At 63.2% G+C, this 53,996-nt stretch carries 55 protein-coding genes, 1 other RNA gene and 5 pseudogenes (1 of these 61 running past the window's edge); 23 read left to right on the top strand and 38 right to left on the bottom strand.

Annotation, left to right across the window (positions count from 1 at the left end):
- Nucleotides 1-1,032, top strand: a complete 1,032-nt coding sequence (locus NKJ76_RS15955) for a peptidoglycan -binding protein (RefSeq protein ID WP_023700275.1) — start codon at nucleotides 1-3, stop codon at nucleotides 1,030-1,032.
- A 239-nt stretch (nucleotides 1,033-1,271) separates the two neighbouring features.
- Complete coding sequence (locus NKJ76_RS15950; protein WP_023688945.1) at nucleotides 1,272-1,697, top strand: hypothetical protein; 426 nt, start codon at nucleotides 1,272-1,274, stop codon at nucleotides 1,695-1,697.
- A 78-nt stretch (nucleotides 1,698-1,775) separates the two neighbouring features.
- Here NKJ76_RS15950 and NKJ76_RS15945 read toward each other — a convergent pair whose 3' ends face one another.
- Nucleotides 1,776-2,129: a DUF1304 domain-containing protein gene (locus NKJ76_RS15945; RefSeq protein WP_352537852.1), complete on the bottom strand. Its 354-nt coding sequence runs from the start codon at nucleotides 2,127-2,129 to the stop codon at nucleotides 1,776-1,778.
- A 146-nt stretch (nucleotides 2,130-2,275) separates the two neighbouring features.
- Between NKJ76_RS15945 and NKJ76_RS15940 the strand changes: the two genes are divergently transcribed.
- On the top strand, nucleotides 2,276-3,763 hold the full coding sequence (locus tag NKJ76_RS15940; RefSeq protein WP_352537851.1) for a carboxypeptidase M32: 1,488 nt from the start codon (nucleotides 2,276-2,278) through the stop codon (nucleotides 3,761-3,763).
- Between the two features lie 10 nt (nucleotides 3,764-3,773).
- Here NKJ76_RS15940 and NKJ76_RS15935 read toward each other — a convergent pair whose 3' ends face one another.
- Complete coding sequence (locus NKJ76_RS15935) at nucleotides 3,774-5,576, bottom strand: ABC transporter transmembrane domain-containing protein (protein WP_352537850.1); 1,803 nt, start codon at nucleotides 5,574-5,576, stop codon at nucleotides 3,774-3,776.
- A 204-nt stretch (nucleotides 5,577-5,780) separates the two neighbouring features.
- Between NKJ76_RS15935 and rpmE the strand changes: the two genes are divergently transcribed.
- Nucleotides 5,781-6,002, top strand: coding sequence for a 50S ribosomal protein L31 (rpmE, locus tag NKJ76_RS15930; RefSeq protein WP_023668748.1), 222 nt, complete (start codon nucleotides 5,781-5,783; stop codon nucleotides 6,000-6,002).
- Nucleotides 6,003-6,087: 85 nt separating this feature from the next.
- Entirely contained in the window at nucleotides 6,088-6,618 is a 531-nt protein-coding gene (locus tag NKJ76_RS15925; RefSeq protein ID WP_352537849.1) for a helix-turn-helix domain-containing protein, read from the top strand.
- Here NKJ76_RS15925 and NKJ76_RS15920 read toward each other — a convergent pair.
- Nucleotides 6,579-7,220 (bottom strand): TetR/AcrR family transcriptional regulator, encoded by a 642-nt coding sequence (locus NKJ76_RS15920; RefSeq protein WP_023704901.1) that lies wholly within the window; start codon nucleotides 7,218-7,220, stop codon nucleotides 6,579-6,581. The two genes, NKJ76_RS15925 and NKJ76_RS15920, sit on opposite strands and share 40 nt — an antisense overlap.
- A gap of 118 nt (nucleotides 7,221-7,338) precedes the next feature.
- On the opposite strand from NKJ76_RS15920, the pseudogene NKJ76_RS32405 reads away from it, so the two are divergent.
- The 3 genes and pseudogenes from NKJ76_RS32405 to NKJ76_RS15910 form a co-directional block, all read left to right on the top strand.
- Nucleotides 7,339-7,741, top strand: a pseudogene (locus NKJ76_RS32405) (SDR family oxidoreductase); the annotation flags it as partial.
- A 3-nt stretch (nucleotides 7,742-7,744) separates the two neighbouring features.
- The gene (locus tag NKJ76_RS32400) at nucleotides 7,745-8,104 is read left to right on the top strand and encodes a hypothetical protein (RefSeq protein ID WP_502902309.1); all 360 of its coding nucleotides are present in this window, start codon (nucleotides 7,745-7,747) and stop codon (nucleotides 8,102-8,104) included.
- Nucleotides 8,101-8,411, top strand: a pseudogene (locus tag NKJ76_RS15910) (Rdx family protein). The gene NKJ76_RS32400 and the pseudogene NKJ76_RS15910 overlap by 4 nt, the downstream one beginning before the upstream one ends.
- A 33-nt stretch (nucleotides 8,412-8,444) precedes the next feature.
- Here NKJ76_RS15910 and NKJ76_RS15905 read toward each other — a convergent pair.
- The 5 genes and pseudogenes from NKJ76_RS15905 to NKJ76_RS15885 form a co-directional block, all read right to left on the bottom strand.
- Nucleotides 8,445-8,921 carry an anthrone oxygenase family protein gene (locus NKJ76_RS15905; RefSeq protein WP_352537848.1) on the bottom strand — a complete coding sequence of 159 codons (477 nt, stop codon included), beginning with the start codon at nucleotides 8,919-8,921 and terminating at the stop codon, nucleotides 8,445-8,447.
- Nucleotide 8,922: 1 nt separating this feature from the next.
- Nucleotides 8,923-9,093: pseudogene (locus NKJ76_RS15900) on the bottom strand (NmrA family transcriptional regulator); the annotation flags it as partial.
- Nucleotides 9,035-9,508: an RDD family protein gene (locus tag NKJ76_RS15895; protein ID WP_352537847.1), complete on the bottom strand. Its 474-nt coding sequence runs from the start codon at nucleotides 9,506-9,508 to the stop codon at nucleotides 9,035-9,037. The pseudogene NKJ76_RS15900 and the gene NKJ76_RS15895, both read right to left, overlap by 59 nt.
- Before the next feature lie 82 nt (nucleotides 9,509-9,590).
- Entirely contained in the window at nucleotides 9,591-10,340 is a 750-nt protein-coding gene (locus tag NKJ76_RS15890; RefSeq protein ID WP_023668740.1) for a YebC/PmpR family DNA-binding transcriptional regulator, read from the bottom strand.
- A gap of 180 nt (nucleotides 10,341-10,520) precedes the next feature.
- Nucleotides 10,521-10,844, bottom strand: a complete 324-nt coding sequence (locus tag NKJ76_RS15885) for an ArsR/SmtB family transcription factor (protein WP_023744976.1) — start codon at nucleotides 10,842-10,844, stop codon at nucleotides 10,521-10,523.
- Nucleotides 10,845-10,895: 51 nt separating this feature from the next.
- Here NKJ76_RS15885 and NKJ76_RS15880 point away from each other — a divergent pair, with 51 nt between their 5' ends.
- The 3 genes and pseudogenes from NKJ76_RS15880 to NKJ76_RS15870 all read left to right on the top strand — a co-directional run bounded on the left by NKJ76_RS15880 (nucleotide 10,896) and on the right by NKJ76_RS15870 (nucleotide 12,271).
- Nucleotides 10,896-11,378 carry an SRPBCC domain-containing protein gene (locus NKJ76_RS15880; protein WP_352537846.1) on the top strand — a complete coding sequence of 161 codons (483 nt, stop codon included), beginning with the start codon at nucleotides 10,896-10,898 and terminating at the stop codon, nucleotides 11,376-11,378.
- Between the two features lie 19 nt (nucleotides 11,379-11,397).
- Nucleotides 11,398-11,759: pseudogene (locus NKJ76_RS15875) on the top strand (VOC family protein).
- Between the two features lie 29 nt (nucleotides 11,760-11,788).
- Nucleotides 11,789-12,271 carry an SRPBCC family protein gene (locus NKJ76_RS15870; RefSeq protein WP_352537845.1) on the top strand — a complete coding sequence of 161 codons (483 nt, stop codon included), beginning with the start codon at nucleotides 11,789-11,791 and terminating at the stop codon, nucleotides 12,269-12,271.
- A gap of 22 nt (nucleotides 12,272-12,293) precedes the next feature.
- Here NKJ76_RS15870 and NKJ76_RS15865 read toward each other — a convergent pair whose 3' ends face one another.
- The 5 genes from NKJ76_RS15865 to ssrS all read right to left on the bottom strand — a co-directional run bounded on the left by NKJ76_RS15865 (nucleotide 12,294) and on the right by ssrS (nucleotide 15,453).
- On the bottom strand, nucleotides 12,294-13,055 hold the full coding sequence (locus NKJ76_RS15865) for a TerC family protein (RefSeq protein ID WP_023744972.1): 762 nt from the start codon (nucleotides 13,053-13,055) through the stop codon (nucleotides 12,294-12,296).
- A gap of 73 nt (nucleotides 13,056-13,128) precedes the next feature.
- Nucleotides 13,129-13,953, bottom strand: a complete 825-nt coding sequence (locus NKJ76_RS15860) for a TIGR00282 family metallophosphoesterase (protein WP_352537844.1) — start codon at nucleotides 13,951-13,953, stop codon at nucleotides 13,129-13,131.
- Between the two features lie 56 nt (nucleotides 13,954-14,009).
- A complete protein-coding gene (locus NKJ76_RS15855; RefSeq protein ID WP_352537843.1) occupies nucleotides 14,010-14,537 on the bottom strand; it encodes a DUF3592 domain-containing protein in 528 nt (175 codons plus the stop codon).
- A gap of 83 nt (nucleotides 14,538-14,620) precedes the next feature.
- Nucleotides 14,621-15,205 (bottom strand): 5-formyltetrahydrofolate cyclo-ligase, encoded by a 585-nt coding sequence (locus NKJ76_RS15850; RefSeq protein ID WP_352537842.1) that lies wholly within the window; start codon nucleotides 15,203-15,205, stop codon nucleotides 14,621-14,623.
- 92 nt (nucleotides 15,206-15,297) lie between these two features.
- Nucleotides 15,298-15,453, bottom strand: a non-coding RNA gene (gene ssrS / locus NKJ76_RS15845) — 6S RNA.
- A 149-nt stretch (nucleotides 15,454-15,602) separates the two neighbouring features.
- Here ssrS and NKJ76_RS15840 point away from each other — a divergent pair.
- Nucleotides 15,603-16,442 carry an AAA family ATPase gene (locus tag NKJ76_RS15840; protein WP_023694573.1) on the top strand — a complete coding sequence of 280 codons (840 nt, stop codon included), beginning with the start codon at nucleotides 15,603-15,605 and terminating at the stop codon, nucleotides 16,440-16,442.
- Nucleotides 16,443-16,483: 41 nt separating this feature from the next.
- On the opposite strand, the gene NKJ76_RS15835 is transcribed toward NKJ76_RS15840, so the two are convergent.
- Entirely contained in the window at nucleotides 16,484-18,022 is a 1,539-nt protein-coding gene (locus NKJ76_RS15835; RefSeq protein WP_352537841.1) for an MFS transporter, read from the bottom strand.
- 141 nt (nucleotides 18,023-18,163) lie between these two features.
- Here NKJ76_RS15835 and NKJ76_RS15830 point away from each other — a divergent pair, with 141 nt between their 5' ends.
- The 6 genes from NKJ76_RS15830 (at nucleotide 18,164) to msrB (ending at nucleotide 22,346) form a co-directional block, all read left to right on the top strand.
- Complete coding sequence (locus NKJ76_RS15830; RefSeq protein WP_023698426.1) at nucleotides 18,164-19,027, top strand: LysR family transcriptional regulator; 864 nt, start codon at nucleotides 18,164-18,166, stop codon at nucleotides 19,025-19,027.
- Nucleotides 19,028-19,084: 57 nt separating this feature from the next.
- On the top strand, nucleotides 19,085-19,531 hold the full coding sequence (locus NKJ76_RS15825) for a GNAT family N-acetyltransferase (protein WP_023688930.1): 447 nt from the start codon (nucleotides 19,085-19,087) through the stop codon (nucleotides 19,529-19,531).
- Nucleotides 19,532-19,566: 35 nt separating this feature from the next.
- Entirely contained in the window at nucleotides 19,567-19,827 is a 261-nt protein-coding gene (locus tag NKJ76_RS15820) for a type II toxin-antitoxin system HicB family antitoxin (RefSeq protein ID WP_050485875.1), read from the top strand.
- Nucleotides 19,828-19,836: 9 nt separating this feature from the next.
- The gene (locus tag NKJ76_RS15815; protein ID WP_352444851.1) at nucleotides 19,837-21,027 is read left to right on the top strand and encodes a vWA domain-containing protein; all 1,191 of its coding nucleotides are present in this window, start codon (nucleotides 19,837-19,839) and stop codon (nucleotides 21,025-21,027) included.
- A gap of 16 nt (nucleotides 21,028-21,043) precedes the next feature.
- Complete coding sequence (locus NKJ76_RS15810) at nucleotides 21,044-21,841, top strand: MBL fold metallo-hydrolase (RefSeq protein ID WP_023668726.1); 798 nt, start codon at nucleotides 21,044-21,046, stop codon at nucleotides 21,839-21,841.
- A 100-nt stretch (nucleotides 21,842-21,941) separates the two neighbouring features.
- A complete protein-coding gene (msrB, locus tag NKJ76_RS15805) occupies nucleotides 21,942-22,346 on the top strand; it encodes a peptide-methionine (R)-S-oxide reductase MsrB (RefSeq protein ID WP_023688927.1) in 405 nt (134 codons plus the stop codon).
- A gap of 62 nt (nucleotides 22,347-22,408) precedes the next feature.
- Here the strand turns inward: msrB and NKJ76_RS15800 are convergent, their stop codons facing one another.
- From NKJ76_RS15800 to NKJ76_RS15740, 13 genes and pseudogenes are all read right to left on the bottom strand, one after another.
- Nucleotides 22,409-22,720, bottom strand: a complete 312-nt coding sequence (locus NKJ76_RS15800; RefSeq protein WP_023688926.1) for a hypothetical protein — start codon at nucleotides 22,718-22,720, stop codon at nucleotides 22,409-22,411.
- 7 nt (nucleotides 22,721-22,727) lie between these two features.
- Complete coding sequence (locus NKJ76_RS15795) at nucleotides 22,728-23,168, bottom strand: hypothetical protein (RefSeq protein ID WP_023688925.1); 441 nt, start codon at nucleotides 23,166-23,168, stop codon at nucleotides 22,728-22,730.
- Nucleotides 23,169-23,261: 93 nt separating this feature from the next.
- Nucleotides 23,262-23,522, bottom strand: a complete 261-nt coding sequence (locus tag NKJ76_RS15790; RefSeq protein ID WP_023668722.1) for a DUF2312 domain-containing protein — start codon at nucleotides 23,520-23,522, stop codon at nucleotides 23,262-23,264.
- A gap of 150 nt (nucleotides 23,523-23,672) precedes the next feature.
- Nucleotides 23,673-27,131, bottom strand: coding sequence for a pyruvate carboxylase (gene pyc, locus NKJ76_RS15785; RefSeq protein WP_352537840.1), 3,459 nt, complete (start codon nucleotides 27,129-27,131; stop codon nucleotides 23,673-23,675).
- 282 nt (nucleotides 27,132-27,413) lie between these two features.
- Nucleotides 27,414-28,535 carry a branched-chain amino acid ABC transporter substrate-binding protein gene (locus NKJ76_RS15780; protein WP_023668720.1) on the bottom strand — a complete coding sequence of 374 codons (1,122 nt, stop codon included), beginning with the start codon at nucleotides 28,533-28,535 and terminating at the stop codon, nucleotides 27,414-27,416.
- Nucleotides 28,536-28,672: 137 nt separating this feature from the next.
- Nucleotides 28,673-29,020 (bottom strand): DUF6867 family protein, encoded by a 348-nt coding sequence (locus NKJ76_RS15775; RefSeq protein ID WP_023668719.1) that lies wholly within the window; start codon nucleotides 29,018-29,020, stop codon nucleotides 28,673-28,675.
- Between the two features lie 112 nt (nucleotides 29,021-29,132).
- Nucleotides 29,133-29,861: an ABC transporter ATP-binding protein gene (locus NKJ76_RS15770; protein WP_023668718.1), complete on the bottom strand. Its 729-nt coding sequence runs from the start codon at nucleotides 29,859-29,861 to the stop codon at nucleotides 29,133-29,135.
- A gap of 20 nt (nucleotides 29,862-29,881) precedes the next feature.
- Nucleotides 29,882-30,988 (bottom strand): annotated as a pseudogene (locus NKJ76_RS15765) (ABC transporter ATP-binding protein); the annotation flags it as partial.
- On the bottom strand, nucleotides 30,988-32,583 hold the full coding sequence (gene livM, locus NKJ76_RS15760; RefSeq protein WP_023688923.1) for a high-affinity branched-chain amino acid ABC transporter permease LivM: 1,596 nt from the start codon (nucleotides 32,581-32,583) through the stop codon (nucleotides 30,988-30,990). The pseudogene NKJ76_RS15765 and the gene livM, both read right to left, overlap by 1 nt.
- Nucleotides 32,584-32,587: 4 nt before the next feature.
- Entirely contained in the window at nucleotides 32,588-33,490 is a 903-nt protein-coding gene (locus NKJ76_RS15755) for a branched-chain amino acid ABC transporter permease (RefSeq protein ID WP_023668715.1), read from the bottom strand.
- A gap of 460 nt (nucleotides 33,491-33,950) precedes the next feature.
- On the bottom strand, nucleotides 33,951-34,952 hold the full coding sequence (locus tag NKJ76_RS15750; RefSeq protein ID WP_352537839.1) for a 4-hydroxyproline epimerase: 1,002 nt from the start codon (nucleotides 34,950-34,952) through the stop codon (nucleotides 33,951-33,953).
- Between the two features lie 13 nt (nucleotides 34,953-34,965).
- The gene (locus NKJ76_RS15745) at nucleotides 34,966-36,384 is read right to left on the bottom strand and encodes an NAD(P)/FAD-dependent oxidoreductase (protein ID WP_352537838.1); all 1,419 of its coding nucleotides are present in this window, start codon (nucleotides 36,382-36,384) and stop codon (nucleotides 34,966-34,968) included.
- Nucleotides 36,385-36,435: 51 nt separating this feature from the next.
- Nucleotides 36,436-37,329, bottom strand: coding sequence for a dihydrodipicolinate synthase family protein (locus NKJ76_RS15740; RefSeq protein ID WP_352537837.1), 894 nt, complete (start codon nucleotides 37,327-37,329; stop codon nucleotides 36,436-36,438).
- A 69-nt stretch (nucleotides 37,330-37,398) separates the two neighbouring features.
- Here NKJ76_RS15740 and NKJ76_RS15735 point away from each other — a divergent pair, with 69 nt between their 5' ends.
- Nucleotides 37,399-38,088 (top strand): GntR family transcriptional regulator, encoded by a 690-nt coding sequence (locus tag NKJ76_RS15735; protein WP_352537836.1) that lies wholly within the window; start codon nucleotides 37,399-37,401, stop codon nucleotides 38,086-38,088.
- Nucleotides 38,089-38,124: 36 nt separating this feature from the next.
- Here the strand turns inward: NKJ76_RS15735 and NKJ76_RS15730 are convergent, their stop codons facing one another.
- On the bottom strand, nucleotides 38,125-38,424 hold the full coding sequence (locus NKJ76_RS15730; RefSeq protein WP_352537835.1) for a hypothetical protein: 300 nt from the start codon (nucleotides 38,422-38,424) through the stop codon (nucleotides 38,125-38,127).
- A 203-nt stretch (nucleotides 38,425-38,627) separates the two neighbouring features.
- Nucleotides 38,628-40,124 carry a CoA-acylating methylmalonate-semialdehyde dehydrogenase gene (locus NKJ76_RS15725; protein WP_023698411.1) on the bottom strand — a complete coding sequence of 499 codons (1,497 nt, stop codon included), beginning with the start codon at nucleotides 40,122-40,124 and terminating at the stop codon, nucleotides 38,628-38,630.
- Between the two features lie 365 nt (nucleotides 40,125-40,489).
- Between NKJ76_RS15725 and NKJ76_RS15720 the strand changes: the two genes are divergently transcribed.
- From NKJ76_RS15720 to NKJ76_RS15710, 3 genes are all read left to right on the top strand, one after another.
- Nucleotides 40,490-41,371 (top strand): LysR family transcriptional regulator, encoded by an 882-nt coding sequence (locus NKJ76_RS15720; protein ID WP_023822438.1) that lies wholly within the window; start codon nucleotides 40,490-40,492, stop codon nucleotides 41,369-41,371.
- Nucleotides 41,372-41,494: 123 nt separating this feature from the next.
- Entirely contained in the window at nucleotides 41,495-41,935 is a 441-nt protein-coding gene (locus tag NKJ76_RS15715) for a phospholipase A2 family protein (RefSeq protein ID WP_023684130.1), read from the top strand.
- Nucleotides 41,932-44,082: a phospholipase D-like domain-containing protein gene (locus NKJ76_RS15710; RefSeq protein ID WP_352537834.1), complete on the top strand. Its 2,151-nt coding sequence runs from the start codon at nucleotides 41,932-41,934 to the stop codon at nucleotides 44,080-44,082. Before NKJ76_RS15715 ends, NKJ76_RS15710 begins: the two co-directional genes overlap by 4 nt.
- A gap of 104 nt (nucleotides 44,083-44,186) precedes the next feature.
- On the opposite strand, the gene NKJ76_RS15705 is transcribed toward NKJ76_RS15710, so the two are convergent.
- From NKJ76_RS15705 to rsfS, 8 genes are all read right to left on the bottom strand, one after another.
- Entirely contained in the window at nucleotides 44,187-45,443 is a 1,257-nt protein-coding gene (locus tag NKJ76_RS15705; RefSeq protein ID WP_023832618.1) for a D-amino acid dehydrogenase, read from the bottom strand.
- 93 nt (nucleotides 45,444-45,536) lie between these two features.
- On the bottom strand, nucleotides 45,537-46,646 hold the full coding sequence (alr, locus tag NKJ76_RS15700; RefSeq protein ID WP_352537833.1) for an alanine racemase: 1,110 nt from the start codon (nucleotides 46,644-46,646) through the stop codon (nucleotides 45,537-45,539).
- A 271-nt stretch (nucleotides 46,647-46,917) separates the two neighbouring features.
- Complete coding sequence (locus NKJ76_RS15695) at nucleotides 46,918-47,439, bottom strand: RNA pyrophosphohydrolase (protein WP_352537884.1); 522 nt, start codon at nucleotides 47,437-47,439, stop codon at nucleotides 46,918-46,920.
- Nucleotides 47,436-48,617 (bottom strand): divergent polysaccharide deacetylase family protein, encoded by a 1,182-nt coding sequence (locus tag NKJ76_RS15690; protein WP_352537832.1) that lies wholly within the window; start codon nucleotides 48,615-48,617, stop codon nucleotides 47,436-47,438. Before NKJ76_RS15690 ends, NKJ76_RS15695 begins: the two co-directional genes overlap by 4 nt.
- A 183-nt stretch (nucleotides 48,618-48,800) precedes the next feature.
- Complete coding sequence (locus NKJ76_RS15685) at nucleotides 48,801-50,126, bottom strand: S41 family peptidase (RefSeq protein WP_023668701.1); 1,326 nt, start codon at nucleotides 50,124-50,126, stop codon at nucleotides 48,801-48,803.
- A 1-nt stretch (nucleotide 50,127) separates the two neighbouring features.
- Entirely contained in the window at nucleotides 50,128-51,486 is a 1,359-nt protein-coding gene (locus tag NKJ76_RS15680; protein ID WP_023668700.1) for a murein hydrolase activator EnvC family protein, read from the bottom strand.
- 122 nt (nucleotides 51,487-51,608) lie between these two features.
- Nucleotides 51,609-52,091: a 23S rRNA (pseudouridine(1915)-N(3))-methyltransferase RlmH gene (rlmH, locus tag NKJ76_RS15675; RefSeq protein ID WP_023815253.1), complete on the bottom strand. Its 483-nt coding sequence runs from the start codon at nucleotides 52,089-52,091 to the stop codon at nucleotides 51,609-51,611.
- A 62-nt stretch (nucleotides 52,092-52,153) separates the two neighbouring features.
- The gene (gene rsfS, locus NKJ76_RS15670; protein ID WP_023668698.1) at nucleotides 52,154-52,531 is read right to left on the bottom strand and encodes a ribosome silencing factor; all 378 of its coding nucleotides are present in this window, start codon (nucleotides 52,529-52,531) and stop codon (nucleotides 52,154-52,156) included.
- Between the two features lie 241 nt (nucleotides 52,532-52,772).
- Here rsfS and NKJ76_RS15665 point away from each other — a divergent pair, with 241 nt between their 5' ends.
- On the top strand, nucleotides 52,773-53,627 hold the full coding sequence (locus NKJ76_RS15665) for a mechanosensitive ion channel family protein (protein WP_352537831.1): 855 nt from the start codon (nucleotides 52,773-52,775) through the stop codon (nucleotides 53,625-53,627).
- 15 nt (nucleotides 53,628-53,642) lie between these two features.
- Here NKJ76_RS15665 and NKJ76_RS15660 read toward each other — a convergent pair whose 3' ends face one another.
- Nucleotides 53,643-53,996: the final stretch of an MFS transporter gene (locus tag NKJ76_RS15660; protein ID WP_352537830.1), read on the bottom strand. Its footprint extends 927 nt past the window's final position; only the last 354 of its 1,281 coding nucleotides appear in the window; the start codon falls outside the window, past its right edge — the gene reads right to left on this strand; the stop codon is at nucleotides 53,643-53,645.

Below are 53,996 nucleotides of genomic sequence, written 5' to 3'. Positions count from 1 at the left end.
ATGGCTCTCGCCAGGGGCCGGCGCACCGATCGCCGGATCGACTATTGGCCGGGTTTCGTCGACGCGCTGTCGACGCTGCTGCTGGCCATCATGTTCCTGCTCACCGTTTTCGTGCTGGCGCAGTTCCTGCTCGGACGCGAACTCTCCGGCAAGGATACGGCGCTCACGCGCCTCAACTCGCAGATCAACGAACTGACGCAGCTGCTGGCGCTGGAGCGCTCGAGCGCGCAGGACAAGGACGATTCGCTGGCCAATCTGCAGGCGTCGCTGTCGGCGGCGGAAGCTGAGAAAAGCCGGCTCGAGCAGTTGCTGGCGCAAGGCGCCGGCGCCGGCGACGCCGCCAACCAGCGCGCCGCGGAGCTCGGCGGCGAACTCGACAGCCAGCGCCAGATCAGCCAGCAGGCGCTGAGCCAGGTCGAGATCCTGAACCAGCAGATCGCAGCACTGCGCAAGCAGATCGGCGCGCTCGAGGACGCCCTCAATGTGTCCGAAACGCGCGACCGCGATTCCAACACCAAGATCGCCGATCTCGGCCGTCGGCTCAACGTCGCGCTGGCGCAGCGCGTGCAGGAGCTGAACCGCTATCGCTCCGACTTCTTCGGCCGCCTGCGCGAAATCCTCGCCGACCGCGAGAACATCCGCATCGTCGGCGACCGCTTCGTCTTCCAGTCGGAAGTTCTGTTCCCGACCGGGTCGGAAGTGATCAACGATGCCGGCAAGGTCGAGATGAAGAAGCTCGCCGATGCCATCATCGAGTTGCAAAAGGAAATCCCGCCCGAGATCAACTGGGTGCTGCGCGTCGACGGCCACACCGACAACAAGCCGCTGTCCGGCGCCGGCCGCTATCGCGACAATTGGGAATTGTCGACGGCGCGTTCGACCTCGGTGGTCAAGTTCCTGATCGAGAACGGCGTGCCCGCCAACCGGCTGGTTGCGGCCGGCTTCGGCGAATTCCAGCCGCTCGACCCCGCCGACACCGAAGACGCCCGCAACAAGAACCGACGCATTGAACTGAAGCTCACCGAACGGTGATTTTCAGTCACGCGAAATTGTTTGCCGGCTCAACTCTAGGGCGCAACGCCAAGTCGGCAAGGCCTGAAAACATTATCTTTCTTTAATTACACTTCGCGTTTCCGGGCTCCTACTTTGACGCGCAGGGCCGAGAACCGCCGGCGATGCCTCCCATCGCGACGCGACGGAACCGGACGGCCCGCTTCCGGAAGGCGGAGCGAAAGCGCTTGCCCCTTCCATAGCAGGAGGAGACGCACATCATGCGCTCTTTGAAGACTCTCAGGACCGCAACCCTCACGACACTTCTGATCACTGTTCCACTCGCCGGCGCCTATGCCGCCGGACATCACAAGGGCGCCCTCGACGCCAGCGACCCGACCGACATGACCGGTCCGCGCGTGACCGGCCTGATCGAGCAGGTGCGGGGCGTCGAACAGGGCATCACGGATGCGCGCGAGACGAAGGGCATCTCGACCTCGGAAGCGCAGTGGCTGCATCTGCGTGCTGCGCATATCGGCCAGGCCGCCGAACGGGTCGCCGCTTCTGACCATGGCCGGATCCCGGCCGCGCAATATCACGATCTGCTGCGCCGCCTCGACAATGTCGATCAGAGGCTGATGTCCGACACCGGCAGCGGCTTCATGATCGGCGATGGCTCCGACGGCGGGAATTATCCGAACGGCTGAGATCCGCTCTGATATCTCCAGGAATGAGGAAGGGACTGTCTGACGCCCCCGGATCTGGCTCCGAGGGCGTCTTTTTTGTCACCAGCCCAGCCACAGCGCAGCGAGGGCCAGCACCGCCGGCACGGTCTGAATATAGAGGATCTTCCGGCTGGCAGTCGCCGCGCCATAGAGGCCGGCGATGGCGATGCAAAGCAGGAAGAACACCTTGATCTGGAATCCCGCCGCGCCGAGATAGAGGCCCCAGATCAGCCCGGCGGCAAGGAAGCCGTTGTAGAGCCCCTGATTGGCGGCGAGCACCTTCGATGCGCTGGCGAAGTCCGGCTTGAGGTTGAACGCCCTGTGCCCGCGCGGTGTGTCCCACGCCACCATCTCCAGATAGACGATAAAGAGGTGGATCAGGGCCACCAGCCCGACCAGGATATTGCCGATCATCTTAGTCTCCCCTCCATGGCGGTGTTCCACCGTCAGCCAGCATTCCACGCACCAGCTCACCGGCGCAAGCTGCATAGCCACCTTTGAGGGTTGCCAATCCTGGCGCGTTGGTATCTTTTCCCGCGGTCCAAAACGCGGAACCTGTCATGTCTTTTCAGAAGCTCGATGATCTCGGCCACAAGCTCGAAGCGCTGGAACATGCGCTCGCTATCCTCGGCGCCGACGAGGCGACCCACATGGCCGTCGGCGGCGGCGAGAAGCGCGCCGAAGCCATGTCGTCCCTGGCCGGGATGCTGCATGTCAGGGCAACGGCGCCGGAGATCGCCGACTGGCTCGCCGCCGCCGAACAGGAGGCGCTGAACGAGGAGCAGCAGGCGGCGGTCCGCGAACTGCGTCGCCAATACACCAACCTGACCTGCCTGCCGGTCGAATTCGTCGAGCGCCAGACGGTGGCGCGTATGCGCTCCGAGCAGCTCTGGCGCGACCTGCGCGCCAAGAATGACTGGGCCGGATTCCTGCCGGCGCTCGAAGGTGTCATCGCGCTGGTGCGCGAGGAAGCCGCCCTGCGCGCCGACGCGCTCGGCCTCGATCCCTACGACGCACTGATGGAGCAATACGATCCTGGCAACCGCGCCGCCGACATCACGCCGGTCTTCACCGAGCTGAAGACATTCCTGAAGGGCTTCGTGCCGGAAGCGCTGGCCGTACAGGAAGCGCGACTGGCCAAGCGCCCGCTGAAGCCACTCTCCGGCAGCTATGCGATCGACAAACAGCGCGAGCTTGGTCTCGCCATGATGGCTTCGGTCGGCTTCGACCTCACCCATGGTTCTCTGTCGGTATCGCACCATCCCTTCTGCGGCGGGGTGCCGAGCGACGTTCGCATCACCACCCGCTACAAAACGTCCGATTTCCTGTCGGCTTTGATGGGCGTGCTGCACGAGACCGGCCATGCGCTCTACGAGCAGAACCTGCCGAAGGCCTGGGCGCACTGGCCGCTCGGCAAGGCGCGCGGCATGGCGGTGCATGAAAGCCAGAGTCTGTTCGTCGAGAAACAGGTCGGCCGCAACCCCGAATTCTGGCGCTGGGCGCTGCCCGTGGTCGAAAAGCATCTCGGCGAAGCCTGGTCGCTCGACGACATCCTGCCGCATGTGCACCGGGTCGAGCGCGGCCTGATCCGCGTCGACGCCGACGAGGTCACCTACCCGCTGCATGTCATCCTGCGCTACGAGTTGGAGCAGGAGCTGGTCTCGGGGCGGCTGCAGGCGGCCGACCTGCCCGAAGCCTGGGACGCCAAGATGCGGGAGTATCTTGGCCTTTCGACCATCGACAACCCAGCCGACGGACCGATGCAGGACGTGCATTGGCCAGGCGCCGCCTTCGGCTATTTCCCGTCCTATACGCTGGGCGCTATGATGGCGGCGCAGCAATGGGCTGCGCTGACGCGCGACCATCCTTCAGCCGACAGCGACCTCGCCAAGGGCAATTTCGCCGCCATCAATGACTGGCGCCGCGACAATATCTGGTCGCAGGGATCGCGCTGGTCGACGCCCGAACTGCTTGAGCGCGCCACCGGCGAGAAACTGAATGCCGCGCATTTCACCGAGCATCTCCGCAAGCGGTATGGTCCCGCCTGATTGCGGGTTGCTACTCCGCGGCACCCCTGAAGGCGCTTGCTCCGGTTTCGAACTGCAGCTTGGCCAGCCTTGCATAGATGCCGCCCTTGGCGACCAGGCTCTGGTGCGTGCCTTCCTCGACGATGCGGCCGCCATCCATGACCAGGATGCGGTCGGCCTTCAGCACGGTCGCCAGCCGGTGGGCGATGACGATGGTGGTGCGGCCCTGCATCAGCCGTTCCAGCGCCGTCTGCACCAGCGTTTCGCTTTCGGCGTCGAGCGCCGACGTGGCTTCGTCGAGCAGCAGGATCGGCGCGTCGCGCAGGATGGCGCGGGCGATCGCCACGCGCTGACGTTGGCCGCCGGACAAGGTGACGCCGCGCTCGCCGACCTGGCTATCGTAGCCCTTGTCGAGCCGCAGGATGAATTCGTCGGCCAGCGCATCCCTGGCGGCGGCCTCGATCTCGGCATTCGTCGCGCCCGGCCGGCCAAAGCCGATATTGTCGCGCGCGCTTGCCGCAAAGATGGTGACATCCTGCGGCACGATGGCAATGCGCTCCCGCACTTCAGCCGGATCGGCTTCGCGCACGTCGACGCCGTCAATGGCGATGCGGCCGGTTTCGGGATCGTAGAAGCGCTGGATCAGCGAAAAGACGGTGCTCTTTCCGGCGCCCGACGGGCCGACGATCGCCACCGTCTCGCCGGGCTTGACCTGAAAACTCAAGCCGTGGACGGCGGCACGGTCCGGCCTTGCCGGGTAGGAGAAGGAGACGTCGTCGAAACTGATCGCGCCTGTCGCCTTGGCCGGCAGCGGCAGCGGATTGGCCGGCGGTTGAATCGCCGGCGTCTCGTCGAGTATCTCGGTCAGCCTTTCGGCCGCACCCGCCGCCTGGGCAAGCTCGCCCCAGACTTCCGACAGTGCGCCCAGCGCGCCTGCGGCAAACACGGAGTAAAGCAGGAACTGGCCGAGCGTGCCGGGCGACATCGTGCCGGCAAGCACGTCACGCGAGCCGAACCACAACACCGCCACGACCGAGGAAAAGATCATGAAGATGGCAAAGAAGGTGAGCAGCGAGCGGGAGAAGATCGACGAGCGCGCCGCCTGGAAGGCGGCTTCCACCGCGGCCGAGAACCGCCCGGTGACCAGCGTCTCGTTGGTGAACGCCTGCAGCGTGCGCACCGCGCCGATCTGCTCGCTGGCATAGGCGGTCGCTTGCGCCAGCGTATCCTGCGCCTGCCGTGACCGGCGCCTCACCGAACGGCCGAACGCGACCAGCGGCAGCACGATGAGCGGAATGGCCGCGATCACCAGGCCCGACAGTTTCGGGCTGGTGACGACCATCATCGCCACCGCGCCAAGGCCGAGGATGACGTTGCGCAACGCCACGGAGGCGGTGGCGCCGACGGCGGATTTCACCTGCGTGGTGTCGGCGGCAAGCCGCGAGACGATCTCGCCCGACTGGGCGGTGTCGAAGAAGGACGGCGAAAGCGTCGTGACATGCGAAAACACGTCGCTGCGGATGTCGGCAACGACCCGCTCGCCGAGCGTGATGACGAAGTAGTAGCGTCCGGCCGATGCCGCCGCCAGAATGGCTGCCATCGCCACCAAAGCGGCGAAATATTCGGCGATGAAGACGGTGCCGGAAGCGCTGAAACCGTGGTCGATCATGCGCCGCACGGCCAGCGGCAGCGCCAGCGTCGTCGCTGCGGCGATGGCGAGCGAAATGAGGGCGCCTATGACCAGTTTGCGGTAGCGGAATATGTAGGGATATAGGCGCCTGAGCGGCCCGAGCGAGCGCCTGCGCCCGTCTTGCTCGCCGCTGATGTCCGCCATGACCGTTTCCTCTGGCCGCTCCAGGTGGGCGCGTTCAATACGCGCCTGCCGTGGCCTTGTGATTCAATTCCGGCTGATGTATAGGCTCGCCGACCGTTTTAGAAGCCGTGGCTTTTCAATAGCTGCGGCTTCGAGTTTTAAAAAGGGGCGCATCGACGCAGGCCGCGGGCCCGTCTGTAGCGCCGCAAGCCAGGAAGCACGACAATGAAGGCCGATATCCATCCCGACTACCACACCATCAAGGTCGTCATGACCGATGGCACCGAATACTCGACCCGTTCGACCTGGGGCAAGGAAGGCGATACGATGAACCTCGATATCGACCCGACCACGCACCCGGCCTGGACCGGCGGCCAGCAGACCCTGCTCGACCGCGGCGGTCGCCTGTCGAAGTTCAAGAAGCGCTTCGAAGGGTTCGGCCTTTAAGCCTATCGGCTTTCGCAGATCAGGAACCCGCCCTTGTGGCGGGTTTTTTGTTCAGCGGATCGTGGCGCGGACGAAATCGCCTTTGATGCCGATCGAGGGTTTGGCACCGGCAGTGTTGGCAAGCGAACTGTCGACGAAGGACGCCGACGCGGTCACCGAGCAAGCTACGCCACGGGCGACGAGCGAGGATTCCGCGGTCGCGGCGGCGGTCGACGCGCTGATGCGGTCAAAAGAACTCTACAGGGACGTTGACCTCGGCCGTATCGCCAGGCGCCTCGGCCTGCCGGCGCGGCAAGTGTCGTCGACGGTCAACCGCATCCACGGATCGAGCGTGTCGCAATATGTCAACGACCAGCGCATCGGCGAAGCCTGCCGCCTGCTGGCGGCCAGCGACGAACCCATCACCCGCATCATGTTCGACGCCGGGTTTCTCAGCAAATCGAACGTCAACCGCGAGTTCCTGCGCGTGACAGGCTTGAGCCCGAAGGCTTGGCGGCTGGAGCATCGGGCCGTCGAAGCGAAATCTCGCGGCCATGCCGTTGCCAGGCGAGACAAAATGAAGGCGGGCGACACCGGTCAGGCGCCGACTAATTCCCGCAGCGCCATGCGCTTGTAGGCGGCGACCAGCCTGTCGCCCTCCTGCCGGTCGACCGAGATCGCCAGCCGCACGGCAGCCTCGCCCATCTGCCAGACAAGGAAGGCCGTCGTCTCCAGCGCCACCGGATCGGCACCGGGATGCAGCCGCTTCAGCACCGTGGTCAGGAATTCGGCATTCGCCCGGCTGTCGGCAAGTTCGAGCTGGCGCAGCGCCTTGTCAGCCTGGGTGCCCGACCAGATGTCGCGCATCACCGGCTCGGCCAGGAACAGCTGGTAGTAGATATCGACCAGCTCCGAAAACGCCTGCCGCAGGCCCTCGGCGTCGACGACATCCTTGAGCGCCGAGGAGATGCAGGCCTGGCTTTCGGCGGTGTAGCGCTCGGCCAGCGCCCAGACGATCGCCCGCTTGTCGGGAAAGAACTGGTAGAGCGAGCCGATCGACACCGCGGCCCGTTCCGCCACCTCGCCCATGCGCATGGCGTCGCTGCCTTGCTCGGCAATCAGCGCCGAGGCTGCGGCCAGCATGCGCTCGACCCGCTCGCGGCTGCGCTGCTGGGTGGGCGCCCGTCGCGGCGATGCGACCTGCTCCTGGGCAGATGCGGGCGTTGCTGTGTCTTCCATGACGGCCTCCGGCCTCGACAAAATCTGCCAACAAACGGCTTGACTCCCAAAATACGAGGGTTTATCACGTTTTGCAAATGTGAGGATTATTCATGTTTGTAAACAAAGGAAACCCACAATGACCGACACCAAACCAGTCCTGATCCTCGGTGGCACTGGCAAGACCGGCCGTCGCCTCGCCGAGCGGCTGACCTCACAGGGCATTCCCGTGCGCATCGGCTCGCGTTCCGGCAGCCCCGCTTCGACTGGGAGGTTCCGGCGACCTGGGAGCCTGCCATGCAGGGCTTGGGCGCCGTGTACATCAGTTACTATCCCGACATCGCCGTGCCGGGCGCCGCCGAGACCGTCGGCGCCTTCGCCAGGCTTGCGGTGGCAAATGGCGTCACCCGCATAGTGCTGCTCTCCGGCCGCGGCGAGACCGAAGCCCAGCCGCCGAAGAGATGGTCAAAGCCTCGGGCGCTGACTGGACGATCCTGCGTTGCGCTTGGTTTTCGCAGAATTTCAGCGCGTCTTATCTCCTCATTATGGAGTTGAAGTCCGGCCAATCAATCGGCAAGCGGCTCACGGAGCTCACTGTACATGATGAGGACGACAGACATAGGGTCGGCCTGCCGGCGAGAAAGGCTGTTCGGCGGCAACTTATCAAGTTTCTCGGCGCATTACCGATCGTCCTGACGGGAAGCTGGTATGCTTTTCAGGCTTGGGGCACCGCTCCCGGTGGCGTGCAGGATTACTCCAGCCTGGAAATAGTGGTTGCATCCGCTGCCCTCGTTTTGGTGCTGATCTGGCCGGTCTGGATTGCGATATCCATAGCTCTGGGCGACGACCCGATACACGATCGATTCGCAAATACCACGGTGCGCATACAGGAGGCCCAGACATGAGTGTGCCGGAGAGGCCCCGCGTGGTCATCACCTATTGCACGCAGTGCCAGTGGCTGTTGCGGGCCGGCTGGATGGCGCAGGAACTGCTCTCCACCTTCGGCACGGATCTTGGTGAAGTGACGCTGGTGCCGGGCACAGGCGGCATCTTCACCGTTTCCTGCAACGATGTGCTGGTCTGGGACCGCAAGCGCGACGGCGGCTTTCCCGATGCCGCCAAGCTCAAGCAGCTGGTGCGCGACGTTTCGATCCGGGCCGCGATCTCGGTCATTCCGACCGCAAGGGTCACTCGCAAAAGGACCCCGCTTGAGGCGAGGTCCTTGCGTTTGCGAAGTGTCATTTTTCAGAGCAATGCGAACATGAAGCAGGCCATCGACACGATGGCGGTGATGGTGCGGACGTGGTTCCACATCACCCATTGATTCAGATGGTTCGCCCACACGGCTGCGCCATTGGCGCTGGCCGGGTCGACGGCGGCGAGCGCATCGTTGAGCGGCACATTGAAGACCATGGTCACGATCGGGTTGCCGATCAAATAGATCACGGCGCCGGCAAGCAGCCAGTATGAGCCGGACTGGCTCCACCCCATGAGAACGGCGGCGATAAGCACCAGACAGAGCAGGCCGGTGCCGAACAGCGCCGTCATGAAGGTGGGCGTGATCACCGTGATGTTGATCGAATTCATCGCTGCGATGCCTTGGGGGACCGGCAGCCGGGCAAGCGCCGCCATGATAAAGTTGGAAAAGGCGAAGAACACGCCGCCGACGACGCCCGAGCCGATTGCAGCGATGATGGTGAGGGTGGGAAAAAGCTTGATCATCTCAGTTGCTCCAGATGCCGGTTGCAGCGGTTTCATTTGCGTAGGCGGAAAAGTCTTTCGGCGCGCGGCCGAGCACACGCTGGACGCCGTCGGTCAGCGTCTCGTTGCGGCCGTCAAGCACTTCGGTGAACAGCTCGTTGAGAAGCCAGGCGATTTCGGGCGGCAGTTCGTATGGCCAGAGCGATCAGCTCGAGGAAACCCAGGTCCAATGCTGCAGGCCTGAAATTCCCTTGCGAATCCAGATCGATCGAGATGGAGGAGGTTTCTCCAGGCTTTGAGCCCGGCGCCGTACCCACGCTCCATATGGCGACCGGCAAACCGAGTACTGATGTTCTACACACCTGCCAATCATAACGGGCAAGTGTCGGGGCACCGTGAACCGTACCCTCCTGGCATAGTTTCCAGTTCAGCCAAAAGCTGCCTTTTACGCCACCGTTGGTCAGCAGAAATAGAGCCCCTACGAGCAAATAGAGGGCGATCAGGATTACAAGGTAGTCGATGAGTGCAGCGAGAAACCGTCGCCATATGCCGGGCCGGCGAGGCCAGGCCACCGCATCGGCAAAACTTGCCTCTTTATAGTCGGTCATCGGCCCCCCCCTGATAACTGACTAATCTATAGGCAGGCCGCCGTCATACAGCAATATTCGCATCCGACTGTATTGCACGGACCTACGCCGCGCTGAGCTTGGCCATGGTCTCGTCGTCAACCTCGAAATTGGCGTAGACGCTCTGCACGTCGTCATCGTCCTCGAGCGTTGCCACCAGTTTCATCAGCGATTGCGCCCGCTCTTCGTCGACCGGGACATTGTTCTGCGGCTGCCAGATCGGCTTCACCGATTCGGCCTCGCCAAGCGAGGCTTCCAGCGCCTTCGACACTTCGCCCATACTCTCGAACGCACAGTAGATGGTGTGGCCTTCTTCGTCGGACTCGACGTCATCGGCGCCGGCCTCGATCGCCGCGTCCATCACCTTGTCGGCGCTGCCGGCGGAGGCCGGATAGTAAATCTCGCCGGCGCGGTTCCACATGAACGACACCGAGCCGGTTTCACCAAGCGCACCGCCGGCTTTGGTGAAGGCGGCGCGCACATTCGAGGCCGAGCGGTTGCGGTTGTCGGTCAGCGCCTCGACGATCAGCGCGACGCCGCCCGGCCCATAGCCTTCATAGCGCACCGCTTCGTAATTCTCGGCATCGCCCATCGACGCCTTGTTGATGGCGCGCTGGATGTTGTCCTTCGGCATCGACACCGCCTTGGCGTTCTGGATGGCCAGGCGCAAACGCGGGTTCATCGATGGGTCGGGCGTCCCGCTCTTGGCGGCGACGGTGATTTCGCGCGCCAGCTTGGAAAACATTTTTGACCGCACCGCGTCCTGCCGGCCCTTGCGGTGCATGATGTTCTTGAACTGTGAATGGCCAGCCATGGCACCCCTGTCGTCTTCGGCTAGAGCATCCCGAAGCAAGGTTGTCTCACCTCGTCCTCCCGGGTACTCGAATTCAAATTTTCAGAGCCGTCCAAGGTGCAACGCGATGGATGCACGGCGTTCTCTGTCGGAATGGCCGGCTTATAGATAAATCGGCTCAATTCGTCCAGCCGCGCCGGTTCAGCCCTCCAGATCGGACTTCAGCCGGTCGATAATGCTGAGCGCATGGCCGGCATACTGGCTGATCCAGCGGTCGTGGATGTGCTTGATCGGCAGCGCGTTGAGATGGTTCCAGCGCTCGCGCCCTTCGCGCTTTGCCACCACCAGTTCGGCTTCTTCCAGCACCTTGAGATGCAGCATGACGGTGCAGCGATCGATGTCGGGAAACGCCTCGCACAACATGCCGGTCGTCTGCGGCGCATCCTTCAGCCGATCCAGCAATTCGCGACGGCGCGGATGCGCCAACGCCTTGAAAACGTGATCGTCCGCGGTTTGGCTTGACATGTTATGTTTCTATAACATACCGTCGAGCCAATCAAGGAAGGAGCTGTGGATATGTCTCTTGGATTCAGAGTTTCCGGGCGCATCGGCAAACCGGTCGCCGAAGTCTTCGACGCCGTCGTCAATCCCAAAAAGCTGAGTGGCTATTTCACCACCATCGGCGGCGCCAGCGCGCCGCTGAAGGCCGGCACCGGGGTGGTCTGGTGGGGCAAGGTGCCCGTCGAAGTCGATGAGGTGATCAAGGACAGCCATATCGTGCTGCGCTGGGATGCCACCGATGCCGAAGGCAAGCCCGCCTACAAGACACGCATCGAGATGAACTTCGAGCCGCTGGACGATGGCGGCACCCTTGTGACCATTGCTGAATCCGGCTGGCCGGAAGGCGTGGTCGGCCTGCAGAAATCCTACCTCAATTGCGAGGGCTGGTCGCAGATGCTGGCTTGCATGAAGGCCTATGTCGAATACGGCATCAACCTGCGCGACGGCTACTACCGCGGCGAGATGAGGGGCGAGCCGGCCAACGAGACAAACAGATGATCGCGCAACGGAGCCCGCAATGACCGCGAAAATGACCGGCGGCATCAACATCGCCATGAAAGTGCCCCCGCATCAATACGAGGCGACGATCGCCTTCTATCGCGACGTCGTCGGCTTGAATCCATTCACCGCCAAGGCGCCGGCCATCGGCTTCGAGCTCGGCCCCAACCGTCTGTGGATCGACGAGGCGCCGATGCTGAGCCAGGCCGAAGTCTGGCTTGAGCTTTTCACCGGCGATTCTGCAGCCATTGCGGATCATCTCGCCAAGGCCGGCGTCGTCCGTTGCGACGCGGTCGAGCCCCTGGGCGAAGGCTTTCGCGGCTTCTGGATCGCCAACCGGCCAGCATCGTTCACATGGTGCGCGAGCCCGACGCCTGGTAGCGCAAAGCCGGACAAGGAAGGAGCATTCGATGGAAGTTCACAAAACGCCGACTGCCGAAGCCGGCATACTGATCAAGCGGCCGGTCGCCGAGGTCTTCGAGGCGGTCGTCGACCCGGCCATCACCACGAAATTCTGGTTTACCCACAGTAGCGGCCGGCTGGATAGCGGCAAAGAGGTTCGCTGGGAGTGGCGCATGTACGGCGCCTCGGCGATGGTCAATGTCAGCGAGATCGTCGAGAACAAGAAGATCGTCATGCGATGGAGCGATCCGCCGACCACTGTGGTCTGGACATTCACGGAGATGCCCGGCGCCGAAACGCCTGACGGTGCGACCTTTCTTGAGGTCAGCAATTTCGGCTTCGCCGGCACCGCCGACGAGCAGGTCAAGCAGGCGGTCGGCTCGACCGACGGCTTCGCACTGGTTCTTGCCGGCGCAAAGGCATGGCTGGAACAGGGCCTGTCGCTTGGCCTGATCGGCGACCGTTATCCGAAGGGCGTGCCGGGGCGCTAGGGCCGCCCCTGCGGCGCCAGCCTCAATGCCCGCCGCCGGATTTCTTGCGCCGCCGCGCCAGCATGTTCAGGCCCTCGACCAGGGCGGAAAAACCCATGGCGGCGTAGATGTAGCCTTTCGGCACATGATAGCCCATTCCGTCGGCGATCAGCGTCATGCCGATCATCAGCAGGAAGCCCAGTGCCAGCATGACGATGCTCGGGTTCTTGGCGATGAAATTGGCCAGTGGCCCGGCCGCCAGCATCATCACGCTCACCGCCACGATGACGGCGATGTACATGATGGCGATCTCGTCGGTCATGCCGACGGCGGTGATGATCGAATCGATCGAAAAGACGAGATCGAGCAGCAGTATCTGGAAGATGGCGCCGGCAAGCGAGATCTGCAGCGTCTCGCCCATCATCGTATCCTTGTGGTCGTCGGGATCGACCGTGTGGTGGATTTCCTTGGTCGCCTTCCAGACCAGGAACAGGCCGCCGGCGATCAGGATCAGGTCGCGCCAGGAAAAGCCATGGCCGAACGCAGTGAACACCGGCGTCGTCAGCTGCACGATGATCGAAATGGTGGCGAGCAGCACCAGCCGCATGATCAGCGCCGCCGAGATGCCGAGACGACGGGCACGCGCCCGCTGCGCTTCCGGCAATTTGTTGGTCAGGATCGAGATGAAGATCAGATTGTCGATGCCGAGCACGACCTCGAGGACGATCAGCGTCAGCAACGCGACCCACGCGGTTGGATCGGAAACAAATTGAAAATGCGGCGCCAGGAATTCAACGAGCTGCATGGAGGTCGTCCCCTCTTTAACGATCTAGAGCAGTTTCGTCGCCAGTTAGGTACTTTACTCGACTATATCAATGTCATGACCAGAAGGATGGCGCGGTTTCTTCGAGCCGCGGCCCGCGACGAAAAGGCGCGATCTTCTCGGCCAAGCCCGTCCGGTCGGAAATGTCGACGCCGACGCCGCACAATGTCGCCGGTCCGGTCGCCGCCTCGAAGCGGCCCTTCGGCACTTTCGACAGGAAGCGGTTGAGCGGTTCTTCCTTGTCCATGCCGAGCGAGGAATCATAGTCGCCGCACATGCCGGCATCGGACATATAGCCCGTGCCGCCATTGAGGATCTGGTGGTCGGCCGTCGGCTGGTGCGTATGGGTGCCGATGACGAGGCTGGCGCGGCCGTCGACGAAATGCGCGAAGCACATTTTCTCCGAGGTCGCTTCGGCATGGAAGTCGATGACCACGGCATCGGCCTGCTCGCCCAGCGGACAGGCGGCCAGCTCGCGCTCGCCAGCCTGGAACGGATCGTCGAGCTCGGGATGCATGAACACCCGGCCCATGATGTTGGCGACCAGCACGCGCGCGCCGTTTTTGGCGATGTAGACGCCGGAGCCGCGCCCCGGCGTGCCCCTGGGGAAATTGGACGGACGCAGGAAACGCTCCTCGCGCGGCGCGAAAGCTAGCGCGTCACGCTGGTCCCAGACGTGGTTGCCGGTGGTGACGACATCGGCGCCGGCGGCGATGGTGTCGCGAAAAATGTCTTCGGTAATGCCGAAGCCGCCGGCGGCGTTCTCGCCATTGACGATGACGAAGTCGAGTTTGAAATCCGAGATCAGGCCGGGCAGTTGTTCCCACACCGCCGTACGTCCCGATTTGCCCACCATGTCGCCGAGGAAGAGAAGTCTCATGCCCACTTCTATCCAGAGGCACGGACGCTAGGCAAGCGCTACCCGGGCGATTGGCGCTAACGCCGGCCGAAAGTACCACGCTGCTGTTGAGGCGGCTTGGCGCTCGCGCCCGCAACGCGAACTGCCGAAGGCCTCATCGGTGACGCCGGCGGTGCGGTGCGTCCGCGCAGCCAGAAGAACCACACGTAAAAAACAGTGAACCCACCAGTAGCGGCCAGGAGCAACAGCCCGCCGCGCCAGCCCTTCATCGCCGCGGTATCGAGGATCGATGGATTGGCAGGGTTGTAATACAACTCCACCACGTCGCCTTTGGACGCCGTGTAGAGGCCGATGTCCTTTCCCTTGCCGGACCACGTCATCGGCGCATCGTTGGCGACATACCTGACGGCGACATTGATGCCTTCCGTGGTGAGGCCATTCCTCTGCGTTTCACTGTAGGGACTGACATCCGTCACAGTGGCAACGGCCTGCTGCCAGGCGAACTGGTGATGCAGGGCAGTTCCCACAATATGCACTGCCATCGCGAACAGCGCCACCGCGATAAGGACGAACGGCATCAGCAGGAAGCGTGCGAAGACAAACATGGATGGCCGCCATCGGATCGGACTGTGTTGCCGGAATACTATCCGGCACGTCTTGGAAACGCGTTAAGCGGGATCGCGGTCTTTTAAGCGATATCGAAGCGGCGCAAACCGCTCTCGGTCAGTATTTCCGGGATGATGACGTCGTGCGCCTCATCCGGCACCAGACCCACCTCCTGGCAATCGAAGGCGATGCCGATCAGTCGTGGCGGCTGGCCCTTGTCGATCAGCCTGGCGATGGCGCGGTCGTAATAGCCGGCGCCATACCCGATGCGATGACCGCGGCTGTCGAACGCCGCGAGCGGCACCAGCATCACCGCGGGATCGAGAACCTCGGCCTCCGCATGCGGACCGACCGTGCCAAAACCCATCTCGACCATCGGCGCGCCGTGCACCAGTTCGCGAAAGACTATGGTGGTCTTGTCGAGGATGGCCGGCAGGCAAAGCCTGGCTCCCTTCTCACGCAAGGCAAACATCAGCGGCCTGACGTCGACTTCCGATCGCATCGGCCAGAAAGCTGAAACGATCTGACCCGGCTCGATGGCGAGGTGGTCGCGCGCCGTCTCGGCCATTTCAAGCGCGATCTCCACCCGCCACAGCGGATCGAGCGCATCGCGACGGCCGAGTGCCTCGAGGCGCAACTGCTTTTTCAGGTCTTTGGGAGATGTCATGCGCGGACGATAGAAAAGGTCGGATCTGGGTGACGTTTCATGAGCGACGTTTTCTACCACATCATCCGCCAAACTGGGCGGATACAGGTAAGTGACGATCCACACAACCGGTGGAGAGAGCGATCCCGGGAACCTACAAAGTAGGTGGGCGCCGTATGAGAAAACCCACGGGTCTTCCCAGGGACAGCTCCCTAAGGATCGTTAAGGCCCCGGGGAAAATGTTCTCCTGCCGGGAAGCGCAGACCGCCAAGCCCAATATAGGCGGCTGGTCGGTCAAGCGCTAGTGACATGAGCCGATGTTTCCATTTCGATCTCACACGCTTTGGTCGCAGCCGGCTCGCCCTTGCACAGGTCAAGCAGCGTCCTTACGCTCGCGCTGACCAACCGAGGAGCAAGTATGCGTTTCGAAGGCACGGCGGCCTATGTCGCCGACAAGGATCTGATGGTGGCGGTGAACGCCGCGATCGCGCTGGAGCGGCCATTGCTGGTCAAGGGCGAGCCGGGCACCGGCAAGACCGAGCTTGCCCGCCAGGTGGCATCGGCGCTCGGCCTCGACCTGATCGAATGGCACGTCAAGTCGACCACCCGTGCGCAGCAGGGACTGTATGAATATGATGCTGTCTCGCGGCTGCGCGACAGCCAGCTCGGCGATGCCAGGTTCAACGACATCAAAAACTACATCAAGCGCGGCAAGCTCTGGCACGCCTTCGCGGCCGGTAAGAAGGTCGTGCTGTTGATCGACGAGATCGACAAGGCCGATATCGAATTCCCCAACGACCTTTTGCAGGAACTCGATCGGATGGAGTTCTTCGTCTACGAAACCGGCGAAACGATCCGCGCCGCTGTGCGCCCCATCGTCATCATCACTTCCAACAATGAGAAGGAACTGCCCGACGCCTTCCTGCGCCGGTGCTTCTTCCACTACATCCGCTTTCCCGATGTCGACACGCTGCACAAAATCGTCGACGTGCACTATCCCGGCATAAAGCAGAATTTGGTGCGTGCTGCCCTGACCCAGTTCTACGAGATCCGCGACGTGCAGGGGTTGAAGAAGAAGCCGTCGACCTCCGAGGCGCTCGACTGGATCCGCCTGCTGGTCGCCGACGACATCGCACCCGAGGATCTGCGCGCCGACCCCAGGAACGCGCTGCCGAAGCTGCACGGCGCACTGCTCAAGAACGAACAGGACGTGCATCTGTTTGAACGCCTGGCCTTCATGGCCAGACGGCAGGGGTGAGGATCGAGGGTTGGCTGACAGCTACGGGCGGCTTTGGCCGCTTACTCCGCGGGAGCAAACCCTCTCTCCTGCGGCGCGACGCGCTTCGGCCCGAAGATGACGAAGCCGATGACCGACAGGGCGAGAACGCCGATCCCGCAATAGAGCATGACCCAGCCGAAACCATTGACCAGCGCGGCATGCACGATGGCGCCGGATGGGTCGAGGGCTGCGAGCTTCGGCGTCCCCTGCGCAAGGCCCTCCAGATTGCCGGTGGCGACCCTTTCCGCCAGTGCCCGCAACTCATCCGGCTCCAAAGCCGCGCCGAGTGTGGCCCGCAGGTGGGAAACGATACCTTGCGTCAGCAGCAGGCCGAGCACCGCGATGTTGATAGCGAGCGTGATCAGGCGTGCGCTGATGTCGATGCCGGACGCCATGCCGGCACGATCCGGCGATACCGCGCCGGTCGTGGTATTGGTGGTCGGCGAATTGGTGAGACCGATGCCGATGCCGGCAATCAGCGTGCCGGGCAGCATGGTCAGCCAGGTGGCGCCCTCGAGCCTGGAGCCGATCCACATGGCGATGAAACCGATCCCTAGCGTCAGCAGACCGAGCGGGATGGCAATTCGTGCCTGATAGCGCGCGCGAATGCGCTCGGCGATCGGCGGCATCACCATGAAGGGCAGCGTGTAGACGAGCAACAGCAGGCCGGTCGTCGTGCTGTCATAGCCGAGAACGCCCGAATAATAGATCGGCAGATAGATGATGAACGGCCAGTAACTGAAATTCATGCCGATGGCGCCCATGATCGCGCCGGAAAACTGGCGGATGCGGAACGCGGAGAAATCGAACATCGGATAGGGATTGACCCTCTCGGCCACAAGGAAAGCGATGAACGCAGCCACGGAGGCTGATATCACGCCGATGCGGGCGCTGGTCCCGAGATCCGCACCTTGCGTGATCAGATAGGAAAAGCCGAACACCGCCGCCGACAGCGTCAGCATGCCGGCCCAGTCGAGCTTCTGGGCGTTGTGATCGCGCGATTGCGTGACACCGGCGCCGATAAAGGCGAGCGCCAGGATCGCCAGCGGCACGTGGATGAGGAACACCCATTGCCAGTTCGACAGCGCCACGATCAAGCCACCGATGGCGGGCCCGAAACCGAGCCCGATGCCTGAGACGACGCTCCAGGCGACGAAAGCCTTGCCGCGTTCGCGGCCGTCCTGGAACTGGTGAGACAGCACGGCGACGCTGCAGGTCAGCATCGCGCCGCCGGCGAGGCCTTGCAGGAAGCGGGCGGCTATCAGCAGTGCAGCACTCGGAGCCAGGCCGCACAGCAGCGAGGCGAGGCCGAAGGCGACGGTGGTGATCACCATCACGCTCTTGCGGCCGAAACGGTCGGCCAATGTCCCTGTCGCCATCAGCACTGTCGTGCAGGCGATGGTGTAGGCATTCATGATCCACTGCAAATCCCTGAAATTGGCGGCGAGCACGCTTTCCAGTTTCGGCAGGATCACCGGCACGCTGGAGATTTCGAGCCCGAACAGCAGCGACGCCAGGCACACGCCGGTGAGCGCTATGGTGTTTCGTTGAATTGGCATATCGATCTCTTTCCATCCGAGCATGAGGCGCTCTTCAAACCGCGACCAGTTTGAGATAGAGGAGACTCGACCATGAAAAAAGGCATGCTCGGCTATATCAGAAATGACAAAACGGAATGATCGGCCCAATGGAGTGCTGCGATGACCAGTCTTGATGTGGACGCCGTACGAACCTTTGTGATGGTGGCCGATCTGCAGAGCTTCACCCAGGCGGCATCGGCGCTGGGCAGCACGCAGGCGACGATCAGCGTCAAGCTGCGCCGCCTTGAGGAGAAGCTCGGCGCGCGATTGATTGAAAGAACGCCGCGCCGCGTCAGCCTGTCGGCACGAGGCGCCGTCTTCCTCCCCGCCGCGCGTGACTTCCTTGCCGCGCACGAGCGCGCCATGGCGGAGTTTGCGTCAGCACCGTGCCGGCTTGCGCTCGGCTTTGTCGATCATGCCGCCGGTCCGGCGCTGTCCATTCTGATTGCCCAGCTCCATGCGCACGATCCATCGCTGACGCTCAGTTTGAGGATCGATACCAGCACGGTGCTCAAGGAAGCTTTCGATCACGGCGAGCTCGATGCAGTCATCGTGCACCGCGAAGGCGACAGCCGTCCTGGCCGGACCTTGTCGCGCAACCACTATGGCTGGTTCGCAGCACCTTCCTTCGAGTGGCAGCGCGGAACGCCGTTGCGCCTCGCGCTCTTAAGCACCGTGTGCAACTGTCCGGATCGTGTGCGGGCGGTCGAGGCGCTGGACAAAGCAGGCATCGCCTGGGAGGAGGCCTTCGTCGGCGGCGGCGGCGCGGCCGTCAACATTGCGATATCGGCGGGCTTTGCCGTTTCGGCGCTGGCTCACTGCGTCGCTCCGCCCGGCCTGATCGAGGTTGGCCGCAAACTTGGTCTTCCATCGCTTGACCCTTCCGAAGTGGTGCTGCATTCGCACAATCTGGCGCCGCGCGCGCGTGACGCGCTGCAGATGCTGGCGACCGCATTTCGCGAGTACAATTCGCCGGTGGATTAGGCGATGGTGTTTCCGATCTGATTCCGCCGGAATCCGTAAGGCTTTGGAGGAACCGAAATGACCGAGATCACCGTCCGCCCGCTGGCGCTGGCCGACCATGCCGACTGGCGGCGGCTGTGGACTGCCTACCTCACCTTCTACGAGACCAAGCTGCCGGACGAGGTCTACGACATCACCTGGAAACGACTGTTCACGGAAGGTGAATTCGAACCGAAGGGGTTTATCGCCACGCTCGACGGCAAGGCGGTCGGCCTGACCCATTATCTCTATCACCGCTCCGGCTGGTCGGAGAAAAACAACTGCTACCTGCAGGACCTGTTCGCCGACCCTGATGTGCGCGGCAAGGGCATCGGTGCGGCCCTCATTGAAGCGGTCAAGCAGGCAGCCGGCAAGATCGGCGTCAAGAACGTCTATTGGATGACCCACGAAACCAACACCACAGCGCGCAAGCTCTACGACCATGTCGCGCGGCGGACAGGGTTTATCGAGTATGATCTGCTATGATGCGAGCGCGATCGAAATAACGCGGAAGGAGCCGAATGATCCGCTATGTCGGAATCCTGGATGGCAGTGACGGCGTTTGGGGAGTGCGGATGCCCGATCTCGCCGGCTGCCACGGGGCCGGCGCAAACCCGGCTGAAGCGATAGCCGATGCCGCGTCGGCTATGCGCGAATGGGCGGAAGCCCGCATCGCAAAGCACTTGCCCATGCCCAACCCACGTACCGTGGCAAATCTTCTGCAATCCGGCGAAATCGACAGTGCCCGTGGCGACTCCGCCGTGACCGTTCGGCATAGATAACGGCCAACCATGTTCCTCCCCTTCTTTCTCGAACTAAAGGCCGCGCGGGTTCCCGTTTCGCTCAGGGAATATCTGTCGCTGCTGGAAGGGCTGGAGGCCGGGCTGGTCGACTATGACGTCCAGGGTTTTTACTACCTCGCCCGCGCCGCGCTTGTGAAGGACGAACGCCATATCGACCGCTTCGACCAGGTGTTTACGCATGTCTTCAAGGGGATCGAGGCGCTCACCGGCCCCGATGCCGTCGGTGTCGCCAACATCCCTGAGGAATGGCTGCGCCGGCTAGCCGAAAAGCACCTGACCGAGGAAGAGAAGAAACTGATCGAGGCGCTCGGCGGTTTCGACAAGCTGATGGAGACACTGAAGCAGCGGCTGGAGGAGCAGAAAGGCCGCCACCAGGGCGGCTCGAAATGGATCGGTACCGGCGGCACCTCGCCTTTCGGCGCCTATGGCTACAATCCCGAAGGCGTGCGCATCGGCCAGCATGAAAGCCGAAATCGCCGTGCGGTGAAAGTCTGGGACGAGCGCGAGTTCAAAAATTTCGACGACGCCGTCGAGCTCGGCACCCGCAACATCAAGGTGGCGCTGAAGCGCCTGCGCCGCTGGGTGCGCGAGGGTGCGGAGGAAGTGTTCGACCTGCCCGGCACCATCCATGCCACCGCCGAGCACGGCTATCTCGATGTGCAGACGCGCCCCGAACGGCGCAACGCCGTGAAGCTCTTGATGTTCTTCGATGTCGGCGGCTCGATGGACGACCACATCAAAAGCGTCGAGGAGCTGTTTTCGGCCGCCCGCGCCGAATTCCGCCAGCTCGAATATTTTTACTTCCACAACTGCGTTTACGAGGGCGTCTGGAAGGACAACCGGCGCAGGCATGCCGAGACCATCCCGACCTTCGATCTGCTTCACAAATACGGCCCCGACTACAAGGTGATCGTCGTCGGCGATGCCTCGATGAGCCCTTACGAGATCGCGCATCCCGGCGGTTCGGTCGAGCATTGGAATCCGGAAGCCGGCAGTGTCTGGCTTGGCCGCCTCATCCAGCAATGGCCGAATGCGGTCTGGCTGAACCCCGAAAACCAGAAAAACTGGGGCTTCACCCATTCGATCGCGATGATCCGCGATCTCTTCGGCGGCCGCATGTTCCCACTGACGCTGGCCGGGTTGGAAGCCGCGACGAAGCAGCTCTCACGCAAGCATTGATATGAGAGGAAAACCGATGACCTGCTTTCTTTGCCCGCAATGCGGCGTCCAGTTCGCGGCAACGCAGACCCCTCCAGAAAATTGCCCGATCTGCGAGGACGAGCGGCAATATGTGCGCTGGGAAGGCCAGGCCTGGATCACTGGGGAAGAACTCTCTGCCGGGCATAGGCTTGTGATGAAGGACGATGCCGGCGTTCTCGCTTTCGGCATCGAGCCGCGCTTTGCTATCGGCCAGCGGGCGCTGCTGGCGCAGACGCCGCACGGCAATGTGCTGTGGGATTGCATCTCGATGGTGAGCGACGAGGCGGTAGCCGAAATCAACCGTCGCGGCGGCCTGGCCGCGATCGCCATTTCGCACTGCCACTATTATTCGGTGATGGTCGAGTGGAGCGAGGCGTTTGGCGGCGTGCCGATCTATCTCCATGCCGACGACCGCCAGTGGATCATGCGGCCGCACAACGCCATCGTCAGCTGGGCGGGCGAGACGCTGGCCATAAACCCGTCGCTGACACTCGTGCGTTGCGGTGGCCATTTTGCCGGCGGCCAGGTGCTGCATTGGAAACGCGATGGCGGTAACGCCCTGCTGTCCGGCGACATATTGCAGGTGACGCCGACGCGTCGCCATGTCAGCTTCATGTACAGCTATCCGAACTACATTCCGCTCAATGCGCCGGCCGTGCGACGCATCGCGGCGGCACTTGAGCCTTTCGAATTCGACGACATCTACGGCGCGTGGTGGCAGCAGAACATCATCGGCGGCGCAAGAACGGCATTTCATGCGTCGATCGCCCGCTATCTTCAGGCGATTGGGTAGGAACTCGGCTGAAAATGCGAGCAAAACACGTAACAAACGCCTATCTCTAAGCGAATATTGCTTGCAACCAACAACAAGCCGCCAAGGCTGAGGAGATCAAATGGACACCCACACCTACCCTGTCACCCGCACCGACGCCGAATGGCGCGCCCGCCTGACGCCCGAGCAATATGCGGTCATGCGCGGCCATGGCACCGAACGGCCCGGAAGCTGCGCGCTGCTCTACGAAAAGCGCGCCGGCACCTTTTCCTGCGTCGGCTGCGACCAGCCGCTGTTCGAATCCAAGCTCAAGTTCGAGAGCGGCACCGGCTGGCCGAGCTTCAATGATCCGGTGCCCGGTTCGGTCGAAAACACCGTCGACCGCAGCTACGGCATGGTCCGCACCGAATGCCACTGCGCCCGCTGCGGCAGCCATCTCGGCCATGTCTTCGAGGACGGCCCGCCGCCGACCGGCCTGCGCTATTGCATCAACGGCGTGGCGCTGAAATTCGAGCCGACGGCTTAAACCGCAGCTTGACCACCATCTTCAAAGGGCGGCTTCGGCCGCCCTTTTTCGTGTCAATCTTCTCAGACAACCACCACCAGGATCAGCCAAAGCGTAGCCCCGAGCGTCATCAACGAAGCCTTGGCGCCACTGGATTTTTCCGTGGTTCGCCAGACGGCAAAGGTCAGAAAGATGTTGTAGGGCACGGGCGCGAAATGCACCGCCAGGACGACGGCGAGCGGCAGCTTCAAGCCGAGCAGAATGAGCGCGGCCACCGACGAGGCGATGTTGATCGCCGTGCCGACAAGGACTAGATCGCGCCAGAACAACCGCTCGACCGGCACCGCGCCTTGCCAGCGCGAGCCGAAGAAGGATCCGATGCTTTGCACCAACACCTGATAGCTATCCCTCTCCCAGCACGTCGGTGACGGCGCGCTCGAAGCGCGAGCATTCCGTCACCAGCCAGTCGGCCATGGCCGGCCAGTTGTCCTCGGCATAGCAGTTCACCCGCCACATCGAATTGATGCCGAGGCCCTCGCAGCTCTGCTCCGGCCTGAGCTTCAGCCTGTCTTCGATTGCCGGTTGGAACGGCTTCAGCCGCGACCAGACCCCGGTCGCGCCGAACTTCCCGTTACGGCCGAAAAAGACGCCAACTTGGCTTTGCGCCGGCGCGACATACATCGACAGGACCAGAGCGAAGTCAGGCAGCCCGCGCTGCCAGAACCAGGGTCCGCGCCGCGCCATGGAAGCGCGTTCCTCCGGATGCCGTTCGGCGAACAGCGCCCAGAAGCTGCGTTGGCGGAATTCAGAGGCGCGGCGGGCGCCGAAGTCGAATTCGCTCATGGTTCGATGCCCGTTCCAGCATCATTCCTTGGCCCGAGACTGTTTCGAAATTCGCTCCGGCGATATCAGCCGGAGTAGAATTTCCAGACAGCCTTACACCATGCCGAGCGCGGCCTTGTAGAGATCGAGGATGGTTTCCTCTTCCTGGCGCTCGGCCTGGTCCTTCTTGCGCAGCCGGATGATCGACCGCATCGCCTTGGTGTCGAAGCCGGTGCCCTTGGCCTCGGCGAACACTTCCTTGATGTCGTCGGCGATGGTCTTCTTTTCTTCCTCGAGCCGCTCGATGCGCTCGATGAAGGCGCGCAACTGGCCGGCGGCAACAGTCTGGCTGGTATCTGTGATGTCGTCGGCCATGTTTTTTCTCCGCTACTTTTTAAGCACCGCGATTCTGGCGCGGTAAATTGGGAGCGGGTTCGATGCCCGAGCAGGCGCGGCGGGTCAAGCCATTATCGATGCTCCATCAACGGCTGCTGCCAGCCGTCCCCAGTGTGATGGATCCGCGCGTCAGCCAAACGCGATCAACAGATCCTTCGCATCGATCTGATCGCCGGCCTTGACCAGCACTTCGGCCACTGTGCCGTCGCGCTCGGCATGCAGGGCCGTCTCCATCTTCATGGCTTCGATCGACAACAGCACGTCGCCGGCCTTGACCGCTTGGCCGGCGGCAACTGAAAGGGCGGAGACCACGCCCGGCATCGGCGCGCCGACATGCGCCTCGTTGCCGGGCTCGGCCTTGCGCCGAGCCTTGGCCGCCGAGGCGCCATGCGCCCTGTCCGGCACCCGGACACGGCGCGGCTGGCCGTTGAGCTCGAAGAACACGGTGACCATGCCCTTCTCATCGACGTCGCCGATCGCAAGGCAGCGCACCACAAGCGTCTTGCCTTTTTCGATGTCCAGGAAGATCTCGTCTTCGGACTTCATGCCGTAGAAATAGGTCGGCGTCGGCAGCACACTGACCGGCCCGTAGGTTTCCTGCGCGGCGGCGAAGTCGGTAAACACTTTCGGATACATCAGCCAGGAGGCGAATTCGTACTCCGAGAGCTTGCGCTCCAGCTTCTGCTCGATCTCCTTGCGGCTGGCCTTGAGGTCGGCTGGCTTGAGCAGCGAGCCCGGCCGCACGGTGATCGGCTTGCTTTCCTTCAGTGCCTTCTTCTGCAGCTTCGCAGGCCAGCCGCCGGGCGACTGGCCGAGATCGCCGCGCAGCATCGAGACGACCGAGTCCGGGAAGGCGATGTCCTTGGCCGGGTTTTCGACGTCGGCAACGGTCAGATCCTGGCTCACCATCATCAGCGCCATGTCGCCGACCACCTTGGACGACGGCGTCACCTTGACGATGTCACCGAACATCAAATTGACGTCGTGATAGGCTTGTGCCACCTCGTGCCAACGCGTTTCCAGCCCGAGCGAACGCGCCTGCTCCTTGAGGTTGGTGAACTGGCCGCCCGGCATTTCGTGCAGATAGACTTCCGAGGCTGGCCCCTTGAGATCGCTTTCGAAGGCCGCATACTGGTTGCGCACCGCTTCCCAGTAGAAGGAGATGTTGCGGATCCATTGCGGATCGAGGCCGGGATCGCGCTCGGTTCCCTTCAGCGCCTCGACGATCGAGCCCAGGCAAGGCTGCGAGGTGTTGCCGGAGAAGGAATCCATCGCCGCGTCGATGGCGTCGACGCCACTTTCCACGCCGGCCAGCACCGTCGCCGCCGACAGGCCTGACGTGTCGTGGGTGTGGAAATGGATCGGCAGGTCGGTCGCCTCGCGCAGCGCCTTGAACAGCACGCGGGCGGCAGCCGGCTTCAAAAGCCCGGCCATGTCCTTGACGGCGATGATATGGGCGCCGGCGGCCTGCAATTCCTTCGCCAGCCCGACATAGTACTTAAGGTCGTATTTGGCGCGCGCCGGATCGAGGATGTCGCCGGTGTAGCAGATCGCCGCTTCGACCAGCTTGCCCTCGGCGCCCACCGCGTCCATGGCGACACGCATGTTCTCGACCCAGTTCAGGCAGTCGAAGACGCGGAACAGGTCGACGCCGCCGGCCGCCGCCTGGCTGACGAAATGTTGCACCACATTGTCGGGATAGTTGGTGTAGCCGACGCCGTTGGCGCCGCGCAGAAGCATCTGCAGCAAAAGGTTGGGGGCCGCTTCGCGCACTTTGCTCAGCCGCTCCCACGGATCCTCGGTCAGGAAGCGCATGGCGACGTCGAAAGTGGCGCCGCCCCAGCATTCCAGCGACAGCAGCCGCGGCAGCGCCCGCGCATAGGTGCCGGCAATGCCGGCAATGTCATGCGTACGCATGCGGGTGGCGAGCAGCGACTGGTGGCCGTCGCGCATCGTCGTGTCGGTGACCAGCACCTCTTTTTGCTCACGCATCCAGGCAGCGAATTTCTCCGGCCCCAGCGTGTCGAGCTTCTGCTTGCTGCCATCAGGCACATTGCCGTTGAGATAGGGCACGACGGGCGCTGCCGCATCGGCCTTGGGCATCGGACGGCCGCGGGTTTCGGGATGGCCGTTGACGCTGACGTCGGCCAGATAGTTGAGCAGCTTGGTGGCTCGATCCTGCCGCTTCACCTGCGCGAACAGCTCCGGCGTCGTGTCGATGAACCTGGTCGTGTAGGAATTGTCGGCGAAGCGCGGGTGGTTGATGATTGCCTCGAGGAAGGTGAGGTTGGTCGCCACGCCGCGGATGCGGAACTCGCGCAAGGCCCGGTTCATGCGGGCGATCGCCTCGGCCGGTGTCGGGGCCCAGGCAGTCACCTTCTCCAGCAGCGGATCGTAAAAGCGGGTGATGACCGCGCCCGAATAGGCGGTGCCGCCGTCGAGGCGGATGCCGAAACCGGCGGCTTCGCGATAAGCGGTGATGCGGCCGTAGTCCGGAATGAAACTATGCTCCGGATCCTCGGTCGTTATGCGGCACTGCAGCGCGTGACCGTTCAACCTGATATCGGCCTGCGCCGGCACGCCCGACTCTTTCGTGCCGATGGCAAAGCCGTCCAGTATGTGGATCTGCGCCTTGACGATGTCGATGCCGGTCACCTGCTCGGTGACGGTGTGCTCGACCTGGATGCGCGGATTGACCTCGATGAAGTAGAATTTGCCGGTGTCGGCGTCCTGCAGGAATTCCACCGTACCGGCGCCGATATAGCTGGTCTCGCGCGCGATCTTGAGCGCATAGCCGCAAAGCTCCTGGCGCAATGCCTCGCTGAGATAGGGCGCCGGCGCCCGTTCGACGACCTTCTGGTTGCGGCGCTGGATCGAGCAGTCGCGCTCGAACAGATGTACAGCGTTGCCATGCGTGTCGCCGAGCACCTGGACCTCGACATGGCGAGCGCGCTCGATCAGCTTTTCGAGATAGACCTCGTCCTTGCCGAAGGCGGCCTTGGCCTCGCGCTTGCCTTCCATCACCTCGCGGGAGAGGTCGGCTTCCGCGCGGATGGCGCGCATGCCGCGCCCGCCGCCGCCCCATGATGCCTTGAGCATCACCGGATAGCCGACTGTCTTGGCCAGCTGCTTGACTGCTTCCATGTCGTCCGGCAGCGGTTCGGTTGCCGGCACCACCGGCACGCCGACCTCGATGGCCAGATTGCGCGCGGCGACCTTGTTGCCGAGCCGGCGCATCGTGTCGGGCTTCGGCCCTATGAAAGTGATGCCGGCCTCGGCGCAGGCATCTGCGAATTCAGGGCTTTCCGACAGGAGGCCATAGCCCGGGTGGATGGCGTCGGCGCCGGACAGTCTGGCGACCCGGATCACTTCCTCGATCGACAGATAGCTTTCGATCGGCCCCATGTCCCTGGCCAGATGCGGCCCGCGCCCGACCTGGTAGCTTTCATCGGCCTTGAACCGATGAAGCGAATATTTGTCCTCCTCGGCCCAGATCGCCACGGTTTTGAGGCCGAGCTCGTTGGCCGCGCGAAAGACGCGGATGGCAATTTCGGACCTGTTGGCGACGAGGATCTTCGTGATGGCCAAGGAAGGAGGCTCCGGACAGGGAGGGATGGGGCGGAGGCATGATTAACGCGAAAATGCTGCAGTGCAACCAAAATCGAGGAGAGATTAAACCGATTTAAATGCGATTCTAGCACCACGGCTCGAAAAGCTGCGTGCGATTGGCGCCGCGAGGTGACGCTAATTGTCGTGCCCGCGCAAATTCGACCCCGGCTAACGGCTTGTCCAGCCACCCTCGCTGCCGCCCTGTCACCAACAAAAATGCCCGGCGCGAGCGCCGGGCATTCCATAGAGCTGCGTTCCGAATTACGACTTCGGGAACCAGGAGATCTTGCCGTCCGGACCCTTCTTCCATTCGTACATGATGTAGCCCGGGAGCTTCGGATCGCCCTTCGCGTCATAGGCGAGATCGCCCAGAACGGTCTTGAACGGGCCCTTCTCGTGCAGCGCCTTGGCCACTTCCACGGGGTCGTTCGACTTGGCCACGGCAGCAGCCTCGGCGATCACCTGCATGGCGGCGTAGGAGTAGAGAGTGTAGGCTTCCGGCTCGAAGCCCTGAGCGCGGAACTTCTCGACCAGTGCCTTGTTCTCGGGGATCAGGCGCGGATCGGGACCGAAGGTGTTGAGCGTGCCGATAACCGCATCGCCGGCGATCGCAGCCAGCTCGTCGGTGACGATGCCGTCGCCCGACATCAGGGTAGCCTTGAGGCCCTGGTCCGCCGACTGGCGGATGATCAGGCCGGCTTCGGTATGCAGGCCGCCCCAATAGATCAGGGTAACACCGGCGTCCTTCATCTTGGCAATCAGCGCCGAGAAGTCCTTGTCGCCGACATTGACGCCTTCATACATGACTTCGGTCAGGCCGGCTGCGTTCATCGCCTTCTTGGTCTCGTCGGCAAGGCCCTGACCATAGGGGGTCTTGTCGTGGATGACGGCAACCTTGGCGTCCTTGAAGTTGGTCGCGATATAGCCGCCGGCGATGCCGCCCTGCTGGTCATCGCGTCCGCAGGTGCGGAACACGTTCCACAGGCCGCGCTCGGTGAATTTCGGGTTGGTCGCCGCAGGCGTCACTTCGACGATGTTGTTGTCGACGTAGACTTCCTGCGAAACCGGGATCGAGACGCCCGAGTTGAAGTGGCCGATCACGAATTTCACGCCGTCGCCGACGAACTTGTTGCCGACCGAAATGCCCTGCTTCGGATCCGAGACGTCGTCGCCGACTTCGAGCTTGATCTGCTCGCCGTTCATGCCGCCTGCTGCGTTGATGTCGGCAACGGCCGCTTCCGCACCCTTCTGCAGCTGCGCACCGAAGGCCGCATTCGGACCGGTGATCGGACCTGCGACGCCGACGATAACGTCAGCCCATGCATTGCCACCGAACGCGACAAGCGCGGTCAGGGCAACGGCGGACAAAAGTGATTTCTTCATTTAAACGCTCCCATTTACGAGGTGGGCGTGGATGAAACTTTCATGCGATGCCCACCCTTATCGCAGAAAGCGTACTTTGCCGATTTTCAGGCCCTTGTCACGCCGATTCATCCCCGGAACGGCGTTAATGATGAACGTCAACCTTTCGGTTTCCAGCTTAAGATCGAAGCCCGTTCGTAAAGCCAATTATACTGCGTCACCATCTGGTTCGTACGCGTGTATTGATAGCCGACAAACCCCAATATCATGAGCACGATTGTGTCCACGACATAGTATTGCAGCGAAAACATCGTGCCGCCGAACAAGGCATGATGGATGAACCTGATGCCTATGCCGAGACCCAGCAGATAGGCGAACAGCGCCGGCAGGCTGCGCCATGTCTGGGCGCTGGCCTTGCCGGTCATCCATGCCGCCCAGCCGCCGAGCAGACAGGTGACGAAGAAGAACTGCCAGATGGAAGGTTCCTCGTGAAGAATGCCTTGCATGATGAAGACTCCCTAGCATGATCCCGAAAAGTTGCAGACTTTTCGGACAAAGGTCATGCGACAAACAAACAAGTTGGAGCGGAATACCGTATGCATACATTCCGCTCCAAAATCAGTGATGGCCGCCTTCGAGATAGGCTGCCCGCACTTCCGGATTGGCGAGCAATTCCTTGCCTGTGCCGCTCATGGTCACGTTGCCGTTGACCATGACATAGCCGCGCGTGGCGAGTTTGAGCGCGCCGAAGGCGTTCTGCTCGACCAGGAACACGGTCAGCCCTTGCGTGCGGTTCAGCTCGCGGATGGCATCGAAGATCTGCTTGACGATCAGCGGCGCCAGACCCAGCGACGGCTCGTCGAGCAACAGCAGCTTAGGCCGCGCCATCAGCGCACGTCCGATCGACAGCATCTGCTGCTCGCCGCCCGACAGCGTGCCGCCGCGCTGGGCAATGCGCTCCTTGAGGCGCGGGAACAGCGCGAACACCTTCTCGGCATCTTCGTCATAGTGCTTGAGATTGTCGAGACCGGCGCCCATCTGCAGGTTTTCCATCACCGTCATGCGCGGGAAAATGCGCCTGCCTTCCGGCGACTGCGCAATGCGCATGCGGGCGATCTCGTGCGTCGGCATCTGGGTGATGTCGGTGCCGGCGAAAGTGATTGAGCCGGCACGAGCGCGCGGCGCACCGAAGATGGTCATCATCAGCGTCGACTTGCCGGCACCGTTCGCACCGATCAGCGCGACGATCTCGCCCTGGTTGACGTGGACATCGACGCCGTTCAGCGCCTTGATGTTGCCGTAGTAGGTCTCGACGCCCTTGATGTCGAGCAGCGTTGTCTCGGCCATCACTTACGCCCTCCGCGCGGCTTGCCTGTCGGGGATTTGGTGGCCGCCGGTTTGGACTTGGCCGTTAGACGCTCGGACGGTGCTCTTGGCGCGGAGTTGGCTCTTGTATCGTATTGGGTGGCCTTTGAAGCTCCCTTCGACACTGTGACCCGCTCGCCCTGGCTGTGGCCGATCGTGTCGCTTACCGGGCCGGCGAGATAGGAAGACGATGTGCCTGGTCCGTGAGCCGAATCCGGCCCGATGTCCAGCTGCTCGATGACGTCTTCATCGCCAACCTCGGTCAGCACCGTCTCGACCTCCTCGTCGTCGACGCCGAGATAGGCGGCGATGACGCGCGGGTCGGTACGCACCGATTGCGGGCTGCCGTCGGAAATCTTGCGGCCATATTCAAGCACCACGACATGGTCGGAAATCTGCATGACCACCGACATGTCATGTTCGATCAGCAGGATCGAGGTACTGCTCTTGATGTCCATCAGCAGCGAATTCAGCGCAGCCGACTCCTTCGGATTGAGACCGGCCGCAGGCTCGTCGAGGCACAGAAGTTCGGGCCCTGTGCACATGGCGCGCGCAATCTCGAGGCGCCGCTGCGCGCCATAGGGCAGGTCGCCGGCCGGATCGTCGGCGCGATCGACAAGATCGGCCATCTCCAGCCAGTGCTTGGCAAGCTCCACCGATTCAGCCGAGGCTCTGCGGTAGCCGCCGATCCCGAACAGGCCCAGGATCGTATAGCCGGATGCCTTCATCAGCTTGTTGTGCTGGGCAACCAGCAGATTCTCCAGCAGCGTCATGCCCGAGAACAGGCGGATGTTCTGGAAGGTGCGCGCCACCTTGGCGCGCGCCGGGATCTCATGATTGGGCAGCCGTTCGAGCAGGAAGCTCGAGCCGTCGGCCCGGTTGAGCGTAATCATGCCTTCCGACGGCTTGTAGAAGCCGGTGATGCAATTGAAGACGGTGGTCTTGCCGGCGCCATTGGGTCCGATCAGAGCGGTGATCTCGCCGCGCTTGGCCTGGAACGACAGATCGCCGATGGCGATCAGGCCGCCGAACTTCATCGAAAGATGCTCGACCTGGAGGATGGCGTCTTTCATACCCGGATTGGTCTTCTGAATGGAGGTCGCGCTCATCAGCCGTGCCCTTCCTTGGTGAAGGAGGAGGAGACCGCTTTTCGTTCACTGAGGAAGGCCGTCGGTTCACGGCTGCCGACAAAGCCGCGCGGCTTCCACAGCATGACGATGACCATCGCCATGCCGAACAAAAGCATGCGGTAAAGCTCCGGCGTGAAATCTTTTCCGAAGACACTTTTCAGGAAATCGAGTTCGCGCAGTGCCTCGGTGCCGCCGATCATCACCAGCGCGGCGACCGCGATGCCGACCAGCGAGCCCATGCCGCCGAGCACCACGATGGCCAGGATGATCGCCGATTCCAGGAAGACGAAGGATTCAGGGCTGACGAAGCCTTGCCGTGCGGCGAAGAAGGCGCCGGCAAAACCGCCGAACATGGCGCCGGTGGCAAAGGCGGTGAGCTTGGTGGTGGTGGTGTTGATGCCAAGCGAGCGGCAGGCAATCTCGTCCTCGCGCAGCGCCTCCCAGGCGCGGCCGACAGGCATGCGCCTGAGCCTGATGGTGACGAAGGCGGTCAGCAGCGCCAGCCCGAGAATCAGATAGTAGAGGAAGATCTTGTAGTAGGCGCTCGACTGGGCAATGTGCAGCACCTTGCCGATGTAGTTCGGGTCGGTCGAATTGAACGTCATCAGGCCGAAGAAGGTGACCTTCGGGATGCCGGAGATGCCGGCCGAGCCGTTGGTGACTTCACGCCAGTTGATCAGCACCAGGCGGATGATCTCGCCGAAGGCCAGGGTCACGATCGCCAGGTAATCGCCACGAAGCCTGAGCACCGGAAAGCCAAGCATAACGCCCCAGAAGGCGGCCATGGCGCCGGCGGCCGGCAGCAGGATCCAGAACGACAGGCCGTATTGCGAGCCTAGCAAGGCATAGGCATAGGCGCCGACCGCGTAAAAGGCGACGTAGCCGAGATCGAGCAGGCCGGCGAGGCCGACGACGATGTTCAGCCCCCAGGCCAGCATCACATAGATCAGGATCTGGATGCCGAAATTGTCGACCCACTTCAACGAGCCCTGCAGGCCGCCGGTTATCGACCACGCGTAGATCGACAGCACAACGACGACGAGGATCGGGTATAGCACCAGCGCCGCAATGCCGAGCTTGGTGAAATTGGCGTGGATGAAGGAGCGGAAATAGAAGATCACGCAAGCGAGCGCGTAAATGACGGCCAATGCGCGCAGGAACTGAAGGTAGCCGGCCAGATCGGGCCCCACCAACGCCGGCAGGGCGCTGCCAGACGCAACCAGGACAACCGCCAACACGACGGCGACGATGAAGGCCGGAAGCAGGAAGAAGCGCGACGCGACGCTCGCCGGCAACAGGCCGGTGGCGACATTGGTGATCTTCTGATTGGCCATGAACGGCTGGCCATAGGCAATGTAGAAGAAGCGGCCAAGCATGGTCAGCACGACCACGGTGATGAGCAGCAACCAGCGCTGCACCAGGATCAACTGGTTGCTGATGTTCTGGTCGGTCTTCAGGCCGATGAAGAGAATGAACAACCCCAGCGAGATGGCGCCGGCATAGAACGCTTCGCGCAATGCACGCTGCACGGGGGACGCGACGGTGTCGCGCTCCGAGGATACGGAAACCGCCATTGTCTCAGACCTTTTCGACTTCTGGCCGGCCCAAAATGCCGGAAGGCAGGAAGATCAGCACGATCGCCAGGATCGAGAACGCCGCGACGTCCTTGTAGTCGATCGAGAAATACGCCGACCACATGCTCTCGATGAAGCCGATCAAAAGCCCGCCAAGCACCGCGCCCGGCAGAGACCCGATGCCGCCGAGAACGGCCGCGGTGAAGGCCTTGACCCCCGGCACAAAGCCGTCGGAAAAGGCGATGACGCCGTAATACATCAGGAACAACGTGCCCGCGACGGCCGCAAGCGCTGCACCCATGATGAAGGTGATCGAGATCGTACGGTCGACATCGACGCCGAGCAGCGCCGCCATCTTGCGATCCTGCTCGCACGCCCTTTGCGCCCGGCCGAGGGAAGTCCTGTTGACCAGGTACCAGAACAGCGCCAGCAGCAGGGCGGTGACGACGACGATGATGATCTGCTTCAGCGACACGCTGATGCCGTTGATGTTGTAGACCTGGCTGACCATCGGCGGGATCGGCTTGTTGCGCGGGCCTTGCGTCACCTGGATGAAGTTCGACAGCGCGATCGACATGCCGATGGCGGTGATCAGCGGCGCCAGCCGGAACGAACCGCGCAGCGGCCGGTACGCCACCTTCTCGATCGTCCAGTTGTAGAGGCTGGTGAGCAGCATCGCCACGATCATCATGATCAGCAGCGCCAGGACGACCGGCACCGAATAGAACAAGGAGCCGAGGATGAGGAAGACGACGAGGGCGGCGAATGCCCCGACCATGAAAATGTCGCCGTGGGCGAAGTTGATCATGCCGATGATGCCGTAGACCATCGTGTAGCCGATTGCGATCAGCCCATAGATCGATCCCAGCGTCAGCCCATTGATAAGCTGCTGCACAAAGTACTGCATGTGTACATGGCTCCCCTGGAATGTCGCCCATGCAGACGCATTCCTTTTCGTATTTCCCCTAGTCGTAAAGTTTCGAGCCCGGATTGCAACGTGATTTTTCAAACGTCGAGCGTGTTTTGCCGGCACGCCTTCCGATTGCCCGTTTTTTTGCTCCCGACCCCTGGACTATCGCGGACCCTATCATTGGCATAACGCAATGTCTTTGACGATTCAGCCGGGCCAGCGACCTCATTTCGAAGAAATCCCGGTCAAAATTCGGTGATGAGACGAATCCTTGCGTTGTTGGCGGGCTTCGTTTTTAGCCACATTCCGTACTGACCAGCTGCAACATGGGTTACTTCCCGACTTATGGCGGTGGATGCCTCGCCCAACGCGCTAACCTTTCGCTGACTGGTTTCGCCAAGAGGTCCCGCTCTGGGTCCAAGTCCTGGTCTCGGTGGATGATCGGCAGCCTACCGTATCACTTAACCACAAAACCGTGCGCGAACGGATCGCGGTCGTCGATGAAGATGGTGTTCAGGCCGGTCATCCGGGCCCAGCCGCCGATCGAAGGAATGATGGCCGGCTTGCCGGCAACAGTGACGTCCCTCTCGACCTTGCCCTTGAACAGCGAGCCGATGATCGATTCGTGGACAAAACTGTCGCCGGCCTTGAGCTTGCCCTTGCCGTGGAGCTGCGCCATGCGCGCCGAGGTGCCGGTGCCGCAAGGTGAACGGTCGATCGCCTTGTCGCCATAGAAGACGGCGTTGCGTGCGTCGGCCCCCTCCACCGTCGGCTTGCCCGTCCACAGCATGTGGGACAGCCGGTTGATGCCGGGGTTTTCCGGATGCACGAACGAGTACTTCTCGTTAAGCCGCTGCCGCACCACAGGGCTCCAGGCGATGAAATCGCCGGCGGAATAATCAGCCATGTCGCGAAAATTCGCCTGCGGCTCGACGATGGCGTAGAAATTGCCGCCATAGGCGACATCGACAGTGATCTCGCCAAGCTGCGGGCAGTCGACCGTCAGTCCCTCGGCATAAAGGAAGGACGGTACATTGGTGATGCGCACCTCCTCGACATAGTCGCCGACCTGTTTGTATTCGGCGATAACCAGCCCGGCCGGTGTGTCGAGCCGGAGCACGCCGGGTGTCTTCGGCTTGATCAGCCCATGTTCGATGGCCATCGTCACCGTGCCGATCGTGCCGTGGCCGCACATCGGCAGGCAGCCCGACGTCTCGATGAACAGGATGGCTATGTCGCAATCCTCGCGCGTCGGCGGATAGAGGATCGAGCCCGACATGACGTCGTGGCCGCGTGGCTCGAACATCAGCCCGGTGCGGATCCAGTCATACTCCGCCAGGAAATGCGCCCGCCGCTCCATCATCGTCGAACCCTCGAGCAAGGGACCGCCGCCGGCGACCAGCCGCACCGGATTGCCGCAGGTATGGCCGTCGATGCAAAAGAAGGATTTTTTGGCCATGATTTCCTCGAACTCAAAACCGTTGCGGGCTGAAGGGAGCAAGATCGATCGGCGAAGTTTGCCCGAGAACAAGATCGCGGATCAAGCGGCCGCTGGCCGCCGCCTGGGTCAGGCCGAGATGGCCATGGCCAAAGGCGTAGACGACGTTGGACGCGGTGCGCGCCGTGCCGATGACGGGCAGCGAATCCGGCAGCGACGGGCGACACCCCATCCACTCGCGGCCACCTGACGCGTCCAGCCCCGGAAGGAATTGTCTGGCTTTTTCCAGCATGGCCTTCGAACGCGCAAAATTCGGCGGCCGGTCGAGACCGCCCAACTCGACGGCGCCGCCGACGCGCAAGCCCGTCTCGAGTGGCGTGATGACGAAGCCATGGCCGGAAAAGATCAGCATCCGCTGCACGTCGAAAGCGGTCTTCGGCAGTGTCGTGTTGTAGCCGCGCTCGGTTTCGAGCGGGATGGTGTCGCCAAGCGCCTTCGTCAGCAGATGCGACCATGCCCCGGCGGCCACGACAAGATGTCTTGCCTGCCTGGTCGTGCCGTCCGTCAGCGTCAGCGTCGCGCCATCAGGATTGGCGGCGACGCGCTCTATGCGCGCCTTTTCGAAACGCGCGCCCAGCCTTTCGGCATAGGCCCACACCCCCTTGCCGAGCAGTTTCGGATCGGCGACGGTCTTCCAGCCCGGCACGAAGGTGCCCTTGATGAAGCGCGGCGACAGTCCCGGCTGCAGCCGCGCCAGTTCGTCGCCTTCGACATGGCGAAAGCCGATGCCGAAGCGCTCGCGCGCCGCCCAGCCCGGCAGCCCGGCCCGAAATTCGGCCTCGCTTTCATAAAGCTCCAGCGAGCCGTCCTCGCGCAGCATCAGCCGCGTGCCGGAACGGTCGAGCAGGCCCATCCATTCAGCCTCGGCGAGCTTCATCATGCCTGCCTGAGCAGCAAGGCTCGCCTCATATTTTTCTGGTGCGCCAGCGCGCCAGAAGCGCAACAGCCAAGGCAACAGCTTCGGCAAGTAGGCCGGCGGGATGCTGAGTGGCCCGAGCGGATCGGCAAGCCATTTCGGCAAGTGCCGCATCATGCCCTTATGCGCCAGCGGCAGCACGTCGGAGAAGGCGAAGGCGGCGGCATTGCCGGAGCTCGTCTCCTCGCAGATGCCGGTGCGGTCGAAGACCGTGACGCTGCGCCCGGCCTCGGCCAGCATGGCCGCCGCGCAGATGCCGACAATGCCGCCACCGACAATGGCGATATCTACCCCTTCTCCCCGTTCACGGGGGTGAGGAGTGGTCCGCGAAGCGGTGGAAAAGCCGACTGCTTGGCTTTCCGAACGACGAACGCCCGGAGCGCCAGCGAAGGGCTGCGGGGCCCGAAGGGCGGATGAGGGGCGGCGGCCCTCCTCTGTGTCCCTGGAATTTCCTTGCACGTCGGCGCTGCCCCTCATCTGGCTGCCGCCATCTTCTCCCCGTGCACGTGCACGGGGAGAAGAAAGCCTTCAGAACTGCGGCAGCTTCGGCCGTACCGCCAGCGCGTCCTTGACGATCTTCTCGACCGCTTTGCGGCGCTCGCCCGACAGCGGCTGGCGCGGCATGCGCACGCGGTCATTTGTGTCGATCGCGAGCACTTCGGCAAGCTTGATGTTTTGGACCAGATAGGTCGAGACATCGAGATCGAGCAGCGGCCGGAACCAGCGGTAGATCGAAAGCGCCTCCTCGCGGCGGCCCTGCTTCATCAGCTGGTAGATGGCGACGGTCTCGCGCGGGAAGGCGACGACCAGACCCGCCACCCAGCCGATGGCGCCGACCGACAGCGCCTCGAAGGCGAGATTGTCGACGCCGGTGAACAGATCGTAGCGGTCGCCGAAGCGATTGATGATCTCGGTCGAGCGACGAATATCGTCAGACGATTCCTTGATAGCGACGAAGCGCTTGTCCGCAGCCAGATCCTCCATCTGGTCGACAGTGACATCGACACGGTAGGCCAGCCGGTTGGAGTAGATCATCACCGGCAGGTCGCCGGCCTGAGCGACGGCGCGCAAGGCGGCGACCGTCTCTTCCGGGTTGGTGTGATAGATCGGGCTCGGTACCACCATCAGCCCGTTGGCGCCTTCCCGGCTCGCGCGCTTTGCGATGTTCGCCGCCTCGCGGGTGCCTGCCTCGTTGACGGTCAGCAGAACCGGCTTGCTGCCGGCAACTTTCTGCGCCGTCTTTAACACCTCGATCTTCTCGTCATGCGACAGCATCGGGCCTTCGCCGAGCGAGCCACAGACGATGATGCCGTCGCAACCGGCATCCATCTGCAACGCAAAGCAGCGCTCCATCTCGGCATGATCGAGGCGGTCGTCTTCGGTGAATTTGGTCGTGACGGCGGGGAAAACTCCAGTCCACATGATCGTCTCTCCATCTGATATATCAGCCATATATCTGTTGCAAAACCGGCTGTCAATGCGGAATCTGTTATGATATATGGAAGATATATCAGGAGCCCACCTGTGATATCGACTGAGACAGCATCCCCCGAGCCGGCCGCCGCCAAGGCCTACCATGTACTCGAGCATATGATCGTGACGTTGGAACTGGCGCCCGCGAGCTTTGTCACCGAAGGCGCGCTGATCGAAAAGCTGGCGCTAGGACGCACGCCGGTGCGCGAAGCAATCCAGCGCCTCGCCTGGGAAGGACTGCTGGATGTCAGGCCACGCGCCGGCATCGCCATTGCCCCGCTTCATCCCGGCGACTGGCTGCGCGTGCTGGATGCCAGGCGCGGCGTCGAGGTGGTGCTGGCGCGCTCGGCCGCCCGCTTCGTCACCCGTGAGGCCGCCGACCTGTTTCATGAGGCAGCCCTTGCCATGCAGAAGGCCGTCATCTCGGGCAATGTGCTGGCCTTCATCCAGGCCGACAAGGCGCTCGACGAGGCCTTGGCGATGGCCGCCGACAACCCGTTTGCGGCCCGTCTGGCCGCGCCCCTGCAGACCCACAGCCGCCGCTTCTGGTTCCGCTACAAGGCCGACACAGGACTGGCCGAATCGGCCGAGCACCACGTCGCGCTAATCCGCTCGATCCTGGCCGGCGACGAAGAGGCTGCCGCCAAGGACGCCAAACGCCTGATGGCACTGCTGCGCGGCCATGCCGAAATAGCGACCACACGCTGAACTCCGTCTGCTCCAGACTTCCGGCCGGTTCTTTTATCAGGTGCCCGGCAAGACTGCTGCCATAGCCGCCCCGTCCCAGCCTTCGCCAGCCGTGATGATGCAGCTTTGGCCGCGTGTGTCGGTGGCCAGGATGGTCCAGGTGCCCTGGTCGGAGACGAAGATCTCAAGCACCACATTCGGGTTCACCAGGCCACGTGCGGCTTGGTTTTCATGGAACTTCTCGCCGAGCGCCTTGACCAGGTCGGTCCGCGCCGCGCATTGATCGGCTTTGGCCTCGGCGATGCCGGACATCGCGAACACCGCAAAGAACATCGCCGCCACAAGACGTCGTGTCATCTGACACCTCCTTGCGCCAGACGAGAACCCCGGCTGCTACCGGCGCTATTTTGATGGCCTGCACCACGGCAGGAATGCAATTTAAGGCAGATGACAGGCTCTTGGTTCCATCGCTTAAACGTGATGGCCAATGTCGGTTTCGTACAAAGAAAGGCCCGGGACGTTGAACCCAGGCCTTCTTGCCGATCTTCGAAATCGTCCGGTCAGTTCATCGTCGGGATGACGAACTCGGCACCGTCCTTGATGCCTGAGGGCCAGCGCGAGGTCACCGTCTTGGTCTTGGTGTAGAAGCGGAACGCGTCCGGACCGTGCTGGTTGAGGTCGCCGAAGGACGACGCCTTCCAGCCGCCGAACGTGTAGTAAGCGATCGGAACCGGGATCGGCACGTTGATGCCGACCATGCCGACCTGGACGCGCGAAGCAAAATCACGAGCAGCATCACCGTCACGGGTGAAGATGGCGACGCCATTGCCCATCTCATGATCGTTGGCGAGCTTGATGGCGCTCTCATAGGTCGGCGCACGCACCACCGACAGCACCGGACCAAAGATCTCTTCCTTGTAGATGCGCATGTCGGCCGTCACATTGTCGAACAGGCAGCCGCCCATATAGTAGCCATCCTCGTAGCCCTGCATGGAGAAGCCGCGGCCATCGACGACCAGCTTGGCGCCTTCCTTGACGCCGGTGTCGACATAGCCCTTGACGCGTTCCAATGCCTGCGCCGTCACCAGCGGGCCGAAATCGGCGGACGAATCCGTCGACGGGCCGACTTTGAGGCTTTCGACACGCGGGATCAGCTTTTCCATCAGCCGGTTGGCGGTGTCGTTGCCGACGGGAACGGCAACCGAGATCGCCATGCAGCGCTCGCCGGCCGAGCCGTAGCCCGCGCCGATCAGCGCATCGACGGTCTGGTCCATGTCGGCATCGGGCATGATGATCATGTGGTTCTTGGCGCCGCCGAAGCACTGCACGCGTTTTCCCGCGGCCGTGCCGCGCGAGTAGATGTAATGCGCGATCGGCGTCGAGCCGACAAAGCCGATAGCCTTGATATCAGGATCGTCGAGGATGGCGTCGACGACATCCTTGTCGCCATTGACGACGTTGAGAACGCCAGCCGGCAGGCCAGCCTCGAGGAACAGTTCGGCGATGCGCATCGGCACGCCAGGGTCACGCTCGGAAGGCTTCAGGATAAAGGCGTTGCCGCAGGCCAGCGCCGGGGCAATCTTCCACAGCGGGATCATGGCCGGGAAATTGAACGGGGTGATGCCGGCAACGACGCCAAGCGGCTGGCGCATCGAATAGACATCGATGCCGGGGCCGGCGCCGTCGGTGAACTCGCCCTTCATCATGTGCGGCGCACCGATGCAGACTTCGACCACTTCGAGGCCGCGCTGGATGTCGCCCTTGGCGTCGGCGATGGTCTTGCCGTGCTCGCGCGCCAGGAGATCGGCCAGTTCGTCATAGTCGCGGGCAACCAGTTCAAGAAACTTCATCAGCACGCGCACACGCCGCTGCGGGTTGGTCGCAGCCCATTTGATCTGTGCTTCCTTGGCGTTCAGGACAGCCGCACGCAGTTCAGCCGGCGAAGCCAGCGCCACCGTGCCGCGCACCGAGCCGTCCATCGGCTGCATGACGTCCTGCTTGCGCCCGCTGGTCCCGGCGACATGCTTGCCGCCAATGAAATGACCGTATTCGATCATGGTTTCTCTCCCTGAGTTTGTGATGAAGCATTCAACGCCTTTGCAGGCGCGAAGGCAACGCGAGGGGAAACGCAACCGTTGTGCGGGAAATAGACAACGAAGGACGCGTGTGCATTAATTGCCGCAAATTACAGATTGCTGAAAGGCCCGAAGGTTGCGCTCCGTCACACCCCCCTCTGTCCTGCCGGACATCTCCCCCGCAAGGGGGGAGATCAGATGTGGCCGCCGCCTTCGCAAATCTTCAACGCAGCAAAAGAGACGCAGGTGGCGGAGCTGCCAATCTCCCTCCTTGCGGGGGAGATGGCCGGCACGCCAGAGGGGGGTGGGCGGGAACGCCGCGTTCGCCGCTAGCCCGGACCACCCCCATGAACTGGGATGACGTCCGCATCTTCCTCGCCGTGGCCCGCGCCGGGCAGATCCTTGGCGCCGCCAAGCGGCTGGAACTCAATCACGCCACCGTCTCGCGCCGCATCGCAGCGCTTGAGGATGCGTTACGGACAAAACTGTTTCGCCGGCTTACCACCGGCAGCGAGCTGACGCCGGCCGGCCAGCGCTTTCTCGACATTGCCGAGCGCATGGAAGCCGACATGATCGCCGCGCGCTCCGCCGTGTCGGGCGAAGGCGACGATATCTCAGGCACGGTGCGCATCGGCGCGCCCGACGGGTTTGGCGTTGCATTCCTCGCCACGCGTCTTGGCGCGCTGACCGCGCTGCACCGCGAACTCACCATCCAGCTGGTGCCGGTGCCGCGTTCCTTCTCGCTGTCGCGGCGCGAGGCCGACATCGCCATCACCGTCGAGCGGCCGAGCGAAGGCAGGCTGGTGGCGGGAAAGCTGGTCGACTACACGCTCGGCCTGTTTGCCTCGCGCGACTATGCACAGGCGCACGGCTTACCCGAGACCGCTGCCGAACTCGGCCACCATACGCTGATCGGCTACGTCCCAGACCTGATCGTCAGCCCTTCGCTCGACTATGCGGCGGAGTTCAGCCCGGACTGGCGCACCAGCTTCGCCATCTCCTCAGCGCTGGGCCAGGCCGAAGCGGTGCGGTCGGGCGCCGGCATCGGCATCTTGCACACCTTTGTCGCCCGCTCGATGCCGGAGCTGATCCCCGTCAACATCGTGACGCCGATCCGCCGCGCCTACTGGCTGGTCTATCATGAATCGGTCCGGCCTCTGCGCCGCGTGCAGATCGTCGCCAACTTCATCACCAAGGCAGTCGAGAGAGAGCGCGGGCTGTTTGTCTGATGGCCGCGCCGCCTTGCCCTCGCCACAAAATCGGCCAGTGTGGCAACAAGCGCGATGTCGCCTATCATTAAGGATTGGCTGCGCCGGGTGGGACACTTTTTTGCAAAGCTGGTGCGGATCAAAATGCGAGCGGTGCTCGCCATCTTGCCGCTTGTCGCGCTTTCCGCCTGCGCCAATCCATGGACCGAAGTTCCGGAAGCCGAACTGCCCAAGCCGGTCCGTATCGCAATGGCCCGCCCGTCGCCTTTCGTCTTCGGCAATTATTGCGGTCCCGGCACCCGCACCGGCGACCTCTCGGCTCGCCCTGTCAATCGCCTCGACAGCGCCTGCCAAATCCATGACGCCTGCTACATCGCGCGCCATAATCATTGCGACTGCGACGGCGCGCTCGTCGCCTCGGCAAAGGCGATCCGTGATGACAAGACAGCGCCGAAAAAGATGCGCGGCGAGGCCGAGCTTTTGATCGCCACTTTCGCGCTTCCCGTCTGCAAGGTGTTTCCGCAAGGCTTCCTGCCGCCGCGCGATCCGGCTGAACTGAAGACGATGAACGGTGCGACCGGATGAACCGCGCCATCTGCCTGGCCTTGGCCGGGCTGGGGCTGGCGGCCCTTGCCGGTTGCGCCGCCCCGATCCGGCACAGCTGCGATTTCTTTCCCGATGCGAAGGATTGCGGCCGGCCGTCGCTATCGGCCGACACGCCGGGACCGCAGACTGCAGCAGCAGCGTTTTTCGGCGATGCCGGCGCCCGCGACTATGAAAGGCAGTTTCTGGCGCTGCTCGCCCACAACCAGATCGGCGCCATCGACAGGGCGAACGGCACCGGTCCGTTCGGCCATGACCGCCACGCCATCGCCAACCGCGATTTCCAGGCCACCTACCGGACGCTGGAACGGCTGGCGAAACCGGTCACCGCCGAACAGATGCCGGCAGAGGGCAAGCCCGGCGAAGGCCATTTCGACGGTCGTTGGCGCGTGTCGCGGCAGACGCTCTATGTCGACGCCGCCGCGCGGCCCTCCGCGCCAAAGACGTTCAGCTTTTCCGGCCTGCAGGCGCGCTCGGTCGAGGTCGTGCTGCACCAGTCGGGCCAGCAGCCAGTCGACATATCGGGCGCCTGCGACGGCGCGCTGGCGATTCGCGCCGGCGGTGGCTCGCGCAGCGTGGCGAGCGGTGCCGCCTTCCGCCTCCGCCTGTCGGCCGGGCAAACCGCCAGCCTGTTCCCCAGCGATGGCCTGAACCGCTGCAGTCTCAAGCTCAGCTCCAGCCTGGCGCCGACAGGCGCCCCGCTCACCATCCTGCGCGAAGAGGTTGCCTATCCGGCGATAGCCGCGCTCGACAGCCGCTACGAGCGTTGTCCAGTGCCCGGTCCATCCGGCCTGGATGAACTCGCCCGCATCTTCTATGCCGGCCGCTGGCTGTCGCAGACCTGTTCGCTGCCGCTCGGGTTACCGCGCCTGTTGCGCAAGTCGCGCGACGGCTTCAACGCCAAGGTCGAAGCGCTGCTCGGCGCGCCTTTACCCGACAGCGCCTTCGACAAGGCCGACCCCGAACTGCCGCTCGATTTCTCGCGCGCGCCGAAACTCAAGCTGGTCTATCTGTCGTCGCTGGAGTTCAAGGCCGATTTTTCCGGCCGCGTCATCGAGCGGCTGATCCGCCATCACGCAGCCCTCGGCACCAAAGTGCGCATCATGGTCACAGACGTGCTGGAGCGCGACAAGGACGATGCCCTGCTGCACCGGCTGGCGGCCGATTATCCCAATGTCGAGTTGCAGGAATATCGTTGGCGGGCCGACCACGGCGCGCCGGTCGACGAGCAACTGTCACAGCTGCACAAGACCCATCACGTCAAGATGCTGGCGACACTTGCCGAGGATCCCGCCCGCTCGCGCGTCATCATCGGCGGCCGCAACATTCATGACGGCTTCCTCTTCCACAAGCCGATCGACCTGTCGCGCTATCCGAACCTAGAGCAATACGGCAAGACCGACGGCCTCTCGCTCAACTACTATTCGAACTGGAGCGATTTCGACATCGAGTTTGCCGACCCGGCCACGGTCGAGACGCTGGCCGCGCATCTCTCGACATTGTGGCTGCGCGACGCCGACACCAACATCGCAAGACCCTTCTCCATTCCGGTGCGCTCCGACAGCCGGCGCCCGCCGGGCACGGTGCGCCATTTCATTTCCGTGCCCTACGAGGACAACCATGCGCTCGAGACCTATTTCGTCGAGCTGATCGACACTGCCCGGCACCATATCGAGATCGTCAATCCCTACCTTAATCTGACGCCGAAGCTCAGCCTGGCCATCGAGCGGGCGCTGGCGCGCGGCGTCAGGATCGACATTGTCGGCCGCATCGACCTCAAGGGCGATATTGGCGGCAAGCTGCTGACCGCGCTCAACAAGCTGTTCGTCGAGAAATATGGGAATCGCATCAACATCCGCGAATTCAAGGCGCCCGATGTCGTGCTGCACTCCAAGATCATGATGATCGACGAAAGGCTGGTGACGATCTCGTCGGTCAATCTCAACAACCGCAGTTTCTTCCACGATCTGGAGAACGGCATGACGGTGCTCGACCCTGCCTTCTACGCCAGGATGCAGCCGGTCTATGACGACTATGTCGCCCATTCGAACCAGGTATCGACCGAGGTGACGATACCATGGGCCTACCGATGGCTGTTCTCGAAGGGTTGGGTGAAGGAGGCGTTTTGAAGGGCTGGCGAGGCTGAAGGAATGCCGTTCTGTAGCGATCCTTTACACCCCCTCTGTCCGGTAGGACAGAGGGGGTGCTGGCCCGCCAGCTTTAAAAAGCACCCCTACCTCAAATACCGCTCCGGCCCCAGCTCCCGCACATCGATATCAGGCACCTTGCTGGAGATGATGTCGGACAGCACCTTGGCCGAGCCGCAGGCCATGGTCCAGCCAAGCGTGCCGTGCCCGGTGTTGAGATAGAGGTTGGAGAACTCGGTGCGGCCGACCAGCGGCGGCCCGTCCGGCGTCATCGGCCGCAGCCCGCACCAGAAGGACGCCGCCTTGAGGTCGCCGCCATCCGGGAACAGATCGCCGACCGAATGTTCGAGGGTGCGCCGGCGCGATTCATGCAGCCTGAGGTCGAAGCCGGAAATCTCCGCCGTGCCGCCGACGCGGATGCGGTCGCCGAGCCTGGTGATCGCCACCTTGTAGGTTTCGTCCATTACCGTCGACACCGGGGCGGCGACCGCGTCCTTGATCGGAACGGTGATCGAATAGCCCTTGACCGGATAGACCGGGATCGGGCGCCTGAGCAGGCGCATGAAGCGCGCCGAATAGCTGCCCAGCGCCAGCACATAAGCGTCGGCCGCGCGCGAGCGCTGGTCGGTGCCGACGCTGACGATGCGATTGCGGTTCTTGGAGAAGCGCCGGATCTGCGTGCCGTACTCGAACGTGACGCCGCGCGCCACGCAGAGCTCGGCCAGCCGATCGGTGAACATCTTGCAGTCGCCAGTTTCGTCGCCGGGCAATCTCAGCCCGCCGACAAACTTTTCCCGCACGCCAGCCAGCGCAGGTTCGGCCCCAATGCAGCCTTCGGGATCGAGCAACTCGTAGGGAACGCCATATTTCTTCAGCACCTCGACATCGCCGCCGGTGCCGTCGAGCTGCTTTTGCGTGCGAAACAGCTGCAGCGTGCCCTTGGTCCGCTCGTCATAGGCGATGCCGGTCGCCTGGCGCAATGCCTTCAGCGTGTCGCGGCTGTATTCGGCGAGCGGCACCATGCGCGCCTTGTTGATGGCATAGCGATCCGCCGTGCAGTTGCGCAGCATCTTGATGAGCCATGTCCACATATACGGATCGAAGGCCGGCCGCACCACCAGCGGGCCGTGCTTCATCAACAGCCACTTGATTGCCTTCAGCGGGATGCCGGGACCGGCCCAGGGCGAGGCATAGCCCGGCGAGATCTCGCCGGCATTGGCGAAGCTGGTTTCCAGCGCCGGCCCTTTCTGGCGGTCGAACACCGTCACCTCGTGGCCGGCCTCAGCGAGATAATAGGCAGTGGTGACCCCGATAACGCCGCCGCCCAACACGAAGATCTTCATCGCATCACTCTCCACGACGACTTCCGTCAGAGGGCCGCCGCCTCCTGTCTGCCGGATTCTGCGGCGTCCGCCAAGGGGCGGCGTGTCGCGGCTCTATTCGTTGATATAGCGGCGGTGGAAGCGGGGGCCGAGACTGGTCAGGATTTCATAACCGATCGTGCCGGCATGACCGGCGGCGTCATCGACGCTCTGCGAGGGGCCCAGGAGTTCGACAAGGTCGCCCTCGCGCAGCCGGCCGGCCGGCAGGGCCGAGATGTCGAGGATGATCGAATCCATCGACACCCGCCCGACAAAGGGCAGTCGCACGCCGTCGAGCCAGGCAGCCGAAGCCGCGCGCCGGTGCCAGCCATCGGCATAGCCGAGCGAGATCGTGGCCGCGCGCAAGGGACCGCTGGCCAGAAACGCATGTCCGTAGCCGACGCCCGCGCCCTTATCGATGCCGCGTGTCTGGATGATCTTTGCCTCGAGCCGCACCACCGGCAGCATCGGGTTCGCCTCATCAGGCGTCGGATTGATGCCGTAGAGCGCAGCGCCCGGACGCGCGAGGTCGTACTGATAGCGCGGCCCAAGAAAGATGCCGGAGGAATTGTCGAGCGACGCCGGCGCCTTGGGCAGCATTTTGCGCAGCCGTTCGAACTCCCTGAGTTGCGCGTCATTGGCCGCATTGCCCGGCTCGTCGGCGCGGGCCAGATGGCTCATGACGAGCACGACATCGACGCCGGCGAAAGCATCGGCCGTAAGCGCCTCGACCTCTGCCGGCGCCATGCCCAGCCGCGACATGCCGCTGTCGACCTGGATGGCGGCCTTGAGCTTGCGGCCGGCCTTTTGGCCTGCCTCGCTCCACGCCTTCAGTTGCCCGGTGCTGTTGATGACGGGAACAAGGTCGGCGGCCACCGCTTCAGGTTCCGAGCCCGACGGCAGGCCGTTCAGCACATGGATTTCCAGCTTCGGTCCGAGTGCGTCGCGCAGCGCGACACCCTCGGCGAGATGCGCGACAAAGAAGCTGTCGCAGCATTCGGCAACCAGTGCCGCCGCCACTTGCCGCGCGCCAAGCCCGTAGCCGTCGGCCTTGACGACGCCGGCGCAGCGTACGCCGCCGAGCTTTGCCTTGAGCCGCCGGTAATTCTCCCTGACCGCGCCGAGATCGATGGTGAGAATGGCGCCGGCCGCCGCTTCGCTGATCGTATCTTTGGCTTTATGCATTGCAGACCCGCTGAAGTCGGCGCTGCCCCTCATTGTCCTGCCGGATATTTCTCCCCGGCCCTATACGGGGAGTTGAGGAGCGGTCCGCGTAAAGCGGACGAAAAGCCAACTGCTTGGCTTTTCGAGTGACGAAAGCCGGCAGGCAGGTGAGGGGCAGCCCAGACGCTGCGCTAAGAGGCCATTGCCCGGCGTCGTTCATATGGGTCTCGTGGCTGCGGGTGTCCCGATCAATAAAGCACGAATCAGGTGCCGTGCGAACCGTCACATCCAGCTAGGCAAGATGACGGAACGCCGCCACCACATCCTCATAGACCTTCCGTTTGAACGGCACGATCAGATCGGGCAGGTCCTGCATCGGCCGCCATGCCCATTCATCGAATTCGGCGGTGTGGCCGCCCGGCGGCGGATTGATCTGGATCTCTCTGGTCTCGCCGTGAAAGCGGTAGGCGAACCACTTCTGCGTCTGGCCGCGATAGCGGCCCTTGAGGGCGATGCCGACCAGATCGGGCGGCAGGTCGTAATTGATCCAGTGCGGCGCCTCGGCCAGCAGCGTGACCGAGCGCATGCCGGTCTCTTCATAGAGTTCGCGCCCGGCCGCCTGCAGCGGCTCCTCGCCCTCGTCGATGCCGCCTTGCGGCATCTGCCAGAGCTGCGTGGTGCCGGCGAATTCGCTGTCCGGCTCGGCGATGCGGTGCCCGACCCAGACCAGCCCGTCGCCATTGAGGATCATCAGCCCGACACAGGGGCGGTATGGCAGCGTCTCGGGGTCGACAGGTTTCTTCGTCATGGTCAGCCTTTTTCCGGGTCGATGGCCACCGCCGAGATCGGCACGATCTCGATGCCGCGCTTTTTTGCTTCGACCACCCAGGACGCCACGGTATCGACGGTGAGGTCGAAGGCCGAGCCGATGCCGACGGCGGAGCCTTTGGCACGCGCGGTCGCTTCCAGCGCGTCGAGCTTTTTCAGTATGGCGCCGCGGTCCTGCACGGCGTCGATTGCCGTATCGCCGGCGACGAACGGCACACCGTCCTTCAAGGCGAGATCGGACGCCAGGCTCCGCGCGGACGAGCCGTCATCGACATAGGCAAGGCCGCGCTTGCCGAGTTCGGCCATGAACGGCCCCATCGCCGTTGCGTCGGCCGAAAAGCGCGCCCCCATATAGTTCATGACGCCGGTATAGTTGGTGGTCCGCGACAGCGCCCAGCGCAGATTCTTCAAATTGTCGTCCGGGCTTGCCGCCACCGTCAGCGTGTTGCGGCCGGGATTGACGTTGGGATAGTCGAACGGTTCGAGCGGCACCTGCATGACGACCTCATGCCCGCTCTGCCGTGCCGCCTGCATCCAGCGGCCGATGCTGTTGCCTTGCGGCGCAAAAGCCAGCGTCACTTCGGCCGGCAGCTTGGCGATCGCGGCCTGCGTGCCGGTCTGCGACACGGCAAGCCCGCCGATGACGATTGCCACGCGAGCGCCACGCGAACCCGACCACGGCCGCGCATAGACATCGAACGGCCGCCGGCCGTCAGCGGCGCGAACCGGCAACGGGCCGGTGTCGCTGGCCTCGATCAGCGCCCTGTCGGGGATATGCGCGATCTTCAGGTTCTGGCCGATCGTCGACGGGTCGTGGATGACGATGGCTGCATTGGGCGGGCCATCACCCTCCTGGGACTGCACATGGATGATCTGCGGACCGCTGGCCTTGGGCGTTTCCGCCTTCGGCGCTGCCGCCGTCGCTTGAGCAGTGGGCGCTGCGGCCGCGGGCTCGGCCGCCGCCGTCACCTTCGGCGTCGAGACCGCGATTGCTTCCGTTTTGCGGAACGGCTTCTCGCGCAGCGCGATCGCGCCGGAGATGCCGACCGCGGCCAGCACGACCAGCGTCGCCGCGACGGCGCCAGCGCTGATCCCGCGCGACGCAGCACGCGGTCGGACGGTCTGTCCGAGCGGGCGTTCGATGTCCTTGCCGACGTCAGCCAAGCCGCATCCCCGGGCGCGTGATCAGCGAAATCTTTTCGCCATGCGCAGATCCAAAACTGACGGCGCGTCCCCTGCGCCTTTTGAGGCGCAGCGCCCAGCTGCCCCCGAATCAAACTGCCGGAACCTCACGGTCCCGGCAGCATTGCATCGCTTCGATTGGGCAGCCAGAGCTACCAGTCGATTTTATTGGTTAAGCACTGCCTTCTCCGGATTCGGCGGGAATGCCGGGTCGGTCTTCTGGCCGCGCAGCAGCTGTTCGGCATAGATCAGCTGCAGATCGTCCTTTGGATCCGGCGGCACATAGGCAGCCGAGCCCGAACCGGTATCGCTCTCGTCGGCGCCCTTGATGTGGCCCTTGAGGTCAGATTCACCGCGCGTCAGGTCCCTGCCCTGCAGTTCGGGCGGCAGCGGCTGGTCGACCTTGATGTCGGGCGTGATGCCCTTGCCCTGGATCGACTTGCCGGACGGCGTGTAATAGAGCGCCGTCGTCAGGCGCAGCGCGCCGTTCTCGCCAAGCGGGATGATGGTCTGCACCGAGCCCTTGCCGAAGGACTGCGTGCCGACCACTGTGGCGCGGCGCAGGTCCTGCAGCGCGCCGGCGACGATCTCGGAGGCGCTGGCCGAACCGCCATTGACGAGCACGATCAGCGGCTTGGCGCCGATGTCGTCGCCTGCCTTGGCGTCGAAGCGGGTGACGTCCTTCGGGTCGCGGCCGCGGGTCGAGACGATCTCGCCACGGTCGAGGAAGGCGTCGGACACGCTCACCGCCTGGTCGAGCAGGCCGCCCGGGTTGAGCCTGAGATCGAGCACATAGCCCTTGAGCTTGTCGTTCGGCACCTGCTTCTTGATGGTGTCGATGGCGTTCTCGAGGTCGTCATAGGTCTTTTCGGTGAAGGAGGTGATCTTCATGTAGCCGATGTCGTTCTCGACCCGGAACTTGACCGCCTTGACCTTGATGATGTCGCGCACCACCGTCAACTCGATCGGCTTGTCGGCGCCTTGGCGCAGGATGGTCAGCTTGATCGGCGTGTTGACCAGGCCGCGCATCTTTTCGACCGCATCGTTGAGCGTCAGGCCGCGAACCTCTTGGCCGTCGATCTTGGCGATATAGTCGCCGGCCAGCACGCCTGCCTTGGCAGCCGGGGTGTCGTCGATCGGCGTGATCACCTTGACCAGGTCGTTCTCCATGGTGACCTCGATGCCGAGGCCGCCGAACTCACCCTTGGTCTGCACGCGCATGTCCTGCGCCTGCTCGGCATTCATGTAGGAGGAGTGCGGATCGAGCGAGGTGAGCATGCCGTTGATGGCGTTTTCGACCAGCGACTTGTCGTCCGGCGGCGTCACATACTGCGCCCGCACGCGCTCGAAGATGTCGCCGAAGATCGCCAGTTGCTTGTAGGTCTCGGAGCCTGCAGCGTTCGCCGTCGAGCCGGGCGCGCCATAGACCAGGCTCATCGCTGACGCGCCCATCAGCGCACCGGCAATAAGAAGCGACAGTTTCCGCATCATTTCACGTCCTTCCAGAGAAGCGGTCCGCCCACCATGGGGTCGGATCGACGGGTTTTCCATCCTTGCGGAACTCGACATAGAGTTCCGGCGTGGCATTTCCATTCTTCGAGGCCGAGGTGCTTGCCACCCGGGCCTCTCCCATCGCGCCGACCGGCTCTCCTGCGAGCACCGACTGGCCAGACGCGACGCTGATTCTGCTCATCCCCGCCAGGACGACATGATAGCCGTCTCCCGCATTGAGGATCAAGAGTTGACCATAGGAGCGAAAAGGCCCCGCATAAAGCACATTTCCGTCCGCCGGTGCCGTGACGATGGCTCCCGATTGTGTCGCAACCATGTCGCCAAGCATCACCGCGCCGTTACCGTCATCGGCCCCGAAACGCAGCTTGATCTTGCCGGTGACCGGCAGCGAGACTTGTCCCTGAAGTGCCGAAAACGGCGCGGCGGCGGTGAGGCGGTTGCCTTCCGGCACGGGCAGCGAAGCCAGCTCCGTCGACGCGGTTGTGCCTGCATCGGCGTTATCGGCGTCCGGCTTATCGCTGTCGGCCGCTTTCTGTTCGCCTGCCTTGACGGCATCCGCCGCCTTGCGGCTCTTGTCGGCTTCAAGCGAAGCGATCAGCTCTTTCAGGCTGCCGGCCTTGGCCGCAAGCGCCTGGGACCGCTGCTTTTCAGCGGCCATCGCCGTCCAGGTGTCCGCCTCGAGCTTCTGCTTGGCTTCGAGCAGCATGGAGAGGCGTTTCTTTTCCGCCGTCTGCTCGCCGACCGCCGCCGTCAGCCGCGTCCGCTCGGCCTCGATCGAGGCCGTCACCCGGGTCTGTTCCCTGAGGTCGGCCAGCAATTTGTCGGTCTGCTGGCGCAGTTCCGGCACCACTGCGCCGAGCAGGATGGCGCTGCGCACCGACGACAGCGCGTCTTCCGGCTTGACCAGGATCGCCGGCGGCGGATTGAGCCCCATGCGCTGCAGCGCCCCCAGCACCTCGGCCAGCACGTCGCGCCGCGCCGCCAGCGAGACACGGATCTTCTGTTCCTCGCCCTTCAGTCCTTCGAGCCTGGCGCCGATATCCTCGATGTCCTGGCCGAGCTTCTGCTCGGTCATAGCCGACTGGATAAGCGCCGCGGTGATCGAGGCATGGTCCTTCTTGACCGAAGCAATGTCGGCGGCGAGCTTGGCCAGCCGTTCGGACGACAGCGTGATCTCGGCCGACACCTTCTCATATTCGGCACGGCTCAGATCGGGGTCGGGCGCCACGTCCAGCGTATTTTCGGCCCGTGCAAGCCCGAGCGACAGCAAAACCACCGCCGCAGCGATGCCGCAGCGCGCGTGCCGGAAGCCCGTTCGTGATTTCCCGTTGTCAGCCATTGAAGCCCGACTCTATGCGTGGCTTCGTTAACGAACCATCAACCATGATCGAACCGAAGCCTAGCACAAAACAGCCGCGCATTGGGGCGGAAATCCGGACGATTGACCCTCGACCCACTGATTTACGAACGGTGGTAGGGATGTCCCGAAAGAATCGTTGCCGCCCGATAGAGCTGCTCGCCCAGCATGACACGCACCAGTTGGTGCGGCCAGGTCGCCGCGCCGAACGAGACCATCAGCTCAGCCTGATCGCGAACCGACTGGTCGTGCCCGTCGGCGCCGCCAATGGCGATGACCAACGCCTTGCGTCCGCCATCGCGCAGCTGGCCGATACGGCTGGCGAAATCGTCTGAGGACAGGTTTTTGCCGCGTTCGTCGAGCAGGAACAGCGCCGTGCCCGGCTGCAGCTGTGCCTGCAGCTTCTGGCCTTCCTCGCGGCGGCGCTCATTAGCGTTCTGTGCTCGTCCCTCGGCGATCTCGGCGACACCAGAGAATTCGAACCCGATCGCCGGGCCGCTCTTGGCGAAACGCTCGAAATAGCGGTCGGCGAGCTCTCTCTCGGGGCCGGCCTTCATCCGGCCCACGGCATGAACTGCTATCTTCATCCCTGCCTCGGCGAGCTTTCAATCCATGTCGCACCCAGGATGGTTACGACATGAGACGAAGCTCAGTGCAAGGTCTCTTCCTCGAGGTCCGGCGCCTGCCACATCTTTTCAAGATTGTAGAACTCGCGGACTTCTGGGCGGAAGACATGGACGATGATGTCGCCTGAATCGATCAGGACCCAGTCGGCGCCGGACAGCCCCTCGACGCGCGCCGTGCCGAGACCGGCATCCTTGAGCGCCTTGAGGAGGTGGTCGGCGACAGCCGAGACATGACGGTGCGACCGGCCCGACGCGATGACCATATAGTCGCCGAGGCTCGATTTCCGCTGAATGTCGATTGAGACAATATTTTCGGCCTTGGAGTCTTCCAGACTGGCAAGGACTGTCTTGATGGCACGGGACACGGCGTCATCTACGCTGATCCTGGCCGGCGAAGGCATGATGTCAGCCTTCTTCCGCAATGCTGTTCTCAGTGTATTTCCTTTCGCAGCAAGAACAACCAAATCACCCACGAAATCAGGTGACACCCTATAGATAGGCAGAGTTCCCTTGCAGTTTCAAGACGGGAGGCCCTGCCACCGCGAACGCAGTGCAAGACTTCCGGTTCCGGAGCCTTGAGAAAAATCGGAACCCATGGCCGCGGCAGGGGTTATCGACACACCCCCCAAACGGATTTTCCTGATGCCAATCGACCCCCAGAACACGCTGCTCACCGTGCAGGCTGGCCTTGCGCAACTCAGCACACTGATCGTTTCCTATTCCTTCTCCGCCATCGGCGCCATCATCCTGCTGGTCGTCGGCTATCTCGTCGCCGGGCTCGCAGAACGATCGATCTCAGCCGGCCTCGGCCATATCCATGGTTTCGACGCGACGCTGCGCCATTTCTTCTCGAAGATCGTGCGCTACGCCATCCTGATCCTGGTGGTCATCATGGTGCTCGGCCAGTTCGGCGTTCAGACGGCCTCGATCATCGCCGCCATCGGCGCCATCGGGCTGGCAATCGGCCTGGCGCTGCAAGGCACGCTGCAGAACATCGCCGCAGGCATCATGCTTCTGGCGCTCAGGCCATTCCGCATCGGCGAATATGTCGAGGTCGGCGCCATTTCCGGCACCGTCGAGGAAATCGGCCTGTTCGCCACCAAGCTCCGCACGACAGACGGCGTCTATGTGCTGGCGCCCAATTCGACGCTATGGAACCAGCCGGTGCGCAATTTTACCCGCAACGGCGTGCGCCGCGGCGATATCACGCTGAGCATCGGCTCCTGGAACGACATCGACTTGGCGCAGAAAACCATGCTGGGCGTTGCCGGCAGCGAGCGCCGCGTCAAGCGAGAGCCGGCGCCGATCGCCTTCGTTGCCACCGTGGGCGATGCCAGCGTCGCCATCACCTTGCGCTATTGGACCACGGCGGCGGATTTCTTCGCCACCCAGATCGATCTCACCAAACGCGTCAAGCAGGCCTTCGACGCCGAAGCCATTTCGGTTCCCGCACCTCCGCCGGAGGCCCGACAGGAAACTGCCGCCACCAGGCAGTAGGAGCTGTGAAACCGTTCAGCGCTGATCTTCCGGGGCGTAGGCGAGCTCCACCGGCAATGGCGCCTGCGCCGACATCGGCGCGAAACTGCCGGTCGCCGTGGCGGGAACGGCCTGCGTCGTCGCCACTCGCCACAGCACGAACAGGCAGAACACGGTGGCGATGATGATCGCCACATAGATGAAGGCCTGCGTTCCATAGACGGCCGACAGGGCCGTCACGATACCTGGCACGATGAAACCCGACAGCGACCAGGAAAACAGCAGCGAACTCGACAGCGCCACCATGTCGTCCTTGCCGGCGCGATCGGCGGCGTGTGCGCTGGCCAGCGAATAGATCGATTCCGAAGCGCCGTCCCAGATCACATAGAT

It is taken from the genome of Mesorhizobium sp. M0029, from assembly GCF_040323735.1.
In the GTDB taxonomy this organism is placed as follows: domain Bacteria; phylum Pseudomonadota; class Alphaproteobacteria; order Rhizobiales; family Rhizobiaceae; genus Mesorhizobium.
Note: the sequence above shows the minus strand (reverse complement) of the source record. Positions and strands in the feature narration are given on the sequence as shown.

What these genes read in the sequence shown, in the direction of transcription:
- NKJ76_RS15955 (WP_023700275.1), top strand. Translation starts at nt 1, where the DNA reads ATGGCTCTCGCCAGGGGCCGGCGCACCGATCGCCGGATCGACTATTGG.
- NKJ76_RS15950 (WP_023688945.1), top strand. Translation starts at nt 1,272, where the DNA reads ATGCGCTCTTTGAAGACTCTCAGGACCGCAACCCTCACGACACTTCTG.
- NKJ76_RS15945 (WP_352537852.1), bottom strand. Translation starts at nt 2,129, where the DNA reads ATGATCGGCAATATCCTGGTCGGGCTGGTGGCCCTGATCCACCTCTTT.
- NKJ76_RS15940 (WP_352537851.1), top strand. Translation starts at nt 2,276, where the DNA reads ATGTCTTTTCAGAAGCTCGATGATCTCGGCCACAAGCTCGAAGCGCTG.
- NKJ76_RS15935 (WP_352537850.1), bottom strand. Translation starts at nt 5,576, where the DNA reads ATGGCGGACATCAGCGGCGAGCAAGACGGGCGCAGGCGCTCGCTCGGG.
- rpmE (WP_023668748.1), top strand. Translation starts at nt 5,781, where the DNA reads ATGAAGGCCGATATCCATCCCGACTACCACACCATCAAGGTCGTCATG.
- NKJ76_RS15925 (WP_352537849.1), top strand. Translation starts at nt 6,088, where the DNA reads ATGCCGATCGAGGGTTTGGCACCGGCAGTGTTGGCAAGCGAACTGTCG.
- NKJ76_RS15920 (WP_023704901.1), bottom strand. Translation starts at nt 7,220, where the DNA reads ATGGAAGACACAGCAACGCCCGCATCTGCCCAGGAGCAGGTCGCATCG.
- NKJ76_RS32400 (WP_502902309.1), top strand. Translation starts at nt 7,745, where the DNA reads ATGGAGTTGAAGTCCGGCCAATCAATCGGCAAGCGGCTCACGGAGCTC.
- NKJ76_RS15905 (WP_352537848.1), bottom strand. Translation starts at nt 8,921, where the DNA reads ATGATCAAGCTTTTTCCCACCCTCACCATCATCGCTGCAATCGGCTCG.
- NKJ76_RS15895 (WP_352537847.1), bottom strand. Translation starts at nt 9,508, where the DNA reads ATGACCGACTATAAAGAGGCAAGTTTTGCCGATGCGGTGGCCTGGCCT.
- NKJ76_RS15890 (WP_023668740.1), bottom strand. Translation starts at nt 10,340, where the DNA reads ATGGCTGGCCATTCACAGTTCAAGAACATCATGCACCGCAAGGGCCGG.
- NKJ76_RS15885 (WP_023744976.1), bottom strand. Translation starts at nt 10,844, where the DNA reads ATGTCAAGCCAAACCGCGGACGATCACGTTTTCAAGGCGTTGGCGCAT.
- NKJ76_RS15880 (WP_352537846.1), top strand. Translation starts at nt 10,896, where the DNA reads ATGTCTCTTGGATTCAGAGTTTCCGGGCGCATCGGCAAACCGGTCGCC.
- NKJ76_RS15870 (WP_352537845.1), top strand. Translation starts at nt 11,789, where the DNA reads ATGGAAGTTCACAAAACGCCGACTGCCGAAGCCGGCATACTGATCAAG.
- NKJ76_RS15865 (WP_023744972.1), bottom strand. Translation starts at nt 13,055, where the DNA reads ATGCAGCTCGTTGAATTCCTGGCGCCGCATTTTCAATTTGTTTCCGAT.
- NKJ76_RS15860 (WP_352537844.1), bottom strand. Translation starts at nt 13,953, where the DNA reads ATGAGACTTCTCTTCCTCGGCGACATGGTGGGCAAATCGGGACGTACG.
- NKJ76_RS15855 (WP_352537843.1), bottom strand. Translation starts at nt 14,537, where the DNA reads ATGTTTGTCTTCGCACGCTTCCTGCTGATGCCGTTCGTCCTTATCGCG.
- NKJ76_RS15850 (WP_352537842.1), bottom strand. Translation starts at nt 15,205, where the DNA reads ATGACATCTCCCAAAGACCTGAAAAAGCAGTTGCGCCTCGAGGCACTC.
- NKJ76_RS15840 (WP_023694573.1), top strand. Translation starts at nt 15,603, where the DNA reads ATGCGTTTCGAAGGCACGGCGGCCTATGTCGCCGACAAGGATCTGATG.
- NKJ76_RS15835 (WP_352537841.1), bottom strand. Translation starts at nt 18,022, where the DNA reads ATGCCAATTCAACGAAACACCATAGCGCTCACCGGCGTGTGCCTGGCG.
- NKJ76_RS15830 (WP_023698426.1), top strand. Translation starts at nt 18,164, where the DNA reads ATGACCAGTCTTGATGTGGACGCCGTACGAACCTTTGTGATGGTGGCC.
- NKJ76_RS15825 (WP_023688930.1), top strand. Translation starts at nt 19,085, where the DNA reads ATGACCGAGATCACCGTCCGCCCGCTGGCGCTGGCCGACCATGCCGAC.
- NKJ76_RS15820 (WP_050485875.1), top strand. Translation starts at nt 19,567, where the DNA reads ATGATCCGCTATGTCGGAATCCTGGATGGCAGTGACGGCGTTTGGGGA.
- NKJ76_RS15815 (WP_352444851.1), top strand. Translation starts at nt 19,837, where the DNA reads ATGTTCCTCCCCTTCTTTCTCGAACTAAAGGCCGCGCGGGTTCCCGTT.
- NKJ76_RS15810 (WP_023668726.1), top strand. Translation starts at nt 21,044, where the DNA reads ATGACCTGCTTTCTTTGCCCGCAATGCGGCGTCCAGTTCGCGGCAACG.
- msrB (WP_023688927.1), top strand. Translation starts at nt 21,942, where the DNA reads ATGGACACCCACACCTACCCTGTCACCCGCACCGACGCCGAATGGCGC.
- NKJ76_RS15795 (WP_023688925.1), bottom strand. Translation starts at nt 23,168, where the DNA reads ATGAGCGAATTCGACTTCGGCGCCCGCCGCGCCTCTGAATTCCGCCAA.
- NKJ76_RS15790 (WP_023668722.1), bottom strand. Translation starts at nt 23,522, where the DNA reads ATGGCCGACGACATCACAGATACCAGCCAGACTGTTGCCGCCGGCCAG.
- NKJ76_RS15780 (WP_023668720.1), bottom strand. Translation starts at nt 28,535, where the DNA reads ATGAAGAAATCACTTTTGTCCGCCGTTGCCCTGACCGCGCTTGTCGCG.
- NKJ76_RS15775 (WP_023668719.1), bottom strand. Translation starts at nt 29,020, where the DNA reads ATGCAAGGCATTCTTCACGAGGAACCTTCCATCTGGCAGTTCTTCTTC.
- NKJ76_RS15770 (WP_023668718.1), bottom strand. Translation starts at nt 29,861, where the DNA reads ATGGCCGAGACAACGCTGCTCGACATCAAGGGCGTCGAGACCTACTAC.
- livM (WP_023688923.1), bottom strand. Translation starts at nt 32,583, where the DNA reads ATGGCGGTTTCCGTATCCTCGGAGCGCGACACCGTCGCGTCCCCCGTG.
- NKJ76_RS15755 (WP_023668715.1), bottom strand. Translation starts at nt 33,490, where the DNA reads ATGCAGTACTTTGTGCAGCAGCTTATCAATGGGCTGACGCTGGGATCG.
- NKJ76_RS15750 (WP_352537839.1), bottom strand. Translation starts at nt 34,952, where the DNA reads ATGGCCAAAAAATCCTTCTTTTGCATCGACGGCCATACCTGCGGCAAT.
- NKJ76_RS15745 (WP_352537838.1), bottom strand. Translation starts at nt 36,384, where the DNA reads ATGAGGGGCAGCGCCGACGTGCAAGGAAATTCCAGGGACACAGAGGAG.
- NKJ76_RS15740 (WP_352537837.1), bottom strand. Translation starts at nt 37,329, where the DNA reads ATGTGGACTGGAGTTTTCCCCGCCGTCACGACCAAATTCACCGAAGAC.
- NKJ76_RS15735 (WP_352537836.1), top strand. Translation starts at nt 37,399, where the DNA reads ATGATATATGGAAGATATATCAGGAGCCCACCTGTGATATCGACTGAG.
- NKJ76_RS15730 (WP_352537835.1), bottom strand. Translation starts at nt 38,424, where the DNA reads ATGACACGACGTCTTGTGGCGGCGATGTTCTTTGCGGTGTTCGCGATG.
- NKJ76_RS15725 (WP_023698411.1), bottom strand. Translation starts at nt 40,124, where the DNA reads ATGATCGAATACGGTCATTTCATTGGCGGCAAGCATGTCGCCGGGACC.
- NKJ76_RS15720 (WP_023822438.1), top strand. Translation starts at nt 40,490, where the DNA reads ATGAACTGGGATGACGTCCGCATCTTCCTCGCCGTGGCCCGCGCCGGG.
- NKJ76_RS15715 (WP_023684130.1), top strand. Translation starts at nt 41,495, where the DNA reads ATGCGAGCGGTGCTCGCCATCTTGCCGCTTGTCGCGCTTTCCGCCTGC.
- NKJ76_RS15710 (WP_352537834.1), top strand. Translation starts at nt 41,932, where the DNA reads ATGAACCGCGCCATCTGCCTGGCCTTGGCCGGGCTGGGGCTGGCGGCC.
- NKJ76_RS15705 (WP_023832618.1), bottom strand. Translation starts at nt 45,443, where the DNA reads ATGAAGATCTTCGTGTTGGGCGGCGGCGTTATCGGGGTCACCACTGCC.
- alr (WP_352537833.1), bottom strand. Translation starts at nt 46,646, where the DNA reads ATGCATAAAGCCAAAGATACGATCAGCGAAGCGGCGGCCGGCGCCATT.
- NKJ76_RS15685 (WP_023668701.1), bottom strand. Translation starts at nt 50,126, where the DNA reads ATGATGCGGAAACTGTCGCTTCTTATTGCCGGTGCGCTGATGGGCGCG.
- NKJ76_RS15680 (WP_023668700.1), bottom strand. Translation starts at nt 51,486, where the DNA reads ATGGCTGACAACGGGAAATCACGAACGGGCTTCCGGCACGCGCGCTGC.
- rlmH (WP_023815253.1), bottom strand. Translation starts at nt 52,091, where the DNA reads ATGAAGATAGCAGTTCATGCCGTGGGCCGGATGAAGGCCGGCCCCGAG.
- rsfS (WP_023668698.1), bottom strand. Translation starts at nt 52,531, where the DNA reads ATGCCTTCGCCGGCCAGGATCAGCGTAGATGACGCCGTGTCCCGTGCC.
- NKJ76_RS15665 (WP_352537831.1), top strand. Translation starts at nt 52,773, where the DNA reads ATGCCAATCGACCCCCAGAACACGCTGCTCACCGTGCAGGCTGGCCTT.